Origin of the sequence: Vallitalea guaymasensis, from assembly GCF_018141425.1 — a bacterium.
Lineage (GTDB): Bacteria > Bacillota > Clostridia > Lachnospirales > Vallitaleaceae > Vallitalea > Vallitalea guaymasensis.
This window is the reverse complement of the sequence record NZ_CP058561.1, coordinates 403,701-461,371: the sequence shown is the minus strand read 5'-3', so window position 1 is coordinate 461,371 and position 57,671 is coordinate 403,701. Positions and strand designations below refer to the sequence as shown.

Annotated in this window: 58 protein-coding genes (2 of these 58 cut by a window edge); 46 read left to right on the top strand and 12 right to left on the bottom strand. The window is 30.2% G+C overall.

Features of this window, described 5'->3' with window-relative positions:
• Both HYG85_RS02045 and HYG85_RS02040 read left to right on the top strand, forming a co-directional pair.
• Positions 1–734, top strand: the final stretch of a protein-coding gene (locus tag HYG85_RS02045; protein WP_212692076.1) for a BCCT family transporter. 886 nt of this gene lie to the left of the window's left edge; 734 of the gene's 1,620 nt are visible here — the last part of the coding sequence; its start codon lies off the left edge, out of view; it ends in the stop codon at positions 732–734.
• A gap of 151 nt (positions 735–885) precedes the next feature.
• Complete coding sequence (locus tag HYG85_RS02040) at positions 886–2,064, top strand: GNAT family N-acetyltransferase (RefSeq protein ID WP_212692075.1); 1,179 nt, start codon at positions 886–888, stop codon at positions 2,062–2,064.
• Positions 2,065–2,200: 136 nt separating this feature from the next.
• On the opposite strand, the gene HYG85_RS02035 is transcribed toward HYG85_RS02040, so the two are convergent.
• The 3 genes from HYG85_RS02035 to HYG85_RS02025 form a co-directional block, all read right to left on the bottom strand.
• Complete coding sequence (locus tag HYG85_RS02035; protein ID WP_212692074.1) at positions 2,201–4,468, bottom strand: FAD-dependent oxidoreductase; 2,268 nt, start codon at positions 4,466–4,468, stop codon at positions 2,201–2,203.
• A gap of 88 nt (positions 4,469–4,556) precedes the next feature.
• Positions 4,557–4,709, bottom strand: coding sequence for a hypothetical protein (locus HYG85_RS02030; protein ID WP_212692073.1), 153 nt, complete (start codon positions 4,707–4,709; stop codon positions 4,557–4,559).
• Positions 4,710–4,968: 259 nt separating this feature from the next.
• Positions 4,969–5,928 carry a CAP domain-containing protein gene (locus HYG85_RS02025; RefSeq protein ID WP_212692072.1) on the bottom strand — a complete coding sequence of 320 codons (960 nt, stop codon included), beginning with the start codon at positions 5,926–5,928 and terminating at the stop codon, positions 4,969–4,971.
• A 354-nt stretch (positions 5,929–6,282) separates the two neighbouring features.
• On the opposite strand from HYG85_RS02025, the gene HYG85_RS02020 reads away from it, so the two are divergent.
• The 9 genes from HYG85_RS02020 to HYG85_RS01980 all read left to right on the top strand — a co-directional run bounded on the left by HYG85_RS02020 (position 6,283) and on the right by HYG85_RS01980 (position 15,163).
• Positions 6,283–6,957 (top strand): FadR/GntR family transcriptional regulator, encoded by a 675-nt coding sequence (locus HYG85_RS02020; RefSeq protein WP_212692071.1) that lies wholly within the window; start codon positions 6,283–6,285, stop codon positions 6,955–6,957.
• Between the two features lie 133 nt (positions 6,958–7,090).
• Positions 7,091–8,062 (top strand): sugar kinase, encoded by a 972-nt coding sequence (locus HYG85_RS02015; RefSeq protein WP_330619205.1) that lies wholly within the window; start codon positions 7,091–7,093, stop codon positions 8,060–8,062.
• 421 nt (positions 8,063–8,483) lie between these two features.
• A complete protein-coding gene (locus HYG85_RS02010; protein ID WP_212692070.1) occupies positions 8,484–8,849 on the top strand; it encodes a BlaI/MecI/CopY family transcriptional regulator in 366 nt (121 codons plus the stop codon).
• A 12-nt stretch (positions 8,850–8,861) separates the two neighbouring features.
• Positions 8,862–9,848 (top strand): M56 family metallopeptidase, encoded by a 987-nt coding sequence (locus tag HYG85_RS02005; protein WP_212692069.1) that lies wholly within the window; start codon positions 8,862–8,864, stop codon positions 9,846–9,848.
• Between the two features lie 12 nt (positions 9,849–9,860).
• The gene (locus HYG85_RS02000; protein ID WP_212692068.1) at positions 9,861–11,351 is read left to right on the top strand and encodes a hypothetical protein; all 1,491 of its coding nucleotides are present in this window, start codon (positions 9,861–9,863) and stop codon (positions 11,349–11,351) included.
• 309 nt (positions 11,352–11,660) lie between these two features.
• Positions 11,661–12,245, top strand: coding sequence for an RNA polymerase sigma factor (locus HYG85_RS01995; protein ID WP_244971262.1), 585 nt, complete (start codon positions 11,661–11,663; stop codon positions 12,243–12,245).
• The gene (locus tag HYG85_RS01990) at positions 12,208–12,930 is read left to right on the top strand and encodes a DUF4367 domain-containing protein (RefSeq protein WP_212692067.1); all 723 of its coding nucleotides are present in this window, start codon (positions 12,208–12,210) and stop codon (positions 12,928–12,930) included. Before HYG85_RS01995 ends, HYG85_RS01990 begins: the two co-directional genes overlap by 38 nt.
• A 72-nt stretch (positions 12,931–13,002) precedes the next feature.
• The gene (locus HYG85_RS01985) at positions 13,003–13,416 is read left to right on the top strand and encodes a hypothetical protein (protein WP_212692066.1); all 414 of its coding nucleotides are present in this window, start codon (positions 13,003–13,005) and stop codon (positions 13,414–13,416) included.
• Positions 13,417–13,627: 211 nt separating this feature from the next.
• A complete protein-coding gene (locus HYG85_RS01980) occupies positions 13,628–15,163 on the top strand; it encodes a multicopper oxidase family protein (RefSeq protein ID WP_212692065.1) in 1,536 nt (511 codons plus the stop codon).
• A gap of 33 nt (positions 15,164–15,196) precedes the next feature.
• Here the strand turns inward: HYG85_RS01980 and HYG85_RS01975 are convergent, their stop codons facing one another.
• Positions 15,197–15,550 (bottom strand): hypothetical protein, encoded by a 354-nt coding sequence (locus tag HYG85_RS01975; protein WP_212692064.1) that lies wholly within the window; start codon positions 15,548–15,550, stop codon positions 15,197–15,199.
• 9 nt (positions 15,551–15,559) lie between these two features.
• Positions 15,560–16,501, bottom strand: coding sequence for a hypothetical protein (locus tag HYG85_RS01970; protein WP_212692063.1), 942 nt, complete (start codon positions 16,499–16,501; stop codon positions 15,560–15,562).
• A 590-nt stretch (positions 16,502–17,091) separates the two neighbouring features.
• Between HYG85_RS01970 and HYG85_RS01965 the strand changes: the two genes are divergently transcribed.
• The 10 genes from HYG85_RS01965 (at position 17,092) to HYG85_RS01915 (ending at position 27,200) form a co-directional block, all read left to right on the top strand.
• Positions 17,092–17,331: a hypothetical protein gene (locus tag HYG85_RS01965; protein ID WP_212692062.1), complete on the top strand. Its 240-nt coding sequence runs from the start codon at positions 17,092–17,094 to the stop codon at positions 17,329–17,331.
• 16 nt (positions 17,332–17,347) lie between these two features.
• Positions 17,348–18,064 (top strand): hypothetical protein, encoded by a 717-nt coding sequence (locus HYG85_RS01960; RefSeq protein ID WP_212692061.1) that lies wholly within the window; start codon positions 17,348–17,350, stop codon positions 18,062–18,064.
• 318 nt (positions 18,065–18,382) lie between these two features.
• On the top strand, positions 18,383–20,176 hold the full coding sequence (locus HYG85_RS01950) for a sensor histidine kinase (RefSeq protein WP_212692060.1): 1,794 nt from the start codon (positions 18,383–18,385) through the stop codon (positions 20,174–20,176).
• Positions 20,169–21,725, top strand: a complete 1,557-nt coding sequence (locus tag HYG85_RS01945) for a response regulator transcription factor (protein WP_212692059.1) — start codon at positions 20,169–20,171, stop codon at positions 21,723–21,725. Before HYG85_RS01950 ends, HYG85_RS01945 begins: the two co-directional genes overlap by 8 nt.
• 260 nt (positions 21,726–21,985) lie before the next feature.
• On the top strand, positions 21,986–23,311 hold the full coding sequence (locus tag HYG85_RS01940) for an ABC transporter substrate-binding protein (protein ID WP_212692058.1): 1,326 nt from the start codon (positions 21,986–21,988) through the stop codon (positions 23,309–23,311).
• 84 nt (positions 23,312–23,395) lie between these two features.
• On the top strand, positions 23,396–24,265 hold the full coding sequence (locus HYG85_RS01935) for a carbohydrate ABC transporter permease (protein WP_113676034.1): 870 nt from the start codon (positions 23,396–23,398) through the stop codon (positions 24,263–24,265).
• A 13-nt stretch (positions 24,266–24,278) separates the two neighbouring features.
• Positions 24,279–25,109, top strand: coding sequence for a carbohydrate ABC transporter permease (locus HYG85_RS01930; protein WP_317133844.1), 831 nt, complete (start codon positions 24,279–24,281; stop codon positions 25,107–25,109).
• Between the two features lie 227 nt (positions 25,110–25,336).
• Positions 25,337–25,864, top strand: a complete 528-nt coding sequence (locus HYG85_RS01925) for a hypothetical protein (protein WP_212692057.1) — start codon at positions 25,337–25,339, stop codon at positions 25,862–25,864.
• An 88-nt stretch (positions 25,865–25,952) separates the two neighbouring features.
• A complete protein-coding gene (locus HYG85_RS01920) occupies positions 25,953–26,492 on the top strand; it encodes a hypothetical protein (RefSeq protein WP_212692056.1) in 540 nt (179 codons plus the stop codon).
• 156 nt (positions 26,493–26,648) lie between these two features.
• On the top strand, positions 26,649–27,200 hold the full coding sequence (locus tag HYG85_RS01915; RefSeq protein WP_212692055.1) for a flavodoxin family protein: 552 nt from the start codon (positions 26,649–26,651) through the stop codon (positions 27,198–27,200).
• 79 nt (positions 27,201–27,279) lie between these two features.
• Here HYG85_RS01915 and HYG85_RS01910 read toward each other — a convergent pair whose 3' ends face one another.
• Both HYG85_RS01910 and HYG85_RS01905 read right to left on the bottom strand, forming a co-directional pair.
• Complete coding sequence (locus HYG85_RS01910; protein ID WP_212692054.1) at positions 27,280–27,951, bottom strand: hypothetical protein; 672 nt, start codon at positions 27,949–27,951, stop codon at positions 27,280–27,282.
• 138 nt (positions 27,952–28,089) lie between these two features.
• Positions 28,090–28,314, bottom strand: a complete 225-nt coding sequence (locus HYG85_RS01905; protein WP_212692053.1) for a helix-turn-helix domain-containing protein — start codon at positions 28,312–28,314, stop codon at positions 28,090–28,092.
• A 95-nt stretch (positions 28,315–28,409) separates the two neighbouring features.
• Here HYG85_RS01905 and HYG85_RS01900 point away from each other — a divergent pair, with 95 nt between their 5' ends.
• The 6 genes from HYG85_RS01900 to HYG85_RS01875 all read left to right on the top strand — a co-directional run bounded on the left by HYG85_RS01900 (position 28,410) and on the right by HYG85_RS01875 (position 33,053).
• Positions 28,410–28,700: a hypothetical protein gene (locus tag HYG85_RS01900; protein WP_212692052.1), complete on the top strand. Its 291-nt coding sequence runs from the start codon at positions 28,410–28,412 to the stop codon at positions 28,698–28,700.
• Between the two features lie 109 nt (positions 28,701–28,809).
• Positions 28,810–29,496 carry a DUF2284 domain-containing protein gene (locus HYG85_RS01895; RefSeq protein ID WP_212692051.1) on the top strand — a complete coding sequence of 229 codons (687 nt, stop codon included), beginning with the start codon at positions 28,810–28,812 and terminating at the stop codon, positions 29,494–29,496.
• Between the two features lie 510 nt (positions 29,497–30,006).
• Positions 30,007–30,405 (top strand): hypothetical protein, encoded by a 399-nt coding sequence (locus tag HYG85_RS01890; protein WP_212692050.1) that lies wholly within the window; start codon positions 30,007–30,009, stop codon positions 30,403–30,405.
• Positions 30,406–30,521: 116 nt separating this feature from the next.
• Positions 30,522–30,857: a hypothetical protein gene (locus HYG85_RS01885; RefSeq protein ID WP_212692049.1), complete on the top strand. Its 336-nt coding sequence runs from the start codon at positions 30,522–30,524 to the stop codon at positions 30,855–30,857.
• A 38-nt stretch (positions 30,858–30,895) separates the two neighbouring features.
• Positions 30,896–31,231 carry a hypothetical protein gene (locus HYG85_RS01880; protein ID WP_212692048.1) on the top strand — a complete coding sequence of 112 codons (336 nt, stop codon included), beginning with the start codon at positions 30,896–30,898 and terminating at the stop codon, positions 31,229–31,231.
• 130 nt (positions 31,232–31,361) lie between these two features.
• A complete protein-coding gene (locus HYG85_RS01875; RefSeq protein ID WP_212692047.1) occupies positions 31,362–33,053 on the top strand; it encodes a DUF262 domain-containing protein in 1,692 nt (563 codons plus the stop codon).
• Between the two features lie 180 nt (positions 33,054–33,233).
• Here the strand turns inward: HYG85_RS01875 and HYG85_RS01870 are convergent, their stop codons facing one another.
• Positions 33,234–33,572: an arsenate reductase family protein gene (locus HYG85_RS01870; RefSeq protein ID WP_212692046.1), complete on the bottom strand. Its 339-nt coding sequence runs from the start codon at positions 33,570–33,572 to the stop codon at positions 33,234–33,236.
• A 313-nt stretch (positions 33,573–33,885) separates the two neighbouring features.
• Between HYG85_RS01870 and HYG85_RS01865 the strand changes: the two genes are divergently transcribed.
• From HYG85_RS01865 to HYG85_RS01835, 7 genes are all read left to right on the top strand, one after another.
• A complete protein-coding gene (locus HYG85_RS01865) occupies positions 33,886–34,029 on the top strand; it encodes a hypothetical protein (protein ID WP_212692045.1) in 144 nt (47 codons plus the stop codon).
• A gap of 267 nt (positions 34,030–34,296) precedes the next feature.
• On the top strand, positions 34,297–34,926 hold the full coding sequence (locus HYG85_RS01860) for a GNAT family N-acetyltransferase (RefSeq protein WP_212692044.1): 630 nt from the start codon (positions 34,297–34,299) through the stop codon (positions 34,924–34,926).
• Between the two features lie 384 nt (positions 34,927–35,310).
• Positions 35,311–35,532, top strand: coding sequence for a hypothetical protein (locus HYG85_RS01855; RefSeq protein WP_212692043.1), 222 nt, complete (start codon positions 35,311–35,313; stop codon positions 35,530–35,532).
• Between the two features lie 34 nt (positions 35,533–35,566).
• Positions 35,567–36,001 (top strand): hypothetical protein, encoded by a 435-nt coding sequence (locus HYG85_RS01850; protein WP_212692042.1) that lies wholly within the window; start codon positions 35,567–35,569, stop codon positions 35,999–36,001.
• 225 nt (positions 36,002–36,226) lie between these two features.
• The gene (locus HYG85_RS01845) at positions 36,227–36,415 is read left to right on the top strand and encodes a hypothetical protein (RefSeq protein WP_212692041.1); all 189 of its coding nucleotides are present in this window, start codon (positions 36,227–36,229) and stop codon (positions 36,413–36,415) included.
• A gap of 106 nt (positions 36,416–36,521) precedes the next feature.
• Positions 36,522–37,181: a Type 1 glutamine amidotransferase-like domain-containing protein gene (locus tag HYG85_RS01840; protein ID WP_212692040.1), complete on the top strand. Its 660-nt coding sequence runs from the start codon at positions 36,522–36,524 to the stop codon at positions 37,179–37,181.
• 34 nt (positions 37,182–37,215) lie between these two features.
• The gene (locus tag HYG85_RS01835; RefSeq protein ID WP_212692039.1) at positions 37,216–38,571 is read left to right on the top strand and encodes a carbon-nitrogen hydrolase family protein; all 1,356 of its coding nucleotides are present in this window, start codon (positions 37,216–37,218) and stop codon (positions 38,569–38,571) included.
• A gap of 50 nt (positions 38,572–38,621) precedes the next feature.
• On the opposite strand, the gene HYG85_RS01830 is transcribed toward HYG85_RS01835, so the two are convergent.
• Both HYG85_RS01830 and HYG85_RS01825 read right to left on the bottom strand, forming a co-directional pair.
• Positions 38,622–39,863: a hypothetical protein gene (locus tag HYG85_RS01830; protein ID WP_212692038.1), complete on the bottom strand. Its 1,242-nt coding sequence runs from the start codon at positions 39,861–39,863 to the stop codon at positions 38,622–38,624.
• A 5-nt stretch (positions 39,864–39,868) separates the two neighbouring features.
• Positions 39,869–40,381 carry a sigma-70 family RNA polymerase sigma factor gene (locus tag HYG85_RS01825; protein WP_212692037.1) on the bottom strand — a complete coding sequence of 171 codons (513 nt, stop codon included), beginning with the start codon at positions 40,379–40,381 and terminating at the stop codon, positions 39,869–39,871.
• 289 nt (positions 40,382–40,670) lie between these two features.
• On the opposite strand from HYG85_RS01825, the gene HYG85_RS01820 reads away from it, so the two are divergent.
• From HYG85_RS01820 to HYG85_RS01810, 3 genes are all read left to right on the top strand, one after another.
• Positions 40,671–43,034, top strand: a complete 2,364-nt coding sequence (locus HYG85_RS01820) for a carbohydrate binding domain-containing protein (RefSeq protein WP_212692036.1) — start codon at positions 40,671–40,673, stop codon at positions 43,032–43,034.
• Between the two features lies 1 nt (position 43,035).
• Positions 43,036–44,007 (top strand): peptidylprolyl isomerase, encoded by a 972-nt coding sequence (locus HYG85_RS01815; RefSeq protein ID WP_212692035.1) that lies wholly within the window; start codon positions 43,036–43,038, stop codon positions 44,005–44,007.
• Positions 44,008–44,213: 206 nt separating this feature from the next.
• A complete protein-coding gene (locus HYG85_RS01810; RefSeq protein ID WP_212692034.1) occupies positions 44,214–44,987 on the top strand; it encodes a hypothetical protein in 774 nt (257 codons plus the stop codon).
• A 126-nt stretch (positions 44,988–45,113) separates the two neighbouring features.
• On the opposite strand, the gene HYG85_RS01805 is transcribed toward HYG85_RS01810, so the two are convergent.
• Complete coding sequence (locus HYG85_RS01805) at positions 45,114–47,183, bottom strand: hydantoinase/oxoprolinase family protein (RefSeq protein WP_212692033.1); 2,070 nt, start codon at positions 47,181–47,183, stop codon at positions 45,114–45,116.
• Between the two features lie 316 nt (positions 47,184–47,499).
• On the opposite strand from HYG85_RS01805, the gene HYG85_RS01800 reads away from it, so the two are divergent.
• The 5 genes from HYG85_RS01800 (at position 47,500) to HYG85_RS01780 (ending at position 50,487) form a co-directional block, all read left to right on the top strand.
• Positions 47,500–47,718: a DUF3791 domain-containing protein gene (locus tag HYG85_RS01800; RefSeq protein ID WP_212692032.1), complete on the top strand. Its 219-nt coding sequence runs from the start codon at positions 47,500–47,502 to the stop codon at positions 47,716–47,718.
• A complete protein-coding gene (locus tag HYG85_RS01795; RefSeq protein ID WP_212692031.1) occupies positions 47,715–48,194 on the top strand; it encodes a DUF3990 domain-containing protein in 480 nt (159 codons plus the stop codon). Before HYG85_RS01800 ends, HYG85_RS01795 begins: the two co-directional genes overlap by 4 nt.
• 2 nt (positions 48,195–48,196) lie before the next feature.
• Complete coding sequence (locus HYG85_RS01790) at positions 48,197–48,442, top strand: hypothetical protein (RefSeq protein WP_212692030.1); 246 nt, start codon at positions 48,197–48,199, stop codon at positions 48,440–48,442.
• 37 nt (positions 48,443–48,479) lie between these two features.
• Positions 48,480–49,346 carry an NAD-dependent epimerase/dehydratase family protein gene (locus HYG85_RS01785; protein ID WP_212692029.1) on the top strand — a complete coding sequence of 289 codons (867 nt, stop codon included), beginning with the start codon at positions 48,480–48,482 and terminating at the stop codon, positions 49,344–49,346.
• A 124-nt stretch (positions 49,347–49,470) separates the two neighbouring features.
• Complete coding sequence (locus HYG85_RS01780; RefSeq protein ID WP_212692028.1) at positions 49,471–50,487, top strand: DUF6709 family protein; 1,017 nt, start codon at positions 49,471–49,473, stop codon at positions 50,485–50,487.
• On the opposite strand, the gene HYG85_RS01775 is transcribed toward HYG85_RS01780, so the two are convergent.
• The gene (locus tag HYG85_RS01775; RefSeq protein WP_212692027.1) at positions 50,481–52,100 is read right to left on the bottom strand and encodes an extracellular solute-binding protein; all 1,620 of its coding nucleotides are present in this window, start codon (positions 52,098–52,100) and stop codon (positions 50,481–50,483) included. The genes HYG85_RS01780 and HYG85_RS01775 overlap by 7 nt on opposite strands.
• A gap of 245 nt (positions 52,101–52,345) precedes the next feature.
• On the opposite strand from HYG85_RS01775, the gene HYG85_RS01770 reads away from it, so the two are divergent.
• The 4 genes from HYG85_RS01770 to HYG85_RS01755 all read left to right on the top strand — a co-directional run.
• The gene (locus tag HYG85_RS01770; RefSeq protein WP_212692026.1) at positions 52,346–54,112 is read left to right on the top strand and encodes a sensor histidine kinase; all 1,767 of its coding nucleotides are present in this window, start codon (positions 52,346–52,348) and stop codon (positions 54,110–54,112) included.
• A complete protein-coding gene (locus HYG85_RS01765; RefSeq protein ID WP_212692025.1) occupies positions 54,112–55,524 on the top strand; it encodes a response regulator transcription factor in 1,413 nt (470 codons plus the stop codon). Before HYG85_RS01770 ends, HYG85_RS01765 begins: the two co-directional genes overlap by 1 nt.
• A gap of 230 nt (positions 55,525–55,754) precedes the next feature.
• Positions 55,755–57,125 carry an ABC transporter substrate-binding protein gene (locus tag HYG85_RS01760; protein ID WP_212692024.1) on the top strand — a complete coding sequence of 457 codons (1,371 nt, stop codon included), beginning with the start codon at positions 55,755–55,757 and terminating at the stop codon, positions 57,123–57,125.
• A gap of 78 nt (positions 57,126–57,203) precedes the next feature.
• A protein-coding gene (locus tag HYG85_RS01755) for a carbohydrate ABC transporter permease (protein WP_242986556.1) crosses the window boundary here: on the top strand, positions 57,204–57,671 show its 5' portion. 456 nt of this gene lie beyond the right edge of the window; 468 of the gene's 924 nt are visible here — the first part of the coding sequence; its start codon is at positions 57,204–57,206; its stop codon lies off the right edge, out of view.

Here is a 57,671-nt window from a genome sequence, read left to right as displayed (position 1 = left end):
CAAGCATAGGTTTATATATAAAAGAATTCTTCCATGTTGGATTTTTTACAGCAACTACACCAGATGGTGTTGCATGGCAAGGTTCTTGGACCGTATTTTATTGGGCTTGGTGGATTTCATGGACACCATTCGTAGGAACTTTCATAGCACGTATTTCCAAGGGAAGAACTATAAGAGAAATAGCTATAGGAACTGTTGCATTACCAACAATCATTATTACAATTGCAATGACTATTCTTGGAGCTTCAGGAGTCTATACAAATACTCTATATGATGGAGTAATCAAAAAAGCGATTGACAGCAACATTGCAACAGCTATGTTTGAGATGTTCAAATATCTTATAGAATCACCAGCACTTCAGATGGTATTTTCTTTTGTAGCTATTATAGCTATTGTTTTATTCTTTGTTACAAGTAGTGATTCAGGTTCATTGGTTGTTGATAATTTGACTAGTGGAGGTAAGCAGGATTCACCTAAAACACAAAGAGTATTTTGGGCATTGATGGAAGGTCTTATTGCATTATCAGTTCTATTACTAGGTGGAGAGGATGCTCTTAAGACTATACAATCAGCAGTAGTAATTACAGGATTGCCATTTGCCATACTTTTAATAATAATGATGTATTCTCTTTCAAAAGAACTTAAGAAGAGTTACAAGAAACATGAATATAATACAATCCTTAAACTTAAGAGAAGAATGGACAAACTAGATGATGATGTTGATTATAAATAATTTTTAGAAGTTATTAGGATAAAATTATTACCTTTTTGACTGATGGTAATTTATTATTAGAATGTACTTAAAAAAAATAAATATTATAATTGAAATAGAATTAAAACAATGTTATATTAAATACTATAACATATTTTGGGAGGGTTGAATTATGGATTTATATAACATTGTTGATAATCAGCAATTAGATAAATTTGCTGAATTGCAAAGCTATTGTTTTGGGGTAGATAAGGAATTAGTGAAATTTGAATTAGACAATATGTTTGGAAAAGATGATTCAATCATATTAGGTGCATTTGAGGATGATTTGTTGCAGGGTGCATTGGTCATTAATGATTTTGAAATCTATTGGCAGGGTTTGGAAGTTAAAATGGGTGGTATAGGCGGTGTAGCTACTTTCCCAGAAGCTAGACAGAATCATGCTGTTGAGAAGTTATTGATAGAATCCCTTAAGATGATGAATGATAATAATCAAGTATTTTCAATGCTTGCTCCTTTTGCATACTCTTTCTATAGAAAGTATGGTTGGGAGTATGGAAGCAGGAATAAGAAGTTAAAAATAAGCATCAACGATTTATCACATTTTCAGAGTGGTGACTTTAGTGTAAAACCTATTAACAAAGATCATATACAATCAATAAAGAAAGTCTACGAACATTTTTATTGCAATTATAATGGTGCTACCAAAAGGACTGATTTAAGATGGGAACTGATTTTTGCTAGAAACGCTAAGAATGATATCCATAGTTATGGTGTTTTTGATAATGAAGATAAATTGAGAGGCTATATCTTCTATAAGATAAATAGTGATGGAATGATTGTACAAGAAATAGTATATGATTCATTAGAAGTAAGAAAACAAATAATGAGATTCATCTTTGTACATAGAGCTCAGTTTGATAAAGTAACTTTGAAAGTTCCTCATGATAATAACTTAGATATATTATTAAAGAATCCAAGACAACATATGGAAGTATCATCGGGTATGATGGTTCGTATAATTAACGCTAAAAAAATACTTGAAATGTATCCATATAAGAATATCAATGATCTGAAATTCAGTATATCCATTGAAGATAAATATGCAGCTTGGAACAACAATACATTCCAAATAAATATTGATGATAACAATGTTGAAGTTAAAGAAAATGAAGATATTGAACCTGATATCAGCTGCTCAATTCAGGTATTATCACAAATAGTATTTGGTTTCTTAAGTTGGGAAGAGGCGATGGAATTGGATTTGATTACTTGTAAAGATCAAATAATGATAGGTAAGTTAAATAATTCTATGCCTAAGAGATGTTCTTATGTAACTGATCCATTCTAATGAAATAATTGACAAATATAATATATTATGGATTCATCAGATAATATGATTCATGATTATATATTAATGAAAAGGGGTTGTGGGATAATACATAATTAACGTGTAATGTATTATATCACAACCCCTTATATGATACTTATAGATTCCTTGCTAATAGATATCCTGATTTTGTAGCTTCAAATACTTTACCTTGTTTGAAGGAATCTCCTATATTATATATTTCAGGAGCAATATTTGCTTTAATCAGGTCATAATATAAATTATCAATAGGTCTGCCACCTATAGCCATTACAACTAAATCAGCTTCTATTTTTATTTCTTTTTCTTCTGATATAATTTCTTTGGCAAGTGGATTAACTACGTTTTCAGGTAGTAATGGTGCCCAGGTGATATATGGGTCAGGTACAGTCTTAGATATATTCTTGGTAACTATGATACCATCTTCTTCAATACTTTTTAACTGGGTACAATTATGTAATTTCACGTTGTTTTCTTCAAGATAATGTATCATATAACCTCTGTTAGCAGTACAAACATGATTCATGAAGTAAGGTTCCATTTCTATGACGTCAACTGTTTTATCCATTTCACTCTTCAACATATAAGCTGTTTCACATCCTACAACACCACCGCCGATTACTACAATGTTTTTACAATCTTTGGCTAGGTCCTTATTAAGAAGCAGCTCTGTTGCTAATATAACATTATCTCTATCATAACCTGGCAGCTTAGGAATAATCTGTTTTACACCTATAGCTGTAACTATTACATCGAAGTTTTCTGTTTTTAGATTTTCTATAGTAGCTGTAGTATTAGGTTTATATATCAATTCATATTTGGAGCTGGTTTTATTTATTAAATTGCTTAAGTAATTATTATAATTTTGAATGTCAAATTTTATTTTTGGTACTCCACCAGATATGAGTAGTCCACCAGCTTTATCATTTTTATCAATCAATGTTACTTCATGACCTCTTTTTGCAGCAGTGACAGCACAAGTAACACCAGCAGGTCCAGCACCTATAACAGCTATTTTTTTCTTATTGGAGGTAATAGGGAATTCTTTTTCATATATATTTTCAAAACCAGTTCTAGGATTGATAGCACATTGTGGATGACCACCCTCCACAAATTCATTTATGCAGCCCTCTTGACATCCTATGCAAGGTATAATCTCATCTATTTTGTTGGCATATACTTTATTAGGCCAGTATGGGTCAGAGAGAAGAGGTCTTCCTAACATAATCATATCACAAGAGTTGTCACGTAGAGCTTGTTCTGCTAAATCAGGATAACCTAACTTGCCAACACCAACAATAGGAACTTCAATTCCTGTATTTGATAGAATGCTATTTTTATCAAAGTATTCTTTGACTATCTTGGATACTTCTAAGAAACATCCAGGAGGCATTGGTCCTGGTGGGTGAGGTAACCACCAGTTATCGTAACATCCAAGGTCAACATCAAATATATCTACTCCAGCTTTCACTAGATTCTTCATATAATCAAGAGTCATCTTAACAGTTCTTTCATTTTTGAATTTTTTGAGTGATTTAACTGTTGACATTTTTTCTCCATATGTTTCATTAAGTACTAATGATAAATCGATTCTATACATTATTGGATAATTTTTACCGCATCTATTTCTGATTTCTTTTACTAATTCTATACCGAATCTCTGCCAATCAGAGTATTTACCTAATTTTCTTCTATTGAAGGCAGGGTTGGTCAGTTGTTCTAATAGATATCCCTCGTGTCCATGTAAATAAACTCCGTCAATAAGTGCCGCTTTTGAATCAGCCGCTGCTTGACCAGATTTTTTAATTATTTTTTTTAGTTTTCTATCAGATAGCCTTAATGATGGTACACCTGGCATATAGTAATTAGGATTGAATGAAGCAGATACAGGGAACTTGTGCATATTTACTACACATTGTGGATTCCCGACTCTTCCAAGACCAGGACTTATCTGAAGGAATATCTTAGCGCCAAACGAGTGACAATTCTCTGCAATATCCCTCCAAGGTGCGAAAGTTGTTCTGGATCTGTCTATTCTAGGAAAGTAAGTCAGGTCGCCTTTTTCTATTATGGAATTATCAATACCATAACTTATTGGTATTAATCCTGTGGTGATTAAACCAACACCGCCCTTTGCTCTTTCTGTAAAATAACTGATCATCTTTTCACTGGGTCTACCAGATTCATCACACATAGATATGTTTCCCATAGGTGCCATTATCAACCTGTTCTTGATTTTGGTTTTATTAATTGTTATTGGTGAGAACAGGTTAGTGTAGGGATACAATGAAGAAGTCATTTTGCCTCGTTCTAGAAGTGTATCGTCATGGAACCAATTTCCATAACTACTAGTCAAATCCTTGATCCGTTCTTGATAAGATATCATATTTCTCCTCCTTAAGTTAGAATTTCAATTACTCATAAGTCATTATATAAAATATTTATTATGACAAAGTATTTGTATATGTATATTGTTAAATCCACCTTAATATGGCTGCCACCAAGTTTCTTTTTTCTACTTCAACGGCGTAGATATAGATTACAATAATTAAGATGGGTATGACATACCATTGAAAATTAGATGTAGTCCGTAAAATTTCTAACCCTTGTTTTGCAGAAACAGTCATACTATTACCTCCCTATTTTCTAATAACAAAAAAGTATATAATTTATCAGTAAATTATTTATAGTATGGTTTTAGTAGTTTTTGGGTAATAGATTAGGTAATTGAATATAGAAATGGGTCAAGCCATATGCTTATTATATCACAAATAATAATTTTAAAGCTAGTAAAGTATTCTTGGTGCTAAGAATTTTTACTAGCTTTGAGTAGGAAGGTACTTGGTAAATTTTATTATCAATTATTGGAAATTAATTAGCGTAAAGTTATTTTTTAATAAATAATTCAGTAAACATATATCCGTATTTGCTTCCTTTTTGAATTCCAACTCCAACATGTGTTAACTCAGGATTAAGAATATTCTTTCTATGTCCTGGTGAATTCATTAATGCTTCATGTGCTTCTTGAACTGAGTTATTACCTGCAATGTTCTCTGCTGCACTTAGGTATTGAATACCAAAGTTCTTTAACATATCAAAAGGATTACCATAAGTAGGTGAGTTATGACTGAAATAATTGTTATCAATCATATCCTTTGATTTTATCCTTGCGACCTCTGATAGTTGATTGTCAGCTGTTAGGGCTTTTAGTCCATTTTGTTTTCTGGATTCATTTATTAAGTTAATAAGTTGTTGCTCTTCATTAGAAATATTCTTATTGGTTGTTGTATTTTCATCTTCTGCATCATCATCAGCTACAGTATTATCATTATTACCTGTAGTATCTCCAGGTATTGGTTGACGGTTGTTGATTCCTGTACCAGTTTGTGGTGGCTTCATTTGATTTGCTGCTCCAGGTGTTTGTGTTCCAGGAGTCTTTCCAGGTGTTGTGCCTGGAGTAGTACCTGGGGTAGGTGTTTTACCAGGTGTTGGAGTTTGACCAGCGTTACCTTTGTTGATAGCATTATCAGGCAATACAGGTGTACATTGTTGTTGAGGTACAAAACCTATTTGGTTATTAGGTAGTTTAACACAATACCAATCATCGTTTACTTTATTGATTACATTAAGATTAGCATCTTTATTAACGGTTTGTAATACTTTTGAAGTAGCATCTACTCCCTGTGTTACATTACAATTATTAGCTGTTATCTTAACAGCTTTTACATCTCCTGTTTCATTAACTGATGATTCTACGCCTTTGACAGGTTCTTCATTAGTTGCACAAGAGGTAAGAATCACAGTTGTGAACAATGTTAAAACTAATAGTGATTTTATTTTTTTCATATTATCCTCCTTATCTAAAATAATCTTTTATGAATGATTATTTCTTAATGCTTATTATTCAGTTGTTAAAATAAAAAAATGCATGAGTATTTATTAAAAAAAATCTTATACCATTATTATTTGAAATGACAGATTTTTTATTAAAATAAAAACAAGAAAATAAGTATTATTTTACCTATTTATAATAAAATAGCCTATAATTTGTAAGGAATTCAATATAATTACTGGTTTTACATTAATTACAAAAATTTTTTATATCATATAAGAATAGGGTTTTATGAATTTTTCAAATACTATATTGCCTAACCTAATAAATTATGATAATCTATAAAAAAATGAGGTTGAGGTATTAGTATGTACGATAAAGGTATTCTTTCAGAAAAAGTAGCAAATATAATAAAAGAAATGATTATAAATAAGAAATTGAAACCAGGGGATAAACTAGCTAATGAAATAGAATTGACAAGTGAGTTAAATGTTAGTCGTTCAACGGTTAGAGAAGCAATAAAAATCCTAGTTTCAACTAATGTAGTTGAAGTACGCAGGGGTAAAGGGACTTTTGTTTCAAGCAAACCTGGATTATCCAAGGATCCGCTTGGGGTATGTTTTATGGATAAGAAAAATCTGTTAAAGGATTTATATGAATCAAGATTGATAATCGAGCCTGGAATATGCGCTCTTGCAGCTATAAGAGCAACTGAGGAAAATATAGTTCAATTAGAAGCCAGTTTCGCCGAAATAGAAAAAGAAATCCTTAGTAATAAAGACCATACAGAAACTGATATACAGTTTCACAATATTATAGCAAAAAGCAGTCAGAACCCAATAATCAATCGTATATTACCTATAATCAATGAGGGTATTTCAGAAGGGTATAGAGAAACCAAGGATATATCAGAGAGTGGAGATACAGTGTTGTATCATCATAGAAAAATCTTAGAAGCTATTAAAAAAGGGGATTCGGAATTAGCAAGAAAATGTATGACGGATCACTTAAGATATGGTATGGAACAGATAATCAACAAATAGTATAAATAATATGTGAATGTAAGCTATAATCAATACTTAATTAGGTGAAATAACTTGCATTAGTACAGGATTTTTAATATAATGTAATTAGAGACATCAGACATCGGACAATACAATTGAGGAGGCTATGAGAATGATAGATATGGTAGATAAAAAAATGGATGTAATTACTTTTGGTGAAAGTATGGTTTTATTTAATCCTGATGCAAAAGGACCTCTTAGATATATACATACTTTTTCTAAGGCACTAGCTGGTGCTGAATCCAATGTTGCTATTGCTTTAGCAAGGTTAGAACATAATGTGGGTTGGTTCTCCAAGTTAGGTGATGATGAGTTTGGCAGATATATTGAGTGTTTTATCAGGGGTGAAGGGGTAGATATATCTAGAGTTATTAAGGATGTTACAAAGAGTACAGGTCTTCTTTTCAAAGAAAGATTTGCTCATGTTAATCCTAATGTTTATTATTATAGAAAAAATTCAGCAGCTAGTTATTTATCTACTGATGATATAGATTATGAGTATATTAAAAGTGCTAAGATACTTCACGTAACGGGTATAACTCCTGCTTTATCAGAAAGTGCAAAAGAGACTGTTATCAAGGTTGTGGATTATGCAAAGGAAAATAATGTGATTGTGTCTTTTGATCCTAATATCAGATTGAAACTATGGTCGATTGAAGAAGCGAAACCGGTAATATTGGAATTGTGTAGAAAGGCAGATATATTATTTCCTGGGATTGATGAGGCTGAAATGCTTTTAGGAATAAGTGAACCAAAAGAAATTATTGAGGCTTTTCATGAAATGGGACCTAAGATGGTGGTTTTAAAATTAGGTAAAGAAGGGTGTAGAGTATCAGATAAGGAAGAAGAGTATTTTGTTAATGGATATACTGTAAAGACTATGGAAGATAGTGTTGGTGCGGGAGATGGGTTTGCTGCAGGTTTTCTAAGCGGATTGCTTAGAGATAAGTCGTTAAAGGAATGCGGAGAATATGCAAATGGAGTGGGGGCTATGGCTACTCTTGTTAAAGGTGATGTGGAAGGGTTGCCGACGTATGATCAGCTTCTTACTTTTATTGATAAGAAGGAATATGTTGATAGATAAATTAAGTATTATTGTATTGTAAGTAAGTCAGAAAAAATATTTTGTTCTGACGTGGTGTTTGCAAAATAGTATATGTATATGTTTCGCCAGCTACTTGCTCGTCCTGAGCTCAACGAATAATAATGGACATCGAGTCCATTATTATTCCTGACAGTCCAGTAGGGCTGTCAGATTAAATGCTGGGTTCGGCGTCCTGCCTCACTACTTCACATATACATATACTATTTTGCGGCGAAGTTATCGTCAATATCATTACAAAATATTTTTTCTTCTGAGTTAGCTAATTAATGGCTACTATATATATAGTATAAAGAAAAAGCTTAGGAAAAAGATTAAGATTATAATTAGATAAATGTTGACAGCTCCAGACTATTGTAGTAGTATAAAAATGTAAACTATTATAATAGTCTGGAGTGGTTTTATGGAACTGATTAAGTTATTTGACTCGGAATTGAGGCTTATGGAGCTTATTTGGCAGCAGGAGGAAAGTACGACAGCTAAGGAGTTAAGTCTTATTGCGGCTGAGATTATAGGGTGGAATAAGAATACGACCTATACTATTTTGAAGAAGCTGATAGCAAAAGGAGCCATAGAGCGGATAGAACCGAATTTTGTTTGCAAGGCTCTTATAACTAGAGAGCAGGTTCAGTTAGATGAGACTAGGAAGCTGATAGACAAATTATATGATGGTTCTATAAGGACTTTCTTTACTTCGTTTATTAAGAAAGAACATTTGTCCAAAGAAGAGATAGAAGAGCTCAAAGATATTATTAATAAAGAGCTGTAAAGGGTGATTACTATGATAAACAATATATTTTACTACATTTTAAATATGAGTATAATAGCGGCTATCATAGTGGTTATACTTCTATTGATTAGAGCTGTTTTCGGGAAGTGGTTGCAGAAACCATTGATTTATGCTCTATGGGGTATTGTTTTATTTCGTTTATTGATTCCAATATCCATATCAAGCGAATTTAGTCTAATAAATATGGTGAATCCTGATTTTGCTAAGGCTGTTGTTGTTTCTGATGCCGATAATGGTGTAACGGATATAACTTATAGTGTGACTAATGTGATGCAGCTTGCAGAAGAGTATAATCCCATAGAATATAAGACCAATAGGATAGAAAAGGTTTTTAATATTTTTGGTGTTATATGGTTGATTGGAGCTCTTTTATTTGTCTTAACAGCTATTGTAATTTATAGAATAACTATGAAACGTCTTAATCAGGCTGTGAAATTAGAGTATGATATGAAAATCATAGAAAAATGCAAGGAACGATTAAATGTTAATGGTGAAATAGGGGTCTATGAATCAGGTTTTATTAATACTCCAATTGTTAGTGGAATATTGAAAACTAAAATTATTATACCTAAGAATATAAAACCAGATTTCTTGGAATATATATTGATTCATGAGTTATCCCATATAAAAAGGAAAGATAATATATGGAAGCTACTGAGTATATTAGCGGTATGTATCCATTGGTTTAATCCTTTTGCATGGTTGTTTCTATGGATTTCAGAACGTGATATGGAGAATGCTTGTGACTATAAGGTGTTGAAGAACATTCCAGACGATAAAAGAAAGAATTATGCATTATCATTAGTAGAATTAGCGGATAGTCAAAGATTACCCTTTCCTGCATTAGGCAATACAGCAGTGAAACAAAGGTTAATTAATATTTCAACGTATAAGAGGATATCTACTATTATGCTGATAATTACTTCTATTCTATGTATGATAGTTACAATATTGTTAATAACGAATCCTATTACATAAGGGGTGTATATAATGAAAAGAAATAGGATATTAATGGCTACAGTATTAATAGCGTTAGTACTGACATCATGTAAGCAGAATATTATAGCTAAAGAAAATTCAACAGTACTGGATAAAAAGGTTGAGACAAAGGTTGAGACTGAGATAGTACAAGAAGAAGTTAAAACTATTGATGATTTATTTGGGGATAAGAAGTATTGGAATAAGATAGTACAATATGATACTAATTATGTGAAATTGAAAGATATAAATAAAAAAGATATAGAAGAAATAGAAGTGGATTTTTCTATGTTAGGGGAGTCTTCTACTATAAAAGAATTATCTGATGGTTACATAGCCGTTGGGCTAAAGAAATACGTGAAAAGTGAAAGGTTAACCAAAAGTAAAGCCACTTTTTACTACAAACCTATATTACAAAAACTTGATGAAACAGGTAAGATAGTATGGAATAAAGAGTTGAATCAGAAAATACCTTCAGGATCTATAAGGCATCTACTGGTTTTTGAAGATGACAGTTTTTTAGTTGCAGTTGATTCATATCAAAAATGGATGAATGGTGGAAAACGAACTCATGAAAATAACTGTATTATTAAATTTGATAAAGAGGGTAATCAACTATGGAAACAAGAATTTGATAATTATTCCAATGATATGTTTCAAGATATAGTACTTACTGATTCTGAAGAAATATTGGTTATTGGAGAATGGATGAAGGGTAGTAATGATATTGTTATAACAAAATTAGATTCAAAAGGCAACATTATAAAACAAAAGAGCTTTGGAGGCAGTGATTATGATACTCTTTATGTATCAAAATATGATAAAGACATGGGTATCGTAATAAAAGGTCGTACTAGCTCACAAGATGGAAGTTTTGCAATAGATAGTAAAAAAGAGGATATGCTTTTCGTAGCATGTATTGACGAGAAGGACCTGAAAGTCAAATGGGTTAATCAGTTTGAAGAAAATTATTCACCATATGACCAATTATATATTGATGAGGGTCTAGTATATGTAGCTGTTGATGGAGGAGCAACTCACTCAAAAGAAAATAAAGGTCTGATAATAACTATTGATAATGAGGGAAAAGTATCTAATAGTATAACACATATCTATCCAGAACATGAAAGTTGGGCATTAGCTATGATTGTACTGGAAAATGACGATGTAATTGTAGGGTGTGGTAATCGAAATGTTGGTACTTTAAGAATATTTGACAAATCAGGGAGAGAAAAGAAAATAATCAAGAACCTTAAGTTGTCACCTAATGAAATTATACCAACCCATGATGGGGGATTCATTGTTAAAAGTGTAAGAGAGATCAAAAGCATTCCTCAACCTCCAATTATATCATGTATATGGTTTGACCATGAAGTGGTTATAGTAAAATATGATAGTGATTATAATGTTCAATGGCGTAAGACATATGACAAATATAAGGAAAGTATAGAAGTAGAAAAAGTCATACCATTAAAAAATGGAAAAGTGATTGTTGAGAAATAAATAATTAGTAGTTTGATGGGAATAAAATATTAATAAAGTTATATAGTATGTATGATTCTAGATATATTAGGAATAATTAAAATATGAGGGATATAATATATAGCACCTTGATTGAGAAATTGGTCAGGGTGCTAATTATTTATGAATTTTTATGAAAAGTAATATAATATGTAGATAAATATTGGATAAGATAGTATAATTAGGACAAAAGACATATATGAATGGTAATATAATGTAAATTATTGGATAAATTACAGTTTTTTAGTAATAATACTGTAAAAAAATATATATTAAAAAGGAAGTGTTTTTGTGGTAGGGTTTTTATTAGTTATTGAGGATGAAAATACTCGTAGTAAACTGGAAGAATTGTATTATCAATATCACAAAGAAATGTTTTATATCGCTTACAACATATTGAAAGACTATCATGAAGCACAAGATATTGTACAAACGGCAATTATAAAAATATCTTCCTATATGGATAGAATCGAATCTATAAAGTGTAACAAAACAAGAGCCTTCCTTGTTATAATAGTTAGGAACATCTCTTACAATATATACAATCAAAGAAAGCGAAGAAACACAATGCCATTAGATAGTATAGAAGAAATAGTACCTGAAGAGGATATTGGACCAGAGTTACATATGATAAGATTGGATCAAGCAAAAGAGATGGCAAGATTACTTTCTAATATCAACAAAACATATGCTGATATATTAACATTGAAATATTTTTACGAGTATTCTAACTCAGAAATAGCTCAGCTGATTAATATGACAGAAGGAAATGTGAGAGTTAAAATCCATAGAGCAAAACAAGCATTAAAAAAAGAATGCCTGAAGGAAGGTGCTTTAGATGAAGCAAACAGATATGGATACCAGACAAAAAAATAAAATTTTTGAATCATACTATGGGTACATAGGTTCTTGTCATATAGAAAATATCATAGCTGATCAGGATAATGAAAGAGAAGAAATTAAAGAAGTAGAGTTTCCAAAAAATATTGATGAATGGTTTGTAAAATTTCATAGAAAATATAGAAGAAAAGAAAGAGTCAAAAAGTTAAATAGAAGATTCAAAAAAGCAGGTTGCAAGGTAGCTGTATTACTGTTATTAGTAATAAGCATGGGAACAGTTTTATCATGTACTGTTGAAGCTTTTAGAATCAAGATCTTAAACTTTTTTATTGAAGATAATAAAGAATACACTAGTGTACAGGTAAAAGAAGATGAAGAATCCATACCAGACAGTTGGAGTAATTATTATTATCCAGAATATCTGCCACAAGATTTTATATTGGATAAATCAGAGATTATGAATGACAAGAAAATATTAAGATTCATTGATGGAGACAAGTTTATATTAATAACTCAATCTCCAAACGGAACTAACTATCAAATGGATACAGAAAATGCTGAAGCGGATAAAATAGTAATCAATGATTATGAAGGATTGTTGATTGAGAAACAAGAAAATACTACCATTATTTGGCACAATGAAGAATGTAGTTTTAACATAATATCCAATATAATAAGTGATGAATTGATGAAAGTAGTAAAAAATTTAGAAAAAAGATAAAAAAAAATCATAAAAAAGTGTAACAAAACACCTCCCTTTATTGTTAATAAGACGAAGGGAGGTTTTTAATATATGAAAAAATATAAAAGGCTAGTATGTTTAGGTCTTATACTTGCTTTTTTTAGCACTACTTCTTATGGACTTGAAGTTGAAGCAATGGACAATCAGCTAAACTTTGTTTCAATAATTACCTTTGAAAATACTTTCCAGATATCTGATAGTGGACAAGCCTCTGTTACTTGCTTTTTATTTGCTAGAAATGTCAACAAAGTCAAAATAATAGCTGATTTACAACAGTATAAAGATGGGGAATGGAAAACAATTAAAAGTTGGTCAGGTAGCGAAGATGACACTAGTTGCCTAGTAGGGGGGAAATGGTACATAGCAAGTGGTAATACTTACAGAATGGTTTCATATGGCTATACTTATAAAGATGATGAATTTGTAGAAAGTACGATTTATATTAGTGAAAGCAAAGAATATTAAATAGGGGTAATAAATTTTTATTAGATTTTAAATATAGAGAGAAAAAAAGTAAAGGTAGATATATATAATAATACCTTTACTTTTTTAATTGCTAATAATAAGATGAAATTTCATAATAGATATTAGAGTAGATAATTATAGTTAATGCTCATATGTCAACAAAATAATTCATAATATAAAATGAACATATATTATGAAAGGTAACCAAGATATGACATTAGCGAAATTTGTTGATAAGTTACCGATAATAAGAACTATCAAGCCCAAGGGCAGAATGGATGGAGTTCCTTATTACCAGATGAGAATACAGCAATTCAAACAAAAATTGCATAGAGACCTTCCAGAAACTACTGTCTGGGGATTAGAAGGTAACTACCCAGGTCCAACTATTGAAGCTAAGAAAAATCAACTAATAAAAGTTGAGTGGATGAATGAGCTGCCAAGTAAACATTTACTTCCTGTGGATACTACCATACATGGAGCTGAGCCAAACAAACCAAGGGTAAGAACAGTTGTACATCTTCATGGGGGAGTTGTACAACCAGATAGTGATGGATATCCAGACGCTTGGTTCACCAATGGATATAGGGAAGTAGGTCCAGAATTCAAAAAGAAAATATATGATTATCCAAATATGCAAAGGGGTACTACACTATGGTATCACTCTCATGCCATAGGGATAACACGCCTTAATGTATATGCAGGAGTGGCAGGTGCATATATTATTCGAGATCCAGCTGAAAAACGTCTGAATCTTCCCAAGGGAAAATACGAGGTTACATTACTGATTCAAGATAGAACATTCAATGATGATGGTTCCCTATACTATCCATGTGAGCCAAAACCACCTATACCTAATGTTTGTCCTTCCATTGTATCTGATTTTTTTGGAGATAACATACTAGTGAATGGTAAGGTTTGGCCATATCTAGAAGTTGAACCTAGAAAATATAGATTCCGTATAGTTAATGGTTCTAACTCAAGATTCTATAGGATAGGACTCTCGTCAAGTCAGCCTTTTTATCAAATAGGAACTGACGGTGGCTTTTTGGAATCTCCTGTAATAGCTAAAAAGATATTGATAGCTCCTGGAGAAAGGGTAGATGTAATAATAGATTTTTCCAAGTTAAGAGGAGACAATATAGTATTAACCAATAATGCTCCATCACCATTCCCTAGAGGTAATCCAGTAAATCTGACTACAGAAGGTCAGATAATGCAATTTAGAGTGTCAAAATATTTAACAAGTTATGATTATAGTACAATTCCGTACAGATTGAATATTATAAAGCCTTTATATGAAAGAGATGCAAGACTAGAAAGATACCTTACTCTAGTTAGGGAAACAGATAAATACGGTAGAGCATTTCTTCTGTTGGATGATAAGAGATGGGATGACTCGATAACCATTAAACCTCTGCTAGGGAGTATAGAAGTATGGACTCTAATTAACTTAGCTAATTCAACTCATCCCATACATATCCATCTAGTTAATTTCCAAATCCTAGATAGACAGCCATTTGATGTTGAGCATTATAAAAAAACAGGAAAGATTCTAACCACTGGACCTGCTGTATTACCAGCACTCAATGAAAGAGGCTGGAAGGATACAGTAAGAGCAAATCCCAGTGAGATTACCAGAATCATCATGAGATTTGTTCCATATTCAGGTTTGTATCCTTGGCACTGTCATATATTAGAGCATGAAGACCATGAGATGATGAGACCTTATGAGATAATAACTTAGTATCAACCACCCATAATAGGGTGGTTGTGATTTCTATTTAGTACCATTATTATCAAGGTAATCATCTAAATTTATATTTATATTAGTTAATTGTTTTCTAGCCATTTCAAAATTCCAAGCTTCAGGTTTTTCATTGCAATCATTATATTTCCAATTTAAACCTTGTAAAATCCATTGTTTTCTTAAATATTCATGAGCTTCTTCTTTAGTTAGATAGGATATGTTATTTAATGTATCAAGAGTTATTTTATCATAAGTTCCATCTACTAACTCTCTTATTATTCTTTCATCACATCCACATTCATTTCCACAACAAGAACAAATATCCCCTATGGAAAAGGCTTCTACCAATTGATTACCACAAATTGGACAATAAAATTTATTCATAATTTTAACCTACCTTATTAGACTTTGAAAGTAGTCTTCTGCAATCATCTTTACAACACTTAAAGTATATCTACCACTTACTAAACCTTCATCATATGGAATATAATATGTTCTGATAAGCTTAGTTGCTGTATCATAAATAATAATTTCTAATGATTCAGTATTAAACTTCACAGTTCTACTAGGATTCTGTTTTGATATACCTGTTTTTATTTTTGAACCTGTTTTTTCTAAAGCTTTCTTTGCCATTTCCCAAAATTTCTTTTTATCAGGTTTCTTACCGTTTCCTGTGGGCATAAATTTAAAGCCTTCTGAATGTTTGTCATAATGGTAATTAAATCTACTAAACTGACGTTCTGTTGGCAAGCCTGTAGCTTTATTATAGATATAATCGAATCCTTCTACAACAAAACCACCAATATGTCTTGAAAATATATCAACTATATCATCCCAAACTGGTGATATTGTGTTCCAGTTTGCTGCAATAATTGCAACAACTCCTAAACTGATAATTACATCTACAACATTTCCTACTGGTATTCCTAAAGCTCCTGCTAATGCTAATAATGAATATTCTACTGCTTTAGGTAATGCTAACAAACTTAATTCTTGAGCTAATGTTAAAGAATTTGTTGCATATAAAGTTTTAACTTTTTTAACTTCTTTATAATTATAGTTAGTATCGACATTTTCAACATGAAATTTTAATAATTCGTCATTACCACTAGCTGCTAATAACTCTAGATTGTTGATGAATTTTTCTCTAGCTTCTGTAGATAAATTTTGATATACATTTACTGCCATTTCAATTGCATCTGCATCGCTAATTTGAATATCAGTATTTATCTCATTTGATGTGTCATATTCAGCATAAATATTAAAATCTATTGTTGTTATAGTTAGTACAAGTAATATAAATAGACTAATAATTTTATTGATTTTTTTATTCATAATTTTTCTCCTGATTTATTTATTTGCTGTCGACAACAAAGTATATATTAACACAATATTTTAATAAAAACAATAACCAAATTAAATATTTTGATTTAAACAAGATGTGGATATTATTATGTTGAAAATTAAAATTATTAATTATAATTCGTTTTATTTATTGAAGAAATTAATTTTAATTAACTATTTTTGAGTTAATTTATATCATATAAAATGTATAAAGCATAAAATGGTGATAAATATAATATTTCAATGGTTCTTAGTCATTCTTATTTTCAATTTATTAGTTGTAAAATTTTTATAGAGAATTGTTTGGATTATATAAAGATGTTATAATATAAGGAAATTAATGATATATGATAGATTTGTGTTTGGAGGGATGACTTGATGAAAATAAAAAATAGCATGTACAATTTGCTATCAAATTTTAAAAAATAAATGGCCTATATTAGCACAGCTTGGAAAAACTGCAGAAAACTATATATATACGGATTCTAATTCAGCTTTAATAAAATTAGGGTTGTTTGCTGAAAAAATTGTTAATCTAATGTTTGAATTAGATGGTTTAGAAGCCCCAAAGAAGCAAAGATTTGAAAGATGCTAGGAAAAATAAATGGAATGAATGTATGTTATGCATAGAAAGAGTGAATAAATATGCTAGTTATGAAAATTTAGCAGAGGAAATAGTTGAAGATGCAATAAATGATATTAAAAAATTGATAGACCCATCTGAATCATTATCTGCTGTAGCTAAAGCTTGCCTTTTAAGTAGTGGACATGAATGGGCCAAAGAAATAATTAATACAAGATACTTAACAGTTTATTTATAGAATTAGAAGGGGAATTATGAAATTACATTCTTTAAATTATAACCATAACAAAAATAAAGAGAAACTAAAAAAAGCAAGGATTTTAATAACTATCATATATATAATATTTGTAGCAGTATCATTTTTACTTATATTTAAAGAGAACAAGAATACTGTATCAGAAATTAATAACTTAATAGTAACTTTGGATTATAGAATAGATGTATTACTTTTCTTTTCTATCACACCTATATTTATTGATATAGTATTAATAAAAGCATGTAATAGATTAAATATAAAACAGATTTATCTAACCAAAGGGAAATTAGTAAAAGGTATAATTATTTCTGTAGTCTTTAATATTATATTTGGTATTACATTTTTTAATAACTTAACTAATGGCTATGTTACTCAAGACGTAATAACTCAAAAAAACATTTTTCTAGGGAGCAATGAAAACAAGTTCTCAGAAATTAAATACGTGGATATTGATCTTAAGCAAGGTCGTACAGGTAATTATTATATAGAATATAGTGTTGTTTTTAATAACAATAATGAAATTGAGTTGAGTGATTATGATAGTTGTTCCTATGATAAATTAGTGATAATTAATAAAGCTATAGAAAAAACGGATGCTGTTATAAATAGAGATTTATTATCACATAAAACTAAAAGCAAGGTTATAAAATGGTGTATGAGGTATCCTGATACTCTTGATTCGTTTAATTATTTATTACAATTGAATATTCAATAATTAGTAAAAGAACATTTGTATAATATAAAAAATAACATAGTTAATGATAAAATTATATTTCAAAGAGGTTATTGGGATAAATTATCTTTTCTAAAACAGCATAATTTACCTATTGAATAGTTATTACATAGCATTCTGACTAATAAACGGGTTAGAATGCTTAATTTTTAGGCTTTTTCAGATTAAGTATATAAATACACTAACAGATAAATTAATAAAGTGCTATATTTTAACCTAATAATAAATTGAAGTATTTTACATAAAATAGTATAATTATAATACTATATAGGGAATTTTGCTAAATAAGGTGCGTGAATCATGAAAAAAATACCAACCAAAAGGCTTTCTGTTAGAGGGCGTATAGTTACCATGTTTATTGCAATAATGCTGATAACAATATTAGTGTTTGGTACATATGCTACTTACAACATGTATAACAATATAATGAAGAATACATATAAAAACATGAATCTAATGATTGATGCCAATAATGAAAACCTAAACCAATCCTTTAGTATAATTACCAATACATCAATTGCCCTATCTGCAAGCGATGCTGTACAAGAATGGATCAAAGATGGTGATTATTTCAACAAAGATAACGAAAAATACTATCTCAATGTACAGAATCTCAATAAACAATTCCAGAATATATTAACATACAACAACGTATGGGAACTGAATTCCTTAACGTATGTTACTGTATATGAAAATAGAGAACTCCTTGGATACACTTACACAAAACAAGTAAGTACCAAGAAAATAACAGATGATTCCAAAAGGATTAATGAACTTGTGGTGAATGATACTGAAAAATATATTAGTTACATACCACCTTCACCAAGTAACAATACCATATACTACACCAGAAAATTGAAATCTGACTTTACAACTGATGACAGCCTGATAATTATAGCGGCTATAGGTGAAGAATATATAAAAAACAAATACAGCAGTCTTCTAAGCTATGACGGTTCATTAGTTTATGTAGTTGACGAGGAAGGGACTATATATTCCTCCAATGACAACTCATTATTAGGGGGAAAAATATCACAGGATATAACTAACAACATTGATACCAACAAAATGAATGAAATCAATTACAATAATAAAAAATATGTAACTGTCTCCAGAGAAATAAAAGAAAATGGATTCAAATTGATATACATGTTGCCAAAATCAAATTTAATCAAAGAAACAGTCACTGGCATGAACTCTTTTATCCTCATATCAATAATATTATCAGTGGTATTCATTACATTCGTTGTTATCATATCCATGCGAACTACTGTATTCATTAAAGACATTACCACTGCAATGAACAAGGTAAGGGAAAAAGACTATGATTACAGAATGATAAAATATGAAGATGTAACACTGGACACACTTGTTACAACTTTTAATTCTATGGTATCGGAGATACAGACACTTTTAAAAACTACATACGAATCAAAGCTATTACTTAATGAAATGGAAATAAAATTTTTACAGTATCAAATGAATCCACATTTTTTATTTAATATTTTACTAACCATTCAGATCAAAGCAAAAATGTGCAAAGACGAAACCATATATCAAATGATAGCATCCTTATCAGCTCTATTAAGAGCAGGAATATATGGAGATAAACGCTCCATTATAACTATAGAAGAAGAACTGAAATATGTAGAATACTATTTGTCACTCCAAAAAATGAGATATGAAGACAGGTTGCATTATTCTATTGAATTAGATGATGAACAGATAAAAATATGTGAGATACCAAGGCTTGTAATTGAACCTATAGTTGAAAATGCAATTGTTCACGGTGTTGAAGAAAGTGACAATGAAGCTATAGTTTCAGTAGAGATAAGTAACCATGAAGAAAAGATATATATCAAAGTAGTTGATAACGGTATTGGGTTTGACGTTGAAAAGATAATGAATACTGAAAACAAAGATATAACAGATAGAAAAGTAGAACGTGAAAAGATGGGATTAAAAAACACAGATCAGAGATTAAAGCTTATTTATGGTTCGGATTATGGACTAAATATACAGAGTCAAAAAAATGTAGGTACGACTATTGAAATAATAATTCCAAAGAATAAAGGGAGAGCAGAAAATGTATAAAATAATGCTTGTTGATGATGAACGTAACATTAGAAATGGTATAAAACATCTTATAGATTGGGATGGATTAGACTGCGAAGTTGTATCAGATTGCAGAAACGGTAAGGAAGCTCTTGACTATATAAAAGATAATGAAGTTGACATTCTTGTAACAGATATAAAAATGCCTGTTATCGATGGTCTGGAACTATGTAAGAACATAAAAGAAAACAAATATGATGTAGAAGTAATTATTCTAACTGCGTATTCAGATTTTACATTTGCTCAAAAAGCCATTAAATACAATGTAGTCGATTTCGTAATAAAAAATGAGTTCATTGAAGAATTGCCAAGTGCAGTTGAAAAAGCTACGGAAATCATTAATGAAAAAAGAAAAGAAAGCAAGAAGATACAATTATCCATCAATGATTATAATGAATACCGTTTACATATATTAACAAGATTAGCACTGTCTCAGAATGTAAGTATTAAAGATATAGAAAAATACAACATAGATAAATACAATTATTGCATTAGTGCCTGTGAGATAAACTATTATGATGGAGAAAAAGAAAATAACTCTTCCATAAAAATGATAAAAAACTTCCTTAACATTACTATGAAAGATTATGACTCGGAAGTAGTACCTATAAAAGATAATCATATCATGATTGTAATACTGATCGATAAGAACAAAGAGGTCACACTAAATAAGATAGTACAGCATTTCAATGAGATTCTACTGATGGTAGAAGAATTTATGCGTTTGGATATCAAGCTAGGAATAAGTCAAATCATTAATGAAACTAGTGAAATAAATAATGCTTATAAGAAAGCAAATGAAGCATTATCTCGTATAACCACTAAAGGCAATACACTATACATCTACGACTCAGAGCCTATGATAGATGAAAACGCTGTGAATATCAATATTGAGCAATTTACAAAAGAGATCTGTGATATAACATTAAAAGGTGATAAGGAAAATGCAGAAATCAAAATAAAAGACTTGGGTGAAGAGTTAGTCAAATCCGATAAAAGCTTTGAACAATGTAAAATGGATATTCTTATTATCTGTAGTTCAATAATACGAAATGTTGTTAAATATGATATAAGTCAAGACTTTAATCAAATAGAGAAGAAATTATACAAAAGCATCAATGATGCCAAAACCATGTTTAGCCTTATAGATATAAGCAAACACATAGTTGATATAGCAATAAGTATATGTACTGATAAAAAAGATATCAGAAACAAGCTGGTAACCAATGTAGATAATTTCATAAAAATCAATTATAAGAACAATATCTCCCTGCAAGATATAAGCAATGCACTGTTTCTTAACAGCAGTTATCTAAGTAGAGCCTACAAAAAATCAACTGGTATCACAGTGACAGATGCAATAAACATGTATCGCATAACCAAGGCAAAATTATTACTGAAAAACAGTGAGTTAAAGATATATGAGATAGGTCTAGAAGTTGGATTCAGTGATCCTGCATACTTTTCACATGTATTCGTGAAATACAACAATCAAAATCCAACAGAATATAGAAATAGTAATATGTAACAAAAAACTTGCTTTGATAAGATATTATAATCATTAGAAATTCTGATTAGAATATTAAAGCAAGTAATTTTTTTACCTTTTATAGAGATATTAGGTAAAAATAATACAAGGTCAAAAAATCAAGAATAATGCTTACCTTTTTTGGTCAAAATTAAACAATCAAAAGGAAAAGTAGACCATTCTGTTAATGAGGATTTACATATATACTATGATTACAGAAAAAATAATAACTGATTAACAATTAAGGGAGGATATTTTTTATGAAATCAATGTTAAAAAAAGTAATGGCTTTGATGGTAACTCTTACAATGGTTTTCACTCTAGCTGCTTGTGGTAGCGAAACTGAAAAATCAGATGATACGGTATCAAAGGATAAACCAGTTGAAATTACATATGCAACATTTATGGTAGGTTCACATGTATCAGCGGCTGCTGAAAAAGAAGTCTTAGATGCATTTAACGAAAAATATGAAGGTAAGATAAAAGTTAAAGTTGAAGAATTACCAAGTGATGACGCTTACGTAAATAAAATGAAAGCTCTTGCTGCTGCTGGAGCATTACCAGATGTTATTAATGGTAAAAATGGTCTTAGAGAACTAGCAATAAAAAATGGTCAAGCAGTAGATGTTATGCCTTTAGTTGAAGCTGATGCAGAATGGAACAAATATGTAGGTGAAGGTGCTATCAACTATAGTAAAACAGAAGATGGAAAACTATATTCAATAGCTAATCAAAAACAAATAGTAGGTTATTTCTATAACAAGGACATGTTTGAAACAACTGGCATCACACCAGCTAAGACATGGGAAGAATTCATGTCAAACAATGAAAAATTAAAAGAAGCAGGATTCACACCACTTGCTATGATGACAGGTGAAAATGCATGGACAACCAATCTTTGGCTTGCAGCTATGATCGGTACTAATGGGGACGAAGGTAATGAATTCATGAATACCAATTATCCTGATAGCTATGACAATGATTTAGTAGTCAATGCTCTTACAATGGTTCAAAAATGTCTAAAAGATTATACAACACCTGATGCAATAGGAGCTATTTACGCTAACGCTGCTAATAACTTCTTACAAGAAAACACAGCTATGATTGCTAATGGTCCTTGGATGGTTCCAGATTTCACTGATACATCAAAAGCAAAAGAAGGATTAGTAGATAGAGTTGGAGTTTCATTATATCCTAATGATGGTGTGGTTGCACAATACGAAATCGGATATGTATTATGTACAGCCAACAAATCAAAAGAAGAACAAGAAGCAGCTCTTGAGTTCTTGAAATTCAAGACAGGAAAAGAAGCACAAAAAATATTCTTAGAAAAATCAGGTGCTTTACCATTAACAGCAAATGTAGAGATCTCAGACGAGTACAAAGCGGCTAATCCACTTGTTGTTGACTTAATCAATCTTGCTGATGAAGCAAAATACGGATTTGAAAACATGGATAACACAGCTCATTCAAGTGTAATTGAAGAATTCTCATTAAACTACCCAGAATTAGTTTACGGTGGCATTACTCCAGAAGAAATGGCTTCAAAACTTACACAAGCTGCCAACAAGCATAAAGAACAATAATAAATAAGTTAATACAATTAAAACCTTGTCTTACTACTATGTAAGATGAGGTTTTTAAGAAAACAATTAGCAGTGGAGGACAATATGACTAAAAATAGAAAATGGATAATTTTATTTTTAACTCCTGGTATTATACTTTTTATTTTTGTGTTTCTTATCTCAATAGTTTTGCTGGTAGGCACATCATTCACTAACTGGTCAATCGGTTCAAGTATATCATTTTCAGGAATTAAGAATTACATATACCTATTTACTAAAGATAAAGATTTTATAACAAGCATTTTCAATACGATTAAATGGATTGCATTACAATCAACTATACATATACTTATCGGTGTTGGTTTAGCGCTGATATTAGCCAAGTCCAAATGGTATACCTCACTTGTAAGAACAGTATTTTTTATACCAAATATCATTTCTAGTGCGGCACTTGGTTTATTGTTTTTATGTATTATGAATCCTCAATTCGGAATGGTGAACAATATCATTACTAAGATCATGGGAGAACAATTTGTCCATAACTGGTTCATGAACCCTGATACTGCATTTTTCTCAGTAACTATGACTTGGCTGCCTTATGCAGGATTGGTTACTATTCTTGTCATGGCAGAGATGGCTTCCATATCCAAGGAAATATATGAAGCCGCATCAATAGACGGTGCTTCATCTTTTCAACAGGATATATATATTGTACTTCCTATGATGAGAAATATCATTGGTACAGCTACAATATTAGCTGCAACCAGTATGTTACAAAAACTTGATATCATCATTATGACTACAGGAGGCGGACCTGGTGCTAGAACCATGAACATGCCAATGTATCTCTATAATACAGCTCTTGTAGATAATAACTATGGACTTGCAAACGCACAAGGTGTAATTTTAATAATATTAGGCCTTATTACACTTATTTCTGTTCGTAAGATTTATAGAATGGATAAAGAACATTAAGGAGGAACGAATAGTGAAAGCAATTACACCAATCAAGAAAACATTAACATTCATATTTATTTCATTTATTGTCATAATATCGGTAATTCCTTTTATCTGGGTGTTTGCATCTTCTTTTAGAGGTAATGCAGAAATAATGTCTTCAGTATCAGGATTTCCTAGCGGATTGCATTTTGACAATTATGTGGCTGCATTCAAGATTGCACCATTACTCATTTTTTATAAAAACAGTGTGGTTGTATCAATCATAGCTACAGTGATTAATCTTATCATATTTTCAATGGCTGCTTATGTAATAGTTAGATGTAAGTTCAAGTTGAAAAAGACGATAATCATTGCGTTTTCACTTGCTCTTGTAATTCCAGGGGCGGCACTTTTACAACCCCTTTATAATACACTTTCGGCAACACATCTGTATGATACTCTGGCAGGACTTATTATCGTATATGCGGCACTTGGTATGCCTACGACTTTTTATATAATGATGAGTTATATTCAGACCATACCTTATACGTTGGAAGAAGCGGCTTACATTGATGGAGCAGGATTTTTCAGAACGTTTATGCAGATTATATTACCACTTACACGTCCTGCATTTGCAACAGCAGGGGTATTACAATTCTTATTCTGCTGGAATGAGTTTCAGTTCGGACTTACTTTGACAGGGGATAAGATGAATAGAACAGTTCCTATAGCGCTATATTATTTCAAAAGTTCATTTGCCAGTGATTATGGTGCTATGTTCGCGGCAACAGTGTTAGTTACGATTCCAAGTATTATCATATACATGCTTATGCAGAAACAGATTATTTCAGGGCTTGTTTCTGGATCAGTGAAAGGTTAATAAGTGTAAAAAAGGGACTTAGAGTAAAGGATATTGCTTGAGATATTATAATAGAGATTTCTTGTTTTGACTGGGTAGGTTGAATAAGGAATCTTTTTGTTATGTCATTTTTTATATGGTTTTATTGGATTTGATAATATATTAAAATTAATATGAGGGATTTGTGTTATAATTGATATGTTGAAATGAATTGTATTTAGAAAATGTTATGATAGGGGTTAGGTAGTATGAAAAAGAATATTTTGGTGCTTGGAATCTTGATTTTGCTATTGCTGTTTTTTGAGACTCAGAATAAGAATACTATAGAGGATGCAATGGAGAAGGCTAATATAAATGTTAGGCAGATATTGCATCAGGTTGAAACTGATAAAGGGATTGTGGTTTTTTATGAAGTTGAAGAGTATCCTTATAGCAATAGTATTGGTCTAGTCGGAAAATCATTTAACAAGTATAAATGGATTGATGGTGGTGGAAGGGACAGTTTTGATGTAAATAAGGATTTGACTTGTGGATGTTCCAACATTGGTAAATCTAATGAAAAAGGAAGTCCAGATTTATTTCAAGTTGCATATGGTATTGTTGCGAATGATGAAATATCAGAAGTAAAAGTTACTTTAAAAGGTGAAGAAGCTAAGAATGGTACTATTGTTGAAACTGAGTTAGGAAGGATATGGTATCTGTTCTTGGATGAAGGGATACGTTATGTACCTCGTATTAAAGGGTTAGATAGCGATGGAGAAATAGTATTTGAGTGATAACAGTAGAGATTACTGATTAAGATATATTTGTATTATGAATAACGTGTATTTTTACATATTTTAAGGAAGAGTAGGGTTGAATTTTATGAAGAAAAAGATGGTTGTAGGTGGATTTGCTATAGTTATATTATTGGTATTCTTTTTTAAGAGAGAAAATATCAATACTATAGAGAAAGCAATGGCTAAAGCAAATATGGATTATGAACAAATATTGCATCAGGTTGATACTGATAAGGGTGTTGTAGTTTTCTATGAGCCAGTAGATGACCCTAACTGCTGTAGTATTGGATTAATTGAAAAAAAATCCAATAATTATAAATGGGTATTTGGAAGCGGTAATATAATTTTTGATTATGACAGAGATATGAGATATATGTATTGTAACATTGGTAGGGTAGGGGGAGATATTGAAAAATCTTTTCCAGTAGAGTATGGTGTTGTTATGAATTCTAATATTGAACAAGTGAAAGTAGCATTAAGAGATGAAGAAGCTAGAGATGCTACTATAGTTGAGACTAATCTGGGTAGAATATGGTATTTGTTTTTGGATAAGCAAATATGGTATACACCTGAAATTTTGGGGTTGGATAGTGATGGAGAGATTATTTATTCAATAGGTAAGTAGGAATAAGTAATTTATACATATTTTAATTTTTGGGTATCTGTGGATACATCAAACATTATGAAGTGGTGTTATAATATATTTTGATTTATGATTCTATAATAAAGCGTTATAGGTTGTTTTCATAAAATTAAATATATTATAAAGGAGTATAATTAAATGAAAGTATTAAACGTTTTTTTCTCGGTTACAGGTAATACCAAAAAGATAGCTTTACAAATTGAAAAGACTATTAGAGCTCAAGGACATGAAGTGGACACTATTGAAGTGAATAAAAATACAGACAAGGACGATTTGGATTTTTTGGATTATGATTTTGTATTTGTTGGCACAGGTGTATATATTTGGTTACCACCACAAGAAATGATTAATTTATGGAAAAACTTGCAGAAGAAATATGTGAAAAGTGGAGATATTAAGAGTTATGCACCAAGAAGAGTTAACAAAAAAGCAGTTACATATTGTACATTTGCTGGTCCTCATACAGGAATAAATGAAGCAACTGCTGTACCTGAATTTCTTGGGCAAATACTTGATCATTTAGGATTTGAAGTTGTTACGGAATGGTTTTTTGAAGGACAGTTCAATAGTAATGACAGCTTTTACACTCAGTTTAACACTAAAGGACGTATGGGAGACATTACAGGTAGACCGAATGAAGATGATTTAAGAAGAGTAGATAGTATGGTTAGTGGTATATTAAATGTGTAATGAACATAGTTGATATAGCAACATCTAAAAAAATACGGTCATCTAATAGGTGACCGTTAAATTATATTTAAGCAAGTATTTATTCAATTAATTGTAGCTCAATGGAATCATTTTCAGCACCATATCCACTACGATAGTTAGTGAGTCCTATATCTTTTTTCCATGTGAAGGATTCGTAATATCCTGTAGAGACTTGATTATTATATGAATGATATTCTCTTTCGTTTCCATTTATATCTAGGTAGTGATGAAATCCTTGTTCGTTCTCATCTAATGAGTCTTCAATTTCGGTATCTTGACAAACGATTATACTATCTTCTGGTAACTCTTCATTTGCTTTTAGCATATCAAGGTTTTGTTCAGTTGGTGCTATTTTATATATCGTATCTTCTTGAACATAAAAATAACCTAAATTCAAGCGTTCAGCATTAATCCCTTCTATAGAGTCTAGTTTTAACTCATATAATTTACCGTTTTTAAAATTAGCTAGTTCATAAATATTCAAGGTTAAATCTTGTTCAATAATATCATCAAATAAGAATTTTCCTTTATAGCTCTGTGTAGAAATATTGTTGGTAAAAAAATAGGAATTAACCATTTCTTTATCGGTAATTTTTGTATCAGTCTGTGATAATATTTTTGAATTATCATCATAGCTACTATCATTCTTATCATTTGAGATATTATTAGTTATTATAAAAGATATTACTATTAGTACAATTGCAAAGATTATAAGTAGTGCTTTTTTCATAAATTATCTCCTGTATTCACTGTTAATGAAATTTAGTGTAGTACATACCTAATTATATTAGCATAATTATTTAATCAATTCTACATAAAAGATTGTTTCTATATTGGTTTAGAAGCTTTTAAACTGATTAACACAATTTTATTTTCTTAGTGAATAAGGTGTTTTTATATCTGTTCTACCAGCTAAATAGTCAAGGCTAGTCTCATAATAATCTGCTAGTTTACATAAGGTTTCTACTGTTATGGAAATTTCTCCTCGTTCATATCTTGAATAAGTTCTTTGGTTAATGTTTAGAAATTCTGCTATTTGAGATTGAGTTAAATCATTATCTTCTCTAATATTTCTTATACGTTCAAATATCATTTTAATCACCCCTTCGTTGAATTATATCTTAGGCATATTAGTAGTATTGACAAATAGGCTCAATAAGCCTAAAATAATTTTGGAGGTGTTTTTTAATGAAAGTAGAATACGATAAAATTATTAATAAAATAATAGAAGATTTAATTGGGTATGCATATGAAGCTATAATAAATAATGATGAAGAGTTTAGAGAAATGGAGAAAAAATTATGTGTTCACAGTAAAAAAATGAAAGATGTGTTAAATCATTTGGATAGTAGCGATAGAAAGGTTATAGAGGAATATATGGAACAAGTGCAATGTATAAATGGAGAGTATAATAACAAGATTTATGTTCAAGGGGTTAAGGATTGTGTTAAGGCATTGAAGTTTTTCGAGGTGATTTGATATACGGATTTAGATGTTTAAATGAAATGTTTCTCAGTATATAGTATAATTTTAGTTAAAGGTGTAGATGATGGTGTTATAAAATATAATATACTTATATGAGTGAGGTATGAAGATGAAATTGACTGTAAAAGTAAGATTAAAGCAGCTGACAAAAGAAACATTATTTGAAGCATATAAAAGAGAGGAAGTCTTAGGGTATTGTAAGAGATGTGGCAATTATGGTAAGAACTATAGTTGTCCTGAATTTGAATTTGATACAATAAGGTATTTAGAACCGTTTAATTATGCCACAATTATTATGACTGAAATAGATACAAAATCTATTAAAGCGCAAATAAATAAGTTTGACATTGATGATTTGAGGTCAGATGTCTATAACAACTATGTAAAAAACAAACCTGATAAAATTGTTGATATTAATAATGTTATTTCAATGTATGCATTCAATAATATAAAAAATCAGATGACAGATAAATTAATTCAGATTGAAAAAGATATAGATAACTCGGTTGGATTACCACCAGGCTCATGTACAAGATGTAGTACTTGTCTTAAACAACAAGGAAAATCATGTATTTACCCAGAGACACTAAGGTATTCTCTTGAAGCATTAGGTTTTATGGTGTCGGATATATATAAGAAGTGGTTCGACTTAGAATTAGGTTGGACAAAGGGTGAGCTGCCTGTAGCTTTTAATAGTTGTAGTGCTTTGATGACAAAAGAAAAAATTAGTGAGGATGTTATTTTAGATAAATTAAATGGGATAGTATTAAATATTAATGATAAGGAATAGAAGAAATTTTAATCTTAGAAGCAAAACTTTAATGTTTTTTAATAAAGTTTTGCTTTTTTCAATAGATAAATATTAAATAGCATATGTGTGAAAACATTAGAATAAGAACTAGTAAGTTACACTTAGAATAAAAGATTTAAGATTGTAGGTTTTTGTGGAGTACATGAAACAAAGAAATTCAAATGCTATAATATGTAATTTAATATAATTATAATAAAATTAATTTGAAGTATTTTGTGCTAAAGAGTATAATTAAATAAATTATATTGATTATTTGTACTTTTATAGTAGATATTTGTAATGTCTATAATGGTAAGTTAAACTATAAGTAGTTGATTAAAGTCTTTTAAATTTAGGATGTGGTACTGTGAACCGTACCACAAGTGACTGCGTTTTTTGAGTGTTAAAAGAATTTATGTTCAAGTGATTTATAGATTGATTAATAAATGTACAGAGATTCGTTACACTATTTGGATAAAATATTAGAAACTGCTATGGAAACGTTAAAATATGAATAGATTAGAACAAGGATATTTTTTTCTTGGTAATGATGATTATTTAGATATATCTTTTTGGGATGGTAGTGATTCTATAGAAAAGATACATAATATTGCATGGGGAGCAAAATCTAATGGTAGATGTTTTATATCAATAAGTTCAAAAGATAATGCACATAAAGCAAAATATTTAGAAGAGCTGGTGAATATATTAAAACAAAGGATAGGTATTAATTTTTGCAGTATAAAAGAGACAAAATGGTGGTATGAATATCCCGAGGAAGTTTACTTTTTGGATAGTTTGCAAAGATTCTTAGATAATGAAAAACCAGTTATAGATGAATACATTAGAAAACATGAAGAATCAGGTATCAGTATGTTAAACAGTGAGTTTAATAAACAATACGTTTAAAGAGGTTACAACATGATAATATTAAATCTGAGGAAAAGAAAAAGCAAGAGGGGATAGTAAGTGTATCTCCATCAAGTTATATAAAACTCCTACATCATAACAAATTACAAAATGCAATGGTAAAATATCTAAAAAAAGATAGTAATTATAAATCTGTTACTAGTGAGGTAAATAATGTAGATATAACAGTTAAAACGGTTACTGGAGAAACAATATTTTATGAACTTAAAACATGTGATGTAAAGAATGCGATAAGATTAGCTATAGGGCAATTGTTGGAATACTGTCATTATCATGATAAAAGTAAAGCCAATAAGTTGGTCATTGTTACGAAGTATAAACCTAGTAAAATTAATATATCATATATACAAAATATCAGGAGTTTATATAAGATACCTATATATTATCAACAGTTTGATATGACGAAGAATCAATTATCTATTTTATATTAGTAGATAATTGATTCAGAAACAATGTAAGGAGAAAGCAAATGGTCAATGACATAAATTGGTTAGAGCCTTGGGATAGCTTATGTACAGAGGCAAGTTCTTTTGAGAAAGAACTATATAGTGAAGTTGGTAAACAACATATTTTATATGGTAAAAAGGTGAAGACACTAGGAAGAAGATATGATTGTGATGATATATTATTTAAAGTATGTGATTCTGAATTTAGTTTTGCAGTAGTGCATTTAACTTACTCAACTAAGAGAGAGGAAGATTCAAAATATCCAAGAACAAAAATTTATAAAGATTTGCATGATTGGATTACTAATTGCATGACACCTGACCATTTTAAATATGTGCTTGATGAAGAATATGGATAATACATTTACTTACAAAGGGAATATAAGTATATTGATGATATTAAGTAATAAAATTGTTTAATGTCAATATCAAATATTGAATGAGTTTTATAGATAGTAAATTAAGTTTTTGTAGTAAGGAGGTATAAACGTGAGTGAACTAATTGATGACAGAATAAGTATCTATGAGGTTTTGCAAAATATTGAAAAAGGAAAATACGTTATGCCCGCATTTCAAAGGCAGTATGTTTGGAATATGGAGCAGATAGAAAAACTATGGGATTCAATTCTATTGGATTATCCAATAGCAACATTCTTATTTTGGCATGTAGACGATGACAATGTGACTTGGGATACATATTTTTGCAATTTCCTGTCTGAAGTTATTTTTGATAGCAGAAAACAGGCAGATAGCGTGAATTATGAGTTAAGTAATATTGATGTAAAGATTACAGATACAGCTGTGCTTGATGGACAGCAGAGATTGACTTCGTTATTTCTTTCTTTATTTGGGCAAGCTTTTATCCGCCAAAAGCACGCAAGAAGGAAATATGGAGGAGGCCTTGTTACAAAATTGTTGATTGAACTTAATAAGAATAAATTGACTGTTGATGAAGAAGAGTACAATAGTAAGAAATATGATATTAAGTTTAGTGAAAAGGTCGGAAGGTTGAGTCCGACACAATTTGAAATCAAATGTATTTTAGATAATAAATTTCAAGATGAGACAACTAGAGATAAAGCTATTGAGGAAGCCATTGCTAATGTTCCAACAGACAGCAAAGAGTATGCAAGAGGTATTTTAAATAAGCTTTATAATAAAATATTTGTGGAAAAATTGATTAGGTTTACTGAAATAAAAGATATGAAACAGGATGATGCTTTGGAAATGTTCGTTAGATTTAATAGTGGTGGTAAAGCTCTCAAAAAATCTGAAATAACAATGTCTATTCTTGAAGCATATTGGCCAAGTGCAAAGACTGAGTTCGGGAGACTTCTCGTGGATTCTTATGATAGATTTGGCTCGGATTTTATTATTCGTTCTGCTCTTATGCTTTATGGAGATGTCGTAAAATCTAATATCAGCAGACAAATAGCAGATGAACTTAAGAATAACTGGAGCGAGTTCAAAAAAGCATTGAAGAATTTGGAAATTGTACTGAAAGAAATGAATATTGAAATTAAACGTTTTTCCAGTAGTTGGAATGTGTTGTTGCCAATAATATATTTTATTTATTATAATCCTGAATATATAAACAGCCTTGATGGTATTAGAGCTTATTTGATTAGGGCAATTTTGTTTACTTATTTCCAGTCCGGTACAACTGGAAAACTGCAGCAAATGAAGAGTAGAATAAACGAAAATGATTACGAAATTACTGTGGATATGCTTAATCAGATAAATGACCTCAGAGTCACTGATGGAAAGATTGAAGATATTCTTAATACTGAAAAGGGAAGCAGAGTTGCTGGGGAGGCATTGTATTATCTCAGTCTTGACTGGATAAATAAAAATTTCAAGTATGAGCAAGACCATCTCCATCCTTTTAATAGGTTTGACGGTAGTAAACCGATATCTGTTTCTATGGAAGATTGGCGAAAATGGAGAGGTAACCGAAATAGACTGGCGAATCTGCACCTATTGGAAGGTAGAAGTAATGCAAGCAAGAATGATATGAAACTAGTATATTATTGCAATGATATGAACGATGAACAGAAGGCAGAGTTCTGTAAGCGATCTTTCATTCCAGAAGGCACTTCACTCGAAATTGAAAATTTTGATGAATTTTATGAAAAAAGAAAGGTTATTTTGACAGAGAAAATTCGTGCATTATTTGAATAAAATAAATAATATTGAAAAATGATTTATTCAATTTCTGTATTCATAATTACAGAATAACTGCTATGGTAATATAAGTATATAAATTCTTACTGGCATTTTAATGAATGCAGTATCAATGTAATATATATTGAATATTCATCGTAAATAGTAAGAATAAAAAAAGGGAGCTAAATTAGTTTTTTACTCCCAAGATTTCCAAACATCAGGTTGATAACCAACACTAGCTTTTTTACCATTTCTAACAATAGGTGTTTTAAATAATTTTGGATTCTCTAAAAGAATTTCTTGCATGGTGTCCTGGTCTTCAGTATATGCTAGGACGCTTTCTTTGTAATTATAAGAATCTTTATTAATGAGGTTGTCAATGCTAACGCTCTGTATAATTGATTTTAGTTCACCGGGACTGACACCTTTTTGTACTAGATCAATTTTTTGGAATTTGATACAACGCTCTTTAAAATATCTTTCAGCTTTTTTAGTATCAAAGCATTTCTTGTTTCCGAATATTTGAATGTTCATCATGTTTCTCCTTAACTGTTTTTAGTACTATAATTATACTAGTAATGTTAGAAAAAAACAACTTCAAGACTTTATAAGTTACTGTCAAGTAATCGTAATACATGATGGAATCTCAATATTAAAACATCCTAGTAAATTGTATAATTGGATAAAACATGATATAATTTCAACATCATAGAAAGAAAGGAAATAGACTGTTTGAAAAAATTGAGCATTGTATTAAGCGTGGTATTTCAATAACACGCCAAAGTTATATAATTTATTCAAAAGCCAAAGTAATTAAACATATTGGGGAGTTAATTTTGAAGAGTTTATGGCATTTGAATTACATGAAGGTTCACTAAAAGGAATTACTGGTAAGTTTTACGAAGACCCTGTTTTTAAGATAACAACAGATGAACTAAATGAATTTGAAAAGCAATTTCCACATAAGGAAAAACATTTTACAAATGAGTAATTAGATACAAAACTTATTAATAATTAACTCATTAAATTTAATAAAACTTATTTTAAATAACAATAATATGCCTTAGTAAATATTTTACTAGGGTATTTTTGCGTTTTTGTATAATTTTAAAAATGCTGAATTATTAATTTGAAATAACGTTTTTTAAATAGTATAATAACATTAAGAAAATTTTAAAATTATATATTGATATATATTAGAGTATGAATGTATTTAGTTGAGGAAGTTATGAAAAAAATTATTGTTAGGAGTTGAGATATGTATAATATTAATGAATTAATAATTAGAAATATTAAAACAGAAGATAAAAAAGATATTTCAAAAATCTATCTAGATGGATTTAATAATAAAGTGAAGAATTTACTAGATTTACCTGATGAACGCAAAAATGATTTTTTAGATGAGTTTGGAATCCTAGGAACTCATTATAAGGAAGGTTATTTTATTGCTGAGATTGATGGTGATATTATAGGATTGATGCTTCTTAGGTGGGTAGGACAAAGAAAGCAAAAGAAAAGACACAACCTTAAGTTTTCTCTATTAGTAAAGAAGTATGGACTTATATCAACTATAAAAACTATGGCTAAGCTAAAACTAATGAATCATAATCCAAAAAAAGGTGAGATTTATATAGATAATATTGCAGTGTCAGAAAAAGCTAGAGGTCTTGGAGTTGGTAGTATATTAATAGATAAGGCTTTTGATACTGCTTTATCCATGAAGGGTATAGACAAAGTTAGCTTAGCAGTTATTGAAGACAATCCTAAAGCTCATAAGTTATATAAGAGATTGGGATTTAAGGATGTACATAAAATAACTACCCGTTTGGGGAAATGGGCAGTAGGTGTTTATCAATATACTGAAATGGAAAAAGCAATCACGGATTAAACATATTAAGAAATTACTAAAAAGGAGAAAGGTTATTGGGTTAAATGAACATTTGTAACCTAATAACCTTTTGGTTTACAGCAATTATTTATATGTAAAGAATAAATAATTTTATTTGGTTAATTATAACACAATTAAATTTAAATGTATATTCATAATTTATAATATTTAGTATTTTATATAATTGTTTTAACTATTTGTGCTATATAAGCAGAATTTGTATTATTCTAACAATATATCTATATATTTTCATAAATTGATTTTATATATATTTTATAGTTTATATAACTAAAGATAAATTGTAATATAATTATGAGAATTATGCTATAATATATTCAGCAAATAGACATATTAAGAAAGTAGCTATTAAGGAGTTGATTTTTAATGAAATCAATAAAGAATATTTTATACTACACACTCATGGGTATATGTACAGTTTTTCTTATGCGATTAATAAGATATGGTTTTAGTGATAAAATAATATCTGGAGATTTTTGGATAGATTTATTAATAGGAGTTAGTGTATTTACTATTCTTGCTATAATTAGAGAGTTAAAGAATACTAATGCGGAAAAAACTACTAGGATATATATGCAAAAAATATGAAACACCGTTTATACGTTAATTGTGGAGGTGGGTTATGGGTAAGAATAAATACATATACATACTTATAATTTCTATTATAGTATTTATAATTTTGATAGCTTATTATTTTATTAATTCATCTAAGTTTCCACATATTTCTAATAAAGTTAGTGAAATTAAAATACTTGACTTGAGAAGTGGTGAAAACATAATTATTAAAGATAAAAAAGAAGTAACTAATCTTATTAATAAGATTAATAAAATCCAATATAAAAAGAGTGATATTGTAAATTATCCTAATGGTCCTACATATGAATTAACATTTATCAATAATAAAAAAAATTATAAATTAGCTATTTATGACGGGGATGAATATTATTTAATACATTATACAGCTAGATTGAAGAATTATAATGGGAAGACCGATAAAAGAGATACTGATATATTGAATCATATAGATAAGATATATGATTCTAAAAGCATAAACTAGAAGATATTACTTAAGCTAAGTTAATATTAGAATAGAAGCATAATATTTAATATAAAATTGATGGTGATTTATATTGTCCTTTTTCTTTGCTCTAAGTATACTATTATTATTGGTACTGTACCCATTCTGGAAAAATTATTAGGGGGTAAACAATTATATAAAATTAAATCATCAATAATAGCAACGTGTATTGTTCAATTTATAGTATTATTTTGGTCAGTAATAATGATGATAATTCTACTAATCTCTCTGGAATATGACCCTTATACCAAGTATGAATTAGTAGCAGCAATAATTGTATTTGTTTTAATATGTATAAGTACCATTTATAATCATAAAAGGATTGGTGACGGGATATTTGAAAATGGTGTAAGGTATAGAGGAGCACTTAGATTTTGGGATAGTTGTAATTGAAAGAATAGATAATATTCTTAGCAAACATTGTGTAAAAAAAGTTGATGTTTATCAATAGAATATTTGAGTAATGGATAGTAAAAGAAGTAAGTGGAGGTGGGATGATATGATATATTTACTAGGTGGAGGCTTAGGATTTAAAGAAGATTTACAGAATGAATTTAGGTCAGTTCTGAAAAATAAAAATAGCATAACTTTTATACCTACATCTCCACAAGATAAAATTAAATGCGAAAAATATAAAAAAGTAAATTTATCGTGGTTTAGTGATATAGGGATCAATTTTGATAAGGTTAGTATGATTAATCAAGAAGATGATGTTATCTCGGCACAAGATAAGATAATTAGAAGTGATGTTATATTTTTAATGGGTGGTGACCCAATTACTCAATTAAAATTTATATCAAATAAAAGACTAGATAATTGCTTATCGGAATATGAAGGAATAATAATAGGTATAAGTGCAGGAGCCTTATCTATATGCAAAAAATGCATTATCACAAAAGATCAAGACTATCCTGAAAATATAGTTCTAGATGGTATAGATTTAACTAACGGTATCAATGTTGATGTACATTATACTAACGAGCATGATGAAAATTTGTATCAAATAATTGAAGAGCATGGAATAGATAAAATTTATGCAATACCAGAAGATGGCGGTATAAGAATTAATAATGAGGGTATTAAATTTATAGGTAAGGATAAGTTTTATATTATTAAGCGAGGATTAAAAGAACAAGTAAACATACAAGAACTTAAATAAATTCCTAATTGATGAATAGTAAGGAGGTAACGGAATGAATCTAAAAATAGCACTACTACAACTAGAACCAAACCAAAATGACCAATTAGCTAATCATATAAAAGCTGATGCCTTTTGTCGCAAAGCAGCCGAGTCAGGTGCTGATATTGCATTATTACCAGAGATGTGGAACATAGGATATACTCCATATCATCATGAAGTATGGGATTATAGCTATGACCCACGAAAACCTAAGTACCCAGAATTACTGGAAAAATGGAAACAGCAGAGTATATCAACGGATAGTGAGTACATAAAACATTATTGTAATTTAGCAAAAGAACTTAATATTGCAATAGGCGTAACATACCTAGAAACATACAACAAAGAAAATCCTAGAAATACTTTATCAATAATTGATCGTAATGGTAAGATTGTTATGACATATGCAAAAGTTCATACATGTGATTTTTCCTTAGAGTATCACTGTACATCTGGTGATGAATTCAAAGTTGTAGAATTAGATACAGCAAAAGGTAACGTAAAAATAGGTGCAATGATATGTTATGATAGAGAATTTCCAGAAAGTGCACGTGTATTAATGTTAAAAGGTGCAGAAATAATCTTAGTACCTAACGCTTGTGGACTAGAAATTAACAGAATGTCTCAGATTAGGACTAGGGCTTACGAAAACATGGTAGGTATAGCAGTATGTAATTATGCTGGCGAAGACTTAGGTCATTCAGTAGCATTTGATGGAATGGGATTTGATAACAAAGGTAATTCTAGGGATATGAAATTAGTAGAAGCAGATGAAAGTGAAGGAATATTCATGGCTGATTTTAACCTTGAGACTCTAAGGGACTATAGAAATAGAGAAACTTGGGGGAATGCATTCAGAAAACCTAAAGCATATAGAGATATTATCTCTACACAGGTCAAAGCACCCTTTATAAGAGAATTAAGGAGGAAAGATATAAATATGACTTTTTTAGAAGGTGAAACCTTGGGAGAAAAAGCTAAAAAATTTAAATGGAAGTATTGTGAAGATGAAGGTTTAACAATTTACAGGGTATTTTCAAATGGTTCAAAGCACACTTCATTTTTTACAGATAATGATTTGGATAATATTGTAGATTTTCTAAGAATTAAAAAGGAATTACCCTTAGCTAATAGTGTTGATAAAATGAAAGACGGTATTGAAAAAGAGGGTTTTGGTAGCTTTATCTACGAAAAAATTAAAGCTGATACTATATTTGCACAATCTTCCAGTCAGCTGGTTTCTATATTAACTTCAGCAGATATTATTGGATATAATAGAGCAAAAAGAAATATGAGATTCTATTATAAGGATAGTAATTGGAAAACAAAACTAATTGAATACATAAAAACAAAAACCCATCATTCCTAGAATAATGGGTTTTCTATGGTAAACATTATAGAAATAATGTAATAGTATTATTACTCAACAACTGAATATTTTCCAAGCTTCTCAAAGAAATCAGAATATACTCCAGTAATCATTATATTTTTATCACCTGACTTAATCTCCAAAACAAAAGAATTTTCTCCTAATGATTTTGTTAGCTGTATATTTTTATAATCATATTTTACGGTTTCTTTATCTTCATCATTATAGATACTAAGTCCATCGCTGAGGATTTCAACTTTTCCATAGTACTGATTGCCATCTTCTGAAATAGATACTGAATATGCTGATTCATTAGAAGCATCAGTATCTGATTCAGGGTTAGTGGTAGTTTCATTATTATCAGTTATCTCTGGTACAATACTTTGTGGTTTTTCTATACCAGTTCTTTCTTCAACTAATAATTCTGTATCAATTGATTTCGCTAATTCATCTAGCTGCTTATCTGCTTCTTGTTTTGTTGTAAAAGAACCAATTTCTACAAAGAATAATCCATTTTCGTCCTTAAGGATTCTTGGCTCATAATCAGCTATTAAGCTTTCTTCCAAAGAACCTAAAGTTTCTCCATATTCATATGATTGAGTTCTTAATGAATATGATTTCTTTTCTTGATAGTCCTCATCTTCTTTTAATCCAACAATTATACTTGCAGGAGATTTTCTTTCTTCTACTTTGTACTCAACTGGACCATTGAATTCAATTACGAATCTAACCATAGAATCATCTAGTGTAATAATTTTATAAACATCTTTCACATACTTGTTGTCTAGTAGTTTTTCGAAGTTTTCTTCAGCAGAGAAACTTCTAGCACCACCTATTTCAAAGGTCATTGTATATGGGTTTTCATTATAATTTACTTTAAATGCTCCCACGTTTTCTTGTAACTCATCATTCTGTGAGAAGTTTATAATAATATTTTCATATCCTTCTTCTTCAAAGGAATCTATACCGCTTATATCTGTTCCATCGGTTATTGATCCACCATCTGATTTGCCATTGTTGAATTGAAGAACTTTTACAAGGTTACCAACATAAGGTATATCCTGTAAAAATTTTGCAAAGGATGATGACATATTGACTCCTGCTGTAACCAATGTTAGAGCAACAGCAAAACTAGCACATATTTTAAGTATTGTATGTTTATTATTCTTATTATCTTTATTCATTTGTAAACGCCCTCTTTCTATACCTGCCTGTATATTTTCGTTAAGTTCTGTAGGAATTTGGATTCCATCATAATCTTTTTTTAAATCAAACAAGCTGTTTTTATTCATAATTTCTACTCCTTCAAATCAATTTTCATTTCTTTTAGAGTTCTATAAAGTGTGGTTTTCACAGTGCTTACTGGTAACTCTAAAATATTTGCGATTTCCTCAAGCTTCATATCCTCAAAAAACCTCAGAATGATAATGGTCTTTTGTTTTTCAGTAAGTTTATCCAGAGCTTCTCTGACAATAAGTTTTGCATCTAGATTTTCATTACTGGAACCACTCATATTTTCAATGTAACTCATATCTATTGATACTATTTTCCTGTTCTTATTAATAAAGTCAATAGAAGTATTAATAAGAATCCTCGTTAACCAGGTTTTTTCATATTGCGCTTTTTGTATTTTATGATATGAGATATACGCTTTGTAAACTGATTCTTGTACGATATCTAAAGCATCCTCTTTATTTTTCACATAGCTATATGCAATTTTATATAATTTTTCTTGGTTCTCATTTATCAAAGATAGAAATTTATCCTCCCTCTCTTTGACGTAACTTTTCTTTCTAAGACCAAAGGTCATATCTTCACGTCCTTATTTATGTAATTGAAATTTCAATTTCACTAATTAGACTAAGAAACAATCCAAAAAGTTTCAAATTTCTTTTGCCATTTTTTTATATACTAATAATTATACCTATAAAATCTAAGAATTATATATAAAATTATAATAATCATCCATACTTGTTTTAAGAATCTTATGATAATATGTTTGAAAGAATATATATTGATACTATAATTGGGGATAATGACATGTAATTCAACTAAGCTTATATATTCTTTAAAATATTACATGAAAGGAATTGTATTGTATGAGGAAAAAGGTATCTAAAACATTTCATTTTATTCTAGCGGTTAGTTTAATTTTAAGTATGATGGTGGTTCGTCCATTATCGGTACAAGCAAGTGGAACAACATATTATATTGATTCTGTTAACGGAAATGATACCAATGATGGGGTGAGTACTAATACTCCTTGGAAGTCTCTGGAGAAAATTAATTCAGTGGTATTTTCATCAGGGGATAAGATCTTGTTAAAAGCTGGTGGGGTATGGAATGGTCAGTTGAAACCTAGGGGTTCAGGAACAGAAGGTAGTCCAATAATTATTGATATGTATGGAAGTGGGGAGAAACCAATAATTAATGGACAGGGTCAGGTTCTGATTACGTTATATCTATATAATGAACAATACTGGGAAATCAATAACCTAGAGATAACTAATCAAGGGGCTACTGAATTAACTGGTAGAACAGGAGTAAAGGTAGAGGCTCATGATTATGGTGTAGCAAATCATATCTATCTAAAAAATCTTGAGGTTCATAGTGTTAACGGTGATAGTGTTAAAAAAGATACAGGCAATGGTGGAATATTCTTTGTTGTAACAGGAAACTCTGTAAAAACTAAGTTCAATGATATATTGATAGAAGATTGTTCTGTGAAAAATGTCAATAGAACAGGTATTTCTGTTGGGTTTACCTCATGGTGTGCCTTGTATGATGGTTATGGTGGCAGATATCCTCATCATATAGTGGAAGACTATTCTTCTGAGAACGTAGTTATTAGAAACAATTATGTAGAAGCAGCTGGTGGAGATGCTATAGTTCCTATGTTCTGTGATTATCCTATCATTGAATATAATGTAGCTAATGGCTGTAATACAACAACAGCTGCTGCTGGACAATATAGTGCAGGAATATGGCCATGGCGTTGTGATGATGCTTTGTTCCAATATAATGAGGTATATGGTACTAAATATAATGGTGATGGTCAAGCTTTTGATTGTGACTACAGCAATAGAACTGTATACCAGTATAATTACAGTCATGATAATGAAGGTGGATTCATGTTGATGTGTCAAGATGAGTCTAATGATTCTGTTGTAAGGTATAATATAAGTCAAAATGACAGAGCGGGTGTTTTATCTACTTCAGGTAAGTCATCTGGACATGTCTATAATAATGTATTCTATATAGGGCAGGGGTTAAATACTACTCCATGGAGATATACTGGTTCAGGGGATATGAAAGTGTCCAATAACATTTTTTATAACCTTGGTACTTCAAAATCAGTAACTTGGCCTTCTAATATTACATATAGTCACAATAATTATTATGGTTATAATAACCATCCAAATGACCCTAACAAGAATACAGATGATCCACAATTCATCAATGGCGGAAGTGGTGGATTAGGTATAGACACAGTGGATGGCTACAAATTAAATCCTAATTCAAGTCTGATCAATTCAGGTACTCCTATTTTATATAGTGGAGGTAGGGATTACTGGGGAAATGAATTATATTATGATAAGCCTGATATTGGAGCTTTTGAGTATCCAGTAGGAGATATTACAGGTCCTGAATATGTTAACAAGGTTATAAATGAAGGTTTTGAAACGGGACAAGGTTCACCTTTCTATCCTTGGAATTCATCAGTATCAAGCAGTAATCAGCGTACTGGTAATTATTGTGGAAAAGTGAATAAGTATGGTTCATGGGAACAAGTCATTAGTGTACAACCTAATAAAACCTATACTTTGACAGGATGGATGGCAGTAGAGAATCAAAGCGATGAATTCTGGTTAGGTGTCAAAGATTATGGTGGAAATGAAATTCATACAACAGTTGATTCTACATCTTATACACAAGGCAGTATCCAGTTCACTACAGGAGCATCTGCTACTACGGCTATAATATATGCACATAGACCTAATACAGGATCTGGAGCAGGATATGTTGATGATATGGCAGTTATTTTGAACCAACAACAACCTGTTATCAATCTTGTTAAAAACGAAGGACTGGAAACAGGAAACGGAGATTCATGGAATGATTGGAATTCATCTGTTTCCAGCAATAATCAACGTACAGGCAGTTATTGTGGAAAGGTGAATAAATATGGTTCATGGGAGCAGGTTATTAATGTTGAACCACAAAAAACTTACACTCTTACAGGATGGTTGAAAGTAGAGAATCAAGGAGATGATTTTAGGTTGGGAGTCAAGGAATATGGTGGTGACTCTGTTAGCGTTTCTATTGATTCTACATCCTATACTCAGGGAACGGTACAATTTACTACTGGAAGATTCAATACTAGCGCAATAATATACATGTATAGACCCGATACAGGAATAGGCGCAGGTTATGGAGACGATTTTAAGGTAATGAGTGATTGATATGAAAAAGAAAAAAAGAAGTATTAATGTAAAGAAATTTACCATTATTATTACTATCATCTTGACTTTTCTAGTATTATATATCGTTGTAGTTGCTAATGATAAAGTGGATGATGATGGAGATAGAACTGTAGCTTATGTAAATGATGAACCTGTATCTCTAAGAGAGTTCAAGCAATGTTTTTCTACTCAGCAAGATCTTGATTATATGATTAGAATAAAGATTGAGCAACTATTATTCAGAGAGAAGAATGTAGTGGAAGATATCTCTTACAAAACTTTTATCAAGAGCTTTATTGAAGAGAATGAAAGAAGAAAAAAGGCTTTGGATAAAGGTGAAATCATCTATGGACCTAAAGAATTTCAAGAAGACGATTATTATAGTTATTTGCACAGTAAAAGAGTATTGTTGTTAAAAGAAATATTGGCTGCTGATAAATTTGCGCTTAATGATGAAAAACTAAAGGTATACTATGATAATAGTAAAAAATTATATTCTGATTTTAAAAAACAAGATTATATAGAAGCTAAATTAATAAAAATATCACCACTTGATATACGGGATAAAAAATTGACAGCTTCAAATATAAAAGAGTTAATTGATATTCATGACAATATATTTGATAATCAGATTGATTTTCAGGATACCATAGAAAAAAATGGTTATAGAATTGATGTCATAGATAGAGTATTTGATGAGACTACAGCAAGGAATGATATAAAATTTGAGTATAGTATATATAATCCAGTTTCCAGATTGGAAGTTAATGAGATAAGTGAGATTATAGACTATAATGGGGCTTTTTATATTATAAAATGTATCAGTAGAAAAGAGGGTAGTTATTATTCTTTTGAAGATAAGAAAGATATAATAAGGACTAGATATAATGATGAAAAATATGAAGAGCTGATACAAAAACTAATGAATGAATCAGAAGTTAAGATTGTTGATGAGGGTTTAGATGTAAAATAATAGGATGATAAAATATTTAACTCTTTGATTGTTATTTGATATAAATAGCAATTAAAGAGTTTTGTTTATATGTGATTTGTAATATTAGTACTATTATACTAATAAAATGTATGGTAAACATATTTGATTTATGTAATTGAATTTGCTATAATTGTGTAGGATATAATAAATGGGATGGTGTAAATTAATAAGGAAGGGATAGATAAATGAAAGGATTAACGTTTCAAGATATTAAGAATGATGTAAAGCATATAATCAGTAAATGTGGTGTAGAACTATATGTGATTCAATTCATTATAATTTTATTTAATGTGTATAGTACATACAAACAATATAGTATTTATCCAAAGAAAGATATGGTACCAGCTCTATCGGATGTTTTGTTTACCCTTATTGAAATGCTGGTAACAGCTATGCTAACAATTATTATTGTTACAATAATAAATAAGGTTTATGAAGCAGAATATAACAACAAAAAAGAAGTTATTGTTGATTCAATCAAGAAACTTCCTAGATTTATTCTAGGATATCTTATAATCGGTGGGATAATGTTAGGAGCTCTTATTGCATATTCTTTCATACAGATTATTTTACGATCACCATTTTTTGCTTTGATTCTTGGTATAGCGCTTATAGCTGTGTATATTTATATATTAATTAGATTCTGTTTAGCGAAATATATTCTTGTAATAGAAAAAGATAGTGGATTAGTTTCAAGAAGCAAAGAATTCTATATGATGGATAAAGGTATCATGATAAAATATTTTGTAGTTGCAATGCTCACTGGACTCATACCAATAACACTATTTGTTTCATTACCTGGTTGGTTAGGTATGGAATTAAGTAAGACAGCATTTTTAGTTACAAGATTAATTATTAATGTAATTAATTTTATTTTAACTCCATTAATTAGTATAGCAGGATTATCTATATACAAATACTTTATTGGTAGAAATATCAAAAGAGGAGATACAGTATAGATTAGAATTAATAGTATTATACTAATAAAAATAAATAGTTAAAAAGCTATAAAAGCGGCGAATAATATAGTAATAAATATGTCATTTACCGCTTTAATTATATTAAATAATAGGGATAGCTATTATTTATAAAGCTCTAATGTTAGATAGATTACATTTAGTTTTACCAGTAAAGATAACAGAAATAAGAAAGTTTTCTTTTACTGGAATGGAAGACTCTATATTATCAGTGGAGATTGTTGCTCTTTTTTCATGTTTGGTTACCTCAATTACAGGATTTATAGTTCCTCGTTCAATAGCTGTTTTTTCAGTATATTCATATGTTTTCTTCATAGCAGCTTTTTCAGCATCTTCGTATTCATCATATCGTAGTATGTTTCCAGGTACGATGACATTATAGTATAAGAGCATATTATTTTCATATACAGGATTTATTATAATATCAACACTTACTGATATTTCACCGGCTGCAGCTCCCATTGCATTAGCTACTTGAGCATACTTGGGAATAATGCATTTGGTACCCAATCTTTCTGCAACTCTTGGTAAAAATATTTTAGATGGAGCACCTATCCCGATTAAAGGCAGGTTTGTTTTGAAATCAATATTACAGTATTTTCCTTGACCCGTAAAAGCATGTCTTAAAAGTTTTTGCTGGGTTGCGTATGAAATTAATTCTTCATTTTTAACTTTTTTATTAGTACGGTTTGTTGAATGGACGATATTTTCATAGTCAATGAGTTTATCAGCAATCATTAGATAAATGTTTTCGCATACTGTATCATAGACTTTTTCACATAATTGATTGACTTCAAAACCATATTGTAATGCAAACTGTTTAACTGCAAGGGTTGCGGCTTCTACATCCCATTGGTCGAATTCTCCATTAACATGCATTATATCTGTTGGAGTAAGAGAGCTTTTCATTATGATACTGTTATTTATCAGTCCATCTAACCTTAGATTATATATGGATATATCACACGATTCACATAGGGTAGAGACATCTACAGGACCATCACTTAATGCTTTTACTATATTCTTTTCATTATGGGTTAGACATTCATATGGTATTTCGTTTTTGTCTTTTATAAGATAGCAAAAAACTCCTAAAGGTCTTGTATGGGTAGTTTTATTCTTAACTAATTTTTCTAGATAGGTTTTAATCTGTGGATATTTGCTAGCTAGGCTGCATATAGGTTGAACTCGTCTAGGACCAACAAAAATATTTTCATTTTTATCAATTATAATTTCGCTGTCTCCACCTAAACCGATTGTACTCATATCTATTGATGGTGTGGATGTTTTATATCCGTTGATATTAGCACCTGTTTCTTCCATAATGACTTGACTGTTTTCTACTATGGCAAGATCACTAGTAGTTCCACCCATATCAAGTACGATACCATCATTGAGATTACTAAGTTTCAAAGCACCTGATACACTAGCGGCAGGTCCTGAGAGTAGAGTATCCACTGGTTTTTCTCTTGCATATTCTTCAGTCATGATAGAGCCATCGCCTCGTACTATGACTATATGTACATTAATATTTCTTTTCATCAAGTTATCTTTTATTGCATCTAAAAAATTATTGAATATTGGAACTATCCTACAATTAAGTAAGCTACTTACGGCTCTTCTCATGTAATTAAGTTTTGAAGATAGTTCATGTCCACATATTACTGGTTTGTTGTTAATCTCTTTTATGACTTTCTTAGCTTCTAATTCAAAAACAGGATTGATGACTCCAAAAACTTGTACAACTGCATATCCATCAACCAGGTTTTGTTCTTTCACTATATCTTCTTTGAACTTGTTCCAGTCAGGTGTAGATATTATATTTCCCTGAGTATCAACCTCTCCATCAACAAATAATATATCATCTATAGATGGAAGACCATAGTCATGTCCATATTTTGATATTTCTTCTGGTTTAGACCCAATTAATATTAATTTCCCTCTTGCGCCTTTGCCTTCAACACAAGCATTGGTTACTAGTGTAGTTGATAGAGATACTGTGCTGATATTACTCATATGTTCTTCAGGTAATTTGTCTAATACGTTATTAATACATATTCTCAGATTTTCTACTGTAGTAGGGGTTTTACATGAAGCAAGAATCTTCATACTGTCATAATCGTAAATGACAGCATCAGTAAATGTTCCCCCTGTATCTATTCCTATTACTTTATTCAATTCTAAACACCATCCTTCAAAAAAATATAACCTTATTAAAATTGTATCTCACCATCTCTTTGTATTCTATTAATATTTTGCTAATATTTGGATTATCTTTACATATATACATAAATGATTTACATATGTGGAGATAATAACTATCCTATTGTAGAAATAGTATTCAAGTGCTAGAATTATATCAACAGATTTATTTAATATTAATAACTAAAATATATAGAAAAAGTTATTTTAATTATTGGTTAGATGATTTTAATTTGAAGTATATTAATAGTATAGTATAATTAAACTATACTATATTTTATGAGGTGAGTTTATGGATAAAAAAACATTAGAATTTACAATCTTTTGTATTGAAAGTTTAGCTGAACAATTAGGAATAAGTCCAAAAGTTGTTTATAAATTATTAAACAAGGATTCCAATATTATTAAAAATTATATTATACCTTGTTATGAACCTCTGCATTCTCAAAGTAAACATTATATAGTAGAAGATTTGATTGAAGTACTTAATGAGAGGGGAATATTAAAATGATAGTATATCATGGTTCTTATTGTCTAGTGCAAAACCCTAATATATCTTTTTCTAGAGAAGCTTTAGATTTTGGTAAAGGATTCTATGTGACAGGTATTAAAGAGCAAGCAGTAAATTGGACTACTAAATTTAAAAGAAGAGGTAAAAAAGGAATTCTAAATATATATTCATTATCTATTGATAAAATAAAACAGAATTATATGGTAAAAGAATTTTTAAAATATGATAATGAATGGTTAGATTTTATATTACAGTGTAGAGGCAGAAGTACTTGTTATTTGGAATACGATCTGATTATAGGTGGAATAGCTGATGATAGAGTATATAATACTATAGAACTTTACAAAGATAAATTAATAGATAAAGCAGAAACTCTTAATAGATTACAATTTTATAAGCCTAATCATCAAATTTGTATAATAAATCAAGATATTATTAATAAATATTTAGTCTATAAAAATAGTGAGGAAGTGTAGTTATGGAAGCGAACAAAACATTATTACAAGCTTTATACAAAAAAATAATCATTGAGTTTTCAAAAGAAACTGGAAAAGATTTAGATGAAAGTATGGATTATTTTTATACTTCTGAAACTTATGAATTAATCAGTGAAGGTGTCGGTGACCTACATTGTAAAGGAGTCAAATATTTAACTGATGAATTAATGCTTGAATATGGGTTTATGGAACATAAGAGTTACCCTAAAGATTTGGTGCATCAGTAATAGTATTAGAATAAACTGCTCAGACAGGAGGAATTAAATGAAAATACTAGTATTAGGAGGAACACGTTTTTTTGGAGTACATCTAGTTAATGCATTAGTAGAAAATGGACATGATGTAACAATAGCCACAAGAGGATTAACAAAAGATAGTTTTGGCGAAAAAGTCAATAGAATTGTTATTGAGCGTACAAGTCCAGATAGTTTAGCTAATGTATTTGGTGATAAATATTATGATGTTGTTTGTGATAACCTTGCTTATTGTTCCAATGATGTTAAATATCTTTTGGATAATATAAAATGTGGAAGATATGTTATGACATCAACGGCGTCAGTCTATGATAAACTGCATATGGGTATTACAGAAAGTGAATTCAACCCTCATACTTATGAACTCAAATGGTGCTCACGTATGGACTATCCTTATCCTGAGATAAAAAGACAAGCAGAATGCGCACTATTTCAGGAATACTCTCATTTTGAAGCTGTTGCAGTCAGATTTCCTTACGTAGTGGGAGAAGATGATTATACTGAACGATTGTATTTCTATGTTAAGAGCATCTTAGAAGAGAATCCTATGCATATTGATTGTCTGGATGAAGAAATACCATTCATAAAATCTACAGAAGCAGGACAGTTAATCGCATGGATAGTAGAGAAGGATTTCACTGGAACTATAAATGGCAATAATACAGGTACAATAACATTACACGAAATAATAGATTATGTAGAAAAGAAAACAAGTAAAAAAGCTATATATTCAATGACAGGTGCAGAAGGACCATATAATGGTGTGGAATCCTTTAATCTAGATACAAAACATGCAAATGATTTAGGATATGATTTTCCAGAATTACGTGAGTGGATATATAACTTATTAGATTACTATATACAAATAAATAAATAGTATATTTTAAATATAGGTCTTATTCTACATATTAATATAATTAATTAGTCTAATTGACAAAATAATACCCTATATGCTAATATCCTATGGAGTGTTAATTACACAAAAATAGGAGGAAATATTAATGGAAACACCGCAATTCATGAAGAAGTACAAGAAAAAGAAATACATAGCGCTTTTAATTTTAGCAATATTATTAATAAGTGGGGGTATGATAGTCAATAAGTGTTTGACATCATATGAAGAAAATACCAATAATCCAACTGTTATAAATAGCACTGAAGACTTTGAAAAAGCTATGGATAACAATGATTATATTGAGATGGAAATAAGTGATTATATTGATCTTGGTAGTGTTACAACTGAACGTAATGGTTCTAAGGTTTCAGAAACTTATTATATCGGAATTAATATTAATGAAAAAATGCTTGTCGTATCTGTAAAAGAGGATGAATATCATAAGTTGGTCAATGAGACTAGCTCATCATATTTACTCAGAGGGACATTCTCAGTAATTACTAATAATTTACGTAATACATTAGAAGAATTACTGGAAGATGCCATTTCTCCAGAAGAATTGAAGGAACTTATGTATGAAGACTTCTTATCTTGCGAAACACCTTTTGATGCACTTACATCAAAGATATTAATGTTATTTTTCTTATTCATATTCATTTGTGTATTCATATATATATTGCGTAAGAATTCTAAGAGTATGAGAAGGTTGAAAAAACAGTATGGTAGTGATTTCCAGGTGTTCTGTGAAAAAGTTGATACAGAGATGAAAGCTCCTACAGCATTAAATAAAGGTTCTGTCATTGTAACACAGAATTATATTATAGCTAATAGTCCTTGTACATTCTTTGTTATGCCTATAAACGAGTTAATGTGGGTATATAAAGGAGTAACAAGATATTATAGGATAATAGAAAAATCCAATATTACATTTGTGTCTTCCAATAAAGTTAAATACCAGATAGCATCAATGAATAAAAGAAACATTGATAATCTTATTGAGCATTTTTCTCAAGACGGTCACAAGTGTATCGTGGGTTATTCAGAAGAAATTGATAAAATGTTCAGGAAAAAACCAGATACTCTTGTTCAACAATGGAAGAGTGATAATAGTAATAATCAATAACCTGATTGGGCTGCTTTGGCTGTAACTTCGTTTATAGCTTCTTGCAGTCCATTTTCATTTAATCTATCAATCATATCATTATAAGCTTCCTCAACGCTTTTTTCGCTTAAAATAATCTTAACGATTTCATCATTTATATTAACTCTAGATAATCTATCTTTGGCAGGAGTAGACATAAAAACAATATCATAGTTGTAATTGACTATTTTTGCGTTATTATCATGCCATGCCATTTCTCTGATTGACATATCTACAACATCCTCGCCGCATATAGAATTGTTTAGTGCATTTTTTTCATACATTATATCCTGTTGCCATGCCGCCATATTGGATAGTACTTCAAAAGATGGATAATATTCAAACATATTTATAAAATTACCATTTTCATCTTTTGGACGTGTTATTACTATTTCTCCATCTTTAATGTCCCAATCTTTGCCTTTTATACCTAATCTGCAAGTCAATGAACCTTCTTCAGACAGTGTCCATTCATAGATAGCTAATATCCTTTCCATTTTCTCGTCACTGCATTTAGAACTGAAATAGCTTTCTGACCACCATGTAGCTTCTGTGTATTTATAGATATTGCCATCTGGAGCAGGCCACATATGCAAGTATTTTACAGCATCAAGGAAATTTTGATCAGGGTTATATCTATCCCACATGTCAGGAATATAATTGTAGGAGTTACCATAGAAGAATACGCCAGCTTTTCCTTCAGCAAATTTATTTTTTGCGTCTTCTGTATTAGCTATAGCAAAATTCTTGTAAAGCAATCCTTCTTGGTAAAGCTCTTTCAACTGCCCAATGGCATCAATTGCTTTTCTGTTAGCATAGGCAGGCATCCATTTTGAATCTTCTTTGACCCAGCATCTTGGAATATTACTTAATTCTGGGTAGCTGCCTAGAAAAAGAAGCGCTGCAAAGTTCATATTATTAATTACAAGACCTATAGTATCATCCTTACCATTATTGTCTGGGTCGTCTTCAACAAATGCTTTTAGCATTGCTTTGAACTCTTCAAAATTCTGCGGATCACTGATACCTAGATTCTCCATCCAGTCTTTTCTGACCATGATTACTCTATCAAGTGCCCATCTATTAACTGACTTATAGGTTTGTCTTGGAATCATATAATAATTACCATCAACATATTTAGTTTTTTTGGCATCAGCTTGATTAAATATTTTTTGAACGTTAGGGTATTTGCTAAGATCCTCAGGAATTGACCTTATAAGTCCTTCCTTAATCCAATTATGATATATGGAATTACCGATTATATCATGAGCAAAGACATCAGGTAATTCTCCAGATGCAGCGTAGGTTATATACTTTTCACTCCAATCAGACCAAGCGGTTGGTATGACTTTAAAGGATACATTGAATTTTTCTTCAACTTCTTTTAATAGAGCATCGTCTACACCTTTTCTAAAAGAATTTTCAATACCCCAGAAGGAAATTGAAATCTCTAGTTTTTCTTCATATGGATTAGAAATTTTTTGTAGGACATCTTTTTCTATATCAGTCTCTTTGCTTTGGGCACAACCTGTTAGTACAGTGGATATAATCATAAATGTTAGAACAACAGCAATTGATTGTTTAAAAAAATGCATTAGCCTAAGACCCCCAGGAAATAAATTTTATGATATAAAAAGAATTATATTTTTTGAACAAAAAAAGAATCACTCTATTGTGAATATATCACAGAAAAAGTACTTAGTCAAATATTGTTTAATAAAAATCTACTAAAAAACTCAATAAAAAAACATTGGCGAAAAAAATAAAAAGTTTTCATATAGTGTTATTTTATGGTATTCTTTATGTATATTTTTAAGATAAGAGTAAGGATGGATAAATCATGAAATTCCTAGAGAAGGTTTCTATAAAAGTTCAACTATTCATAATTGCGATAACTACAATATTGATTATATTTTTTATTATCTTATCAGTGTATACTCAGATAAATGAAGTTTTTACAGAAAAAAATGGTGAATATGCAAAGGAATTGATATATCAGATTGAGAAAAAAGTAGATAATAATTGTGATTTAGTCAATCATATAGTCAAGAATATTGCTTTTAATAAGATAGTGCAAGATTATCTATTAGAGGAAAAATTAGATGATAAATATGAGATATTCAAAGAAGTTGATAAATATGTAAATAATATGATGAACTTGAAGGAAGGAATAATAGATATAGCTATCAAAAGTTCTGACGGGAGTATATATTATAAAAAAGAAGGCTCTAATATAAGTGCTGACAGAGATTTCATATTAAATGATAGAGTTTCTATATATTATAGCGGTATGGAAGAATATGATGATAATAAGGATTATAAAAAATGTTTTGTTGTAGCTACAAATGTTTTTTCCATAGATCCTAATAGAAGATATAATGAAAATATCGGGACCATATATTTATTTTTGGATGTAAATAGCATTGTTGGTAATACAGAAAAAATATTATCCAAGCAGACAAATACCAATCTATATCTAATCGACCGTAACGGAAAAATATTTTTGAGTAATGATAATAGGGTAGATGAGAATGTTGAAGAACTGAATCTGGGTGAAGAAACTTTTCTTGATAAAGTTAATGATGAAAGATACATAGTAGGTATGGCAAAACTGCCTTACATTGATGGTAAAATAGTAAGTAGAATACCAAAAAATGAGCTTTTGTATGATATTTCAGTGATTAGGAATAGACAGATAATGATAATAATCATTGCATTCTTGATTTTGGCAATACCTTTTTCAATTACCATACGAAATATTATAAGACCACTTAGAAAATTCAAGATATTCACAGCTAAGATTAATTCAGGTAATATGAAAGGACTAAAATCTAAAATCGATTTGGGTGGTTATAGTGAAATGGTATCTGTTTCCCATGAATTCAATTCCATGATGGAAGAGGTTAATAGCTTGACTCACAGGTTACTGAACACCAGTTCCAAACTATATGAAGCAGAGCTTGAGACTAAACAGGCAGAATTAGCATACCTAAGAAGTCAGATTAATCCGCATTTCTTATATAACACTCTAGAGTCCATTAAGGGTATTGCGGCAGATAATGAAGTACCAGAGATAATAAATATGACAAAAGCGTTGGGGAAAGTTTTTAAATATAGCGCTAAGGGATTGGACACGGTTTTATTAGAGGAAGAAGTAAAAGTTGTAAAATCTTATATTTACATACAACTCATACGTTTTGAGAACAGGTTTAGTGTTACATATAATATCAGTGATGAAGCCTTACTTTGTAATGTGCCAAAAATGATATTGCAGCCTATTGTTGAAAATTCCATTTTTTATGGATTAGAACCTCTGAGAGAAAAAGGGGAATTGACAATAGATGCAAAAATAGATTCAGAAGATAATCTGATAATTGTTGTAGAAGATAATGGAAAAGGTATGGATGATGTTTCATTAACCAATATCAGAAAACAATTAGATAATGATGATAGTTCTACATTATGGGAGAATACAAGAAGTATAGGACTTAGTAATGTTAATAACCGTATAAGACTAAGATATGGAAAAGGTTATGGTTTAACTATAGACAGTGAAGATGACAAAGGGACAAAGGTTACTTACAAACTACCAGGGAAGGTGAAATAGTGTACAGAATATTAATTGTTGATGATGAAAGGTTAGTAATTAAAAGTCTAAAAGCTAGTATCGATTGGCAGGAATATGGTTATAGTGTAATTGGAGAAGCAACTTCGGGGAAAGATGCATTAGAGTTCATTAATAAGCAAAAACCAGACCTTGTTTTCACAGATATAAGAATGCCGGAGATCAATGGTCTTGAATTAATAAAACGAGGTAAACGTATATCAGGAAAAACCCAATTCATTGTAGTAAGTGGTTATGCAGAATTTGCTTATGCTCAGAAGGCTATGCTCTATGGTGCCATGGGTTATTGTCTGAAACCCTTTGACGATGATGAGATAATAAATATATTAAAAAAAGTTAAAGCAAAACTGAAAGTGACTACTATCACTAATGATTATTCACTGTTGGATACAACATCAAAAGATAATAGAGAAAGCCTTATCAAGATATTAAAAGAAAATAAAGTAATAGATTCATACGCTGATAATAAAGTAATAATATTAGTTTCCATTGGAAAAAACGAACTGGAATTTTCCACGAGTGTAAGTCATGTTGATTTTAGATTAGGACCTAATAAATACGTATATATCATTCCTGTTGATAAAAGAGATTATATATTAAGCACCTTAGATATATCAGAAGATATAAAATCAGTAGGTATCAGTTCAATAATATCTATAGATGAGAATTTGAATAAGTACATAGAGAATACCACCATGGCAGCATATCAATTTTTCATTACTGGTAAAAGAGATTTATATACCACTGAGAATATAGATTATAAGGATATAGATAACCTAGTCAGAAAACTGGAGAATAGTGCAGGAAAAAAAGATATAAACACTATTAATAAGACTCTGGATAACATTTCTCAGTTAATTAAAAAAGCAGATTATAATATAAAACTTCTATTTCGTATGTATAATGTAATAATGTCTTTGTTTTATAGGATTGACGGAGAATATTATGAGAGATATATCTATAACTATGAACAGCTGACAGGGATATTTACATCAGCTGATGATATGATTGTATATCTTAGGGAGTTACTTAATAGTCAGCTAAAACTGAAACCCAAGTACCAACCAGAGAAAATTAAAAATAAGACTTTTCGGGATGTACTGCAATATGTTAACAAAAATTATTGTAATGATATATCTATCCAAAGTGTGTCCAAGAAATTTGTAATCAATCCAAGCTATCTAAGTCAGATGTTCAGAAAAGAGATAAAAAAGACTTTTACTCAATATTTGACAAGCCTTAGAATGTCTGACGCATGTGAATTATTGAAGGATACAGAATATACCATTAATGAGATTGCAGATAAAATAGGGTACAATGATTACTTTTACTTTGCTAAGACCTTCAAGAAATTTACTGGTAAGACTCCAGGTAATTATAGAGAAGAAAATTAATAGAATTATTGATTATGCCACCTTAGGGTGGCTTTTGTTATACATAAACAACTAAAAAAAGTACAAAAAATATCTAATTTATGTACAAATTACCTTATAGAATATACAAAGAATATCTAACTATAGTTAATACAAAACAAACTCCCAAAACATTATAATATAATCAGTCAGAAGAAATGAATTACTGATTAACAAACTGACTAAATACAAAAAAAGGGAGAGCGGTAGATATGAATATCAAAAAAATAATGGCTTTGTTACTAACAACATTACTTATTATGGGTACTTTTGTTGGTTGCGGTAATAATAAGCCAAAAGAAAGTAGTAAAACAGTTGACAAGAATACAGAAAAAGAAAATGGTTCAGGTGAAGAAGCTCAGGAGAAAGAAAGTAGTTTAAGCGGCGAAGTTGTTTACTGGTCAATGTGGAGTGAAAATGAGCCACAAGCCAAGATATTAAAAGGTGCCATAGAGAGATTTGAAAAAGCTAACCCTGATGTGAAAGTAGATGTTCAATGGCAGGGAAGAGGTGTAAGAGATTTAGTAATACCAGCTATAGAAGGTGGTCAAAAACTGGATATATTTGATTCTGACCCAGTTGGTATGTATACATCTCTTGGAAAAAGCTTATTGAATCTAGATGAATTATACTCATCTCCATCTATCAGTGACCCATCAAAAACTTTAGCAGAAACTATTTTACCATCCTTAGTTAAATGGGATAAATCTTTAGCTGATGGCGTGGAATTAAATGGTCATTTCTCAGTTCCATATGCACCATATGCTGTAACATGGTTCTACAACAAAGACCATTTTGAAAAAGCAGGTATCAAAAGCGTACCTAAGACTTGGGAAGAACTGGATGCTGCATGTGCAAGTCTAAAAGAAGCAGGATACAAACCGATTACAGTGGATGATGCATATTATTCAATGATGTTCTCATATTACCTTGATAGAGCTATAACAAATGATGAAGTAGCAAAATTGGTATCTGACAATACTGGTGAAAGCTGGGATAACCCTCTAGTGGTTCAAGCTATAGAAGCCTTTGAAGATTTCCATAAAAAAGGATATTTTGCACCTGAGATTGAAACTAACAAATATCCTGCAGGACAACAGCAAGTTGCACTTGATGAAGCTACAATGTATTTCAATGGTACATGGTTACCAGCAGAAGTATCTGCAACAACAGGTCCTGACTTCAACTGGGGTCAATTCACATTCCCAACTGTACCTAATGGAAAAGGAAAAATAACAGACCTTACATTTGGTGGTCAAGCATTCTTGGCTAATGCTAAGACTGATAATAAAGAAGCCACACTTGAATTATTAAAATATTTTGTTGATACAAAAACACAGGAAGCATTCGCTGAAGAAGGTTTAACAGCTTGTACTGTTGGTACAAAATGGCCTGATTCTATTGCAGACGCACAAGCTATTGTTAGTGAAGCTGATAAAAACATTAACTGGGGTGCTAATTTGAGTGGAGATTTTGCAGAAGCTATAGTAGTTCCAGAAATGGTTAATGTCATGATTGGTAAATCAACAGCAAAAGAATTCATAGAGAAAATGAAAAAAGATGCAAAAACTTATGCAAAATAATATATAAATAATTTGGTTACTAATTTTCATGGGGCTGTCCGACAGCCCCAACTTTACATAAAAATGGAGAATGATAATATGGGAAATATGAAAAAAAATGAAAGAAAAATGATTGTGTTGTTCATGGCTCCTGTGGTACTGATTTATCTAATATTCTTTTTATATCCAACTATCCGTACTGTTCATATGTCTTTTTTCAAAGTAAGGAATCTGGCAAGTCCAGCAAGTGAATGGAGCTTCGTAGGATTCAAGAATTATATGGACCTGACTAAGAATCCTTTGTTTGTTATATCTTATAAAAATATAATGGCAATACTTTTCATAGGTGGATTAGGAGTTTTTATTTTAGCGTTTTTCTTTGCTGTAGTACTTCAGAAGATGAAGACCAAGAAATTCTTTAGAGCGGCTATATATCTGCCTAATGTCATAACACCAGTTGCATTGGTTGTAATGTGGACTCAATATGTATTCAATTCAAGATTTGGTTTCCTAAAAAGTTTTTTTGGAGCCCTTGGACTTGATAGGCTTGCAGCTATACCATGGACA

What these genes read in the sequence shown, in the direction of transcription:
- HYG85_RS01970 (WP_212692063.1), bottom strand. Translation starts at nt 16,501, where the DNA reads ATGAATAAAAAAATCAATAAAATTATTAGTCTATTTATATTACTTGTA.
- HYG85_RS01910 (WP_212692054.1), bottom strand. Translation starts at nt 27,951, where the DNA reads ATGAAAAAAGCACTACTTATAATCTTTGCAATTGTACTAATAGTAATA.
- HYG85_RS01990 (WP_212692067.1), top strand. Translation starts at nt 12,208, where the DNA reads ATGAAGCAAACAGATATGGATACCAGACAAAAAAATAAAATTTTTGAA.
- HYG85_RS02005 (WP_212692069.1), top strand. Translation starts at nt 8,862, where the DNA reads ATGATAAACAATATATTTTACTACATTTTAAATATGAGTATAATAGCG.
- HYG85_RS01780 (WP_212692028.1), top strand. Translation starts at nt 49,471, where the DNA reads ATGGAAACACCGCAATTCATGAAGAAGTACAAGAAAAAGAAATACATA.
- HYG85_RS01985 (WP_212692066.1), top strand. Translation starts at nt 13,003, where the DNA reads ATGAAAAAATATAAAAGGCTAGTATGTTTAGGTCTTATACTTGCTTTT.
- HYG85_RS01905 (WP_212692053.1), bottom strand. Translation starts at nt 28,314, where the DNA reads ATGATATTTGAACGTATAAGAAATATTAGAGAAGATAATGATTTAACT.
- HYG85_RS01860 (WP_212692044.1), top strand. Translation starts at nt 34,297, where the DNA reads ATGTATAATATTAATGAATTAATAATTAGAAATATTAAAACAGAAGAT.
- HYG85_RS01795 (WP_212692031.1), top strand. Translation starts at nt 47,715, where the DNA reads ATGATAGTATATCATGGTTCTTATTGTCTAGTGCAAAACCCTAATATA.
- HYG85_RS01925 (WP_212692057.1), top strand. Translation starts at nt 25,337, where the DNA reads ATGAAAAAGAATATTTTGGTGCTTGGAATCTTGATTTTGCTATTGCTG.
- HYG85_RS01770 (WP_212692026.1), top strand. Translation starts at nt 52,346, where the DNA reads ATGAAATTCCTAGAGAAGGTTTCTATAAAAGTTCAACTATTCATAATT.
- HYG85_RS01855 (WP_212692043.1), top strand. Translation starts at nt 35,311, where the DNA reads ATGAAATCAATAAAGAATATTTTATACTACACACTCATGGGTATATGT.
- HYG85_RS01825 (WP_212692037.1), bottom strand. Translation starts at nt 40,381, where the DNA reads ATGACCTTTGGTCTTAGAAAGAAAAGTTACGTCAAAGAGAGGGAGGAT.
- HYG85_RS01775 (WP_212692027.1), bottom strand. Translation starts at nt 52,100, where the DNA reads ATGCATTTTTTTAAACAATCAATTGCTGTTGTTCTAACATTTATGATT.
- HYG85_RS01840 (WP_212692040.1), top strand. Translation starts at nt 36,522, where the DNA reads ATGATATATTTACTAGGTGGAGGCTTAGGATTTAAAGAAGATTTACAG.
- HYG85_RS01885 (WP_212692049.1), top strand. Translation starts at nt 30,522, where the DNA reads ATGGTAAAATATCTAAAAAAAGATAGTAATTATAAATCTGTTACTAGT.
- HYG85_RS01790 (WP_212692030.1), top strand. Translation starts at nt 48,197, where the DNA reads ATGGAAGCGAACAAAACATTATTACAAGCTTTATACAAAAAAATAATC.
- HYG85_RS01945 (WP_212692059.1), top strand. Translation starts at nt 20,169, where the DNA reads ATGTATAAAATAATGCTTGTTGATGATGAACGTAACATTAGAAATGGT.
- HYG85_RS02015 (WP_330619205.1), top strand. Translation starts at nt 7,091, where the DNA reads ATGATAGATATGGTAGATAAAAAAATGGATGTAATTACTTTTGGTGAA.
- HYG85_RS02010 (WP_212692070.1), top strand. Translation starts at nt 8,484, where the DNA reads ATGGAACTGATTAAGTTATTTGACTCGGAATTGAGGCTTATGGAGCTT.
- HYG85_RS01835 (WP_212692039.1), top strand. Translation starts at nt 37,216, where the DNA reads ATGAATCTAAAAATAGCACTACTACAACTAGAACCAAACCAAAATGAC.
- HYG85_RS01830 (WP_212692038.1), bottom strand. Translation starts at nt 39,863, where the DNA reads ATGAATAAAAACAGCTTGTTTGATTTAAAAAAAGATTATGATGGAATC.
- HYG85_RS01800 (WP_212692032.1), top strand. Translation starts at nt 47,500, where the DNA reads ATGGATAAAAAAACATTAGAATTTACAATCTTTTGTATTGAAAGTTTA.
- HYG85_RS01960 (WP_212692061.1), top strand. Translation starts at nt 17,348, where the DNA reads ATGAAATTACATTCTTTAAATTATAACCATAACAAAAATAAAGAGAAA.
- HYG85_RS01950 (WP_212692060.1), top strand. Translation starts at nt 18,383, where the DNA reads ATGAAAAAAATACCAACCAAAAGGCTTTCTGTTAGAGGGCGTATAGTT.
- HYG85_RS02020 (WP_212692071.1), top strand. Translation starts at nt 6,283, where the DNA reads ATGTACGATAAAGGTATTCTTTCAGAAAAAGTAGCAAATATAATAAAA.
- HYG85_RS02025 (WP_212692072.1), bottom strand. Translation starts at nt 5,928, where the DNA reads ATGAAAAAAATAAAATCACTATTAGTTTTAACATTGTTCACAACTGTG.
- HYG85_RS01915 (WP_212692055.1), top strand. Translation starts at nt 26,649, where the DNA reads ATGAAAGTATTAAACGTTTTTTTCTCGGTTACAGGTAATACCAAAAAG.
- HYG85_RS01920 (WP_212692056.1), top strand. Translation starts at nt 25,953, where the DNA reads ATGAAGAAAAAGATGGTTGTAGGTGGATTTGCTATAGTTATATTATTG.
- HYG85_RS01810 (WP_212692034.1), top strand. Translation starts at nt 44,214, where the DNA reads ATGAAAGGATTAACGTTTCAAGATATTAAGAATGATGTAAAGCATATA.
- HYG85_RS01935 (WP_113676034.1), top strand. Translation starts at nt 23,396, where the DNA reads ATGACTAAAAATAGAAAATGGATAATTTTATTTTTAACTCCTGGTATT.
- HYG85_RS01975 (WP_212692064.1), bottom strand. Translation starts at nt 15,550, where the DNA reads ATGAATAAATTTTATTGTCCAATTTGTGGTAATCAATTGGTAGAAGCC.
- HYG85_RS01890 (WP_212692050.1), top strand. Translation starts at nt 30,007, where the DNA reads ATGAATAGATTAGAACAAGGATATTTTTTTCTTGGTAATGATGATTAT.
- HYG85_RS01865 (WP_212692045.1), top strand. Translation starts at nt 33,886, where the DNA reads ATGGCATTTGAATTACATGAAGGTTCACTAAAAGGAATTACTGGTAAG.
- HYG85_RS01850 (WP_212692042.1), top strand. Translation starts at nt 35,567, where the DNA reads ATGGGTAAGAATAAATACATATACATACTTATAATTTCTATTATAGTA.
- HYG85_RS02040 (WP_212692075.1), top strand. Translation starts at nt 886, where the DNA reads ATGGATTTATATAACATTGTTGATAATCAGCAATTAGATAAATTTGCT.
- HYG85_RS01895 (WP_212692051.1), top strand. Translation starts at nt 28,810, where the DNA reads ATGAAGATGAAATTGACTGTAAAAGTAAGATTAAAGCAGCTGACAAAA.
- HYG85_RS02000 (WP_212692068.1), top strand. Translation starts at nt 9,861, where the DNA reads ATGAAAAGAAATAGGATATTAATGGCTACAGTATTAATAGCGTTAGTA.
- HYG85_RS01820 (WP_212692036.1), top strand. Translation starts at nt 40,671, where the DNA reads ATGAGGAAAAAGGTATCTAAAACATTTCATTTTATTCTAGCGGTTAGT.
- HYG85_RS02035 (WP_212692074.1), bottom strand. Translation starts at nt 4,468, where the DNA reads ATGATATCTTATCAAGAACGGATCAAGGATTTGACTAGTAGTTATGGA.
- HYG85_RS01870 (WP_212692046.1), bottom strand. Translation starts at nt 33,572, where the DNA reads ATGAACATTCAAATATTCGGAAACAAGAAATGCTTTGATACTAAAAAA.
- HYG85_RS01760 (WP_212692024.1), top strand. Translation starts at nt 55,755, where the DNA reads ATGAATATCAAAAAAATAATGGCTTTGTTACTAACAACATTACTTATT.
- HYG85_RS01880 (WP_212692048.1), top strand. Translation starts at nt 30,896, where the DNA reads ATGGTCAATGACATAAATTGGTTAGAGCCTTGGGATAGCTTATGTACA.
- HYG85_RS01785 (WP_212692029.1), top strand. Translation starts at nt 48,480, where the DNA reads ATGAAAATACTAGTATTAGGAGGAACACGTTTTTTTGGAGTACATCTA.
- HYG85_RS01815 (WP_212692035.1), top strand. Translation starts at nt 43,036, where the DNA reads ATGAAAAAGAAAAAAAGAAGTATTAATGTAAAGAAATTTACCATTATT.
- HYG85_RS01900 (WP_212692052.1), top strand. Translation starts at nt 28,410, where the DNA reads ATGAAAGTAGAATACGATAAAATTATTAATAAAATAATAGAAGATTTA.
- HYG85_RS01845 (WP_212692041.1), top strand. Translation starts at nt 36,227, where the DNA reads ATGATGATAATTCTACTAATCTCTCTGGAATATGACCCTTATACCAAG.
- HYG85_RS01940 (WP_212692058.1), top strand. Translation starts at nt 21,986, where the DNA reads ATGAAATCAATGTTAAAAAAAGTAATGGCTTTGATGGTAACTCTTACA.
- HYG85_RS01980 (WP_212692065.1), top strand. Translation starts at nt 13,628, where the DNA reads ATGACATTAGCGAAATTTGTTGATAAGTTACCGATAATAAGAACTATC.
- HYG85_RS02030 (WP_212692073.1), bottom strand. Translation starts at nt 4,709, where the DNA reads ATGACTGTTTCTGCAAAACAAGGGTTAGAAATTTTACGGACTACATCT.